51 protein-coding genes and 1 pseudogene (2 of these 52 cut by a window edge) are annotated in these 56596 nt (G+C 69.8%); 27 read left to right on the forward strand and 25 right to left on the reverse strand.

Features of this window, described 5'->3' with window-relative positions; all coding sequences use genetic code 11:
• Nucleotides 1–369, reverse strand: partial view of a hypothetical protein gene (locus AC07OA_RS14705; RefSeq protein ID WP_494664554.1) — the 5' end (the start) only. 540 nt of this gene lie to the left of the window's left edge; the window shows 369 of its 909 coding nt (coding positions 1–369); the start codon lies at nucleotides 367–369; its stop codon lies off the left edge, out of view.
• 246 nt (nucleotides 370–615) lie between these two features.
• Between AC07OA_RS14705 and corA the strand changes: the two genes are divergently transcribed.
• On the forward strand, nucleotides 616–1584 hold the full coding sequence (gene corA, locus AC07OA_RS14710) for a magnesium/cobalt transporter CorA (RefSeq protein ID WP_494664555.1): 969 nt from the start codon (nucleotides 616–618) through the stop codon (nucleotides 1582–1584).
• A gap of 3 nt (nucleotides 1585–1587) precedes the next feature.
• Nucleotides 1588–1722 (forward strand): annotated as a pseudogene (locus AC07OA_RS14715) (hypothetical protein); the annotation flags it as partial.
• A 15-nt stretch (nucleotides 1723–1737) separates the two neighbouring features.
• On the opposite strand, the gene AC07OA_RS14720 reads toward AC07OA_RS14715, so the two are convergent.
• Both AC07OA_RS14720 and AC07OA_RS14725 read right to left on the reverse strand, forming a co-directional pair.
• Nucleotides 1738–1965, reverse strand: a complete 228-nt coding sequence (locus AC07OA_RS14720) for a hypothetical protein (protein ID WP_494664556.1) — start codon at nucleotides 1963–1965, stop codon at nucleotides 1738–1740.
• 564 nt (nucleotides 1966–2529) lie between these two features.
• Entirely contained in the window at nucleotides 2530–3159 is a 630-nt protein-coding gene (locus tag AC07OA_RS14725; protein ID WP_494664557.1) for a TetR/AcrR family transcriptional regulator, read from the reverse strand.
• A 166-nt stretch (nucleotides 3160–3325) separates the two neighbouring features.
• Between AC07OA_RS14725 and AC07OA_RS14730 the strand changes: the two genes are divergently transcribed.
• From AC07OA_RS14730 to AC07OA_RS14755, 6 genes are all read left to right on the forward strand, one after another.
• Nucleotides 3326–3520: a hypothetical protein gene (locus tag AC07OA_RS14730; RefSeq protein ID WP_494664558.1), complete on the forward strand. Its 195-nt coding sequence runs from the start codon at nucleotides 3326–3328 to the stop codon at nucleotides 3518–3520.
• Nucleotides 3521–3585: 65 nt separating this feature from the next.
• Nucleotides 3586–4764, forward strand: coding sequence for an efflux RND transporter periplasmic adaptor subunit (locus AC07OA_RS14735; protein WP_494664559.1), 1179 nt, complete (start codon nucleotides 3586–3588; stop codon nucleotides 4762–4764).
• Between the two features lie 174 nt (nucleotides 4765–4938).
• A complete protein-coding gene (locus AC07OA_RS14740) occupies nucleotides 4939–8121 on the forward strand; it encodes an efflux RND transporter permease subunit (RefSeq protein ID WP_494664560.1) in 3183 nt (1060 codons plus the stop codon).
• Between the two features lie 161 nt (nucleotides 8122–8282).
• Nucleotides 8283–9680: an efflux transporter outer membrane subunit gene (locus AC07OA_RS14745; protein WP_494664561.1), complete on the forward strand. Its 1398-nt coding sequence runs from the start codon at nucleotides 8283–8285 to the stop codon at nucleotides 9678–9680.
• Between the two features lie 231 nt (nucleotides 9681–9911).
• A complete protein-coding gene (locus AC07OA_RS14750; RefSeq protein WP_494664562.1) occupies nucleotides 9912–10274 on the forward strand; it encodes a hypothetical protein in 363 nt (120 codons plus the stop codon).
• Between the two features lie 91 nt (nucleotides 10275–10365).
• Nucleotides 10366–10896 (forward strand): dihydrofolate reductase family protein, encoded by a 531-nt coding sequence (locus tag AC07OA_RS14755; protein ID WP_494664563.1) that lies wholly within the window; start codon nucleotides 10366–10368, stop codon nucleotides 10894–10896.
• A gap of 7 nt (nucleotides 10897–10903) precedes the next feature.
• Here AC07OA_RS14755 and AC07OA_RS14760 read toward each other — a convergent pair whose 3' ends face one another.
• The 10 genes from AC07OA_RS14760 to AC07OA_RS14805 form a co-directional block, all read right to left on the reverse strand.
• The gene (locus AC07OA_RS14760; protein WP_494664564.1) at nucleotides 10904–11746 is read right to left on the reverse strand and encodes a hypothetical protein; all 843 of its coding nucleotides are present in this window, start codon (nucleotides 11744–11746) and stop codon (nucleotides 10904–10906) included.
• 104 nt (nucleotides 11747–11850) lie between these two features.
• Nucleotides 11851–13431 (reverse strand): sensor histidine kinase, encoded by a 1581-nt coding sequence (locus AC07OA_RS14765; RefSeq protein WP_494664565.1) that lies wholly within the window; start codon nucleotides 13429–13431, stop codon nucleotides 11851–11853.
• On the reverse strand, nucleotides 13428–14153 hold the full coding sequence (locus AC07OA_RS14770) for a response regulator transcription factor (protein WP_494664566.1): 726 nt from the start codon (nucleotides 14151–14153) through the stop codon (nucleotides 13428–13430). Before AC07OA_RS14770 ends, AC07OA_RS14765 begins: the two co-directional genes overlap by 4 nt.
• Before the next feature lie 11 nt (nucleotides 14154–14164).
• Complete coding sequence (locus AC07OA_RS14775) at nucleotides 14165–15709, reverse strand: DUF4153 domain-containing protein (protein ID WP_494664567.1); 1545 nt, start codon at nucleotides 15707–15709, stop codon at nucleotides 14165–14167.
• Between the two features lie 137 nt (nucleotides 15710–15846).
• A complete protein-coding gene (locus AC07OA_RS14780; RefSeq protein ID WP_494664568.1) occupies nucleotides 15847–16863 on the reverse strand; it encodes a helix-turn-helix domain-containing protein in 1017 nt (338 codons plus the stop codon).
• Between the two features lie 391 nt (nucleotides 16864–17254).
• On the reverse strand, nucleotides 17255–17887 hold the full coding sequence (locus tag AC07OA_RS14785; RefSeq protein ID WP_494664569.1) for a glutathione S-transferase family protein: 633 nt from the start codon (nucleotides 17885–17887) through the stop codon (nucleotides 17255–17257).
• A 15-nt stretch (nucleotides 17888–17902) separates the two neighbouring features.
• Nucleotides 17903–19273 carry an HlyD family type I secretion periplasmic adaptor subunit gene (locus tag AC07OA_RS14790; protein WP_494664570.1) on the reverse strand — a complete coding sequence of 457 codons (1371 nt, stop codon included), beginning with the start codon at nucleotides 19271–19273 and terminating at the stop codon, nucleotides 17903–17905.
• Nucleotides 19270–21054: a type I secretion system permease/ATPase gene (locus tag AC07OA_RS14795; RefSeq protein ID WP_494664571.1), complete on the reverse strand. Its 1785-nt coding sequence runs from the start codon at nucleotides 21052–21054 to the stop codon at nucleotides 19270–19272. The genes AC07OA_RS14790 and AC07OA_RS14795 overlap by 4 nt, the downstream gene beginning before the upstream one ends.
• A gap of 139 nt (nucleotides 21055–21193) precedes the next feature.
• Nucleotides 21194–22126 (reverse strand): Gfo/Idh/MocA family protein, encoded by a 933-nt coding sequence (locus tag AC07OA_RS14800; protein WP_494664572.1) that lies wholly within the window; start codon nucleotides 22124–22126, stop codon nucleotides 21194–21196.
• Nucleotides 22127–22296: 170 nt separating this feature from the next.
• Nucleotides 22297–24591, reverse strand: a complete 2295-nt coding sequence (locus AC07OA_RS14805) for a glycoside hydrolase family 3 N-terminal domain-containing protein (protein ID WP_494664573.1) — start codon at nucleotides 24589–24591, stop codon at nucleotides 22297–22299.
• A gap of 112 nt (nucleotides 24592–24703) precedes the next feature.
• Between AC07OA_RS14805 and AC07OA_RS14810 the strand changes: the two genes are divergently transcribed.
• Both AC07OA_RS14810 and AC07OA_RS14815 read left to right on the forward strand, forming a co-directional pair.
• Nucleotides 24704–24919, forward strand: a complete 216-nt coding sequence (locus AC07OA_RS14810) for a hypothetical protein (RefSeq protein WP_494664574.1) — start codon at nucleotides 24704–24706, stop codon at nucleotides 24917–24919.
• Between the two features lie 85 nt (nucleotides 24920–25004).
• Complete coding sequence (locus tag AC07OA_RS14815) at nucleotides 25005–26336, forward strand: GntT/GntP/DsdX family permease (protein WP_494664575.1); 1332 nt, start codon at nucleotides 25005–25007, stop codon at nucleotides 26334–26336.
• Between the two features lie 134 nt (nucleotides 26337–26470).
• Here AC07OA_RS14815 and AC07OA_RS14820 read toward each other — a convergent pair whose 3' ends face one another.
• The 4 genes from AC07OA_RS14820 to AC07OA_RS14835 all read right to left on the reverse strand — a co-directional run bounded on the left by AC07OA_RS14820 (nucleotide 26471) and on the right by AC07OA_RS14835 (nucleotide 29935).
• Complete coding sequence (locus AC07OA_RS14820; protein WP_494664576.1) at nucleotides 26471–27364, reverse strand: oxygenase MpaB family protein; 894 nt, start codon at nucleotides 27362–27364, stop codon at nucleotides 26471–26473.
• Nucleotides 27364–28956 (reverse strand): fatty acid--CoA ligase, encoded by a 1593-nt coding sequence (locus AC07OA_RS14825; RefSeq protein WP_494664577.1) that lies wholly within the window; start codon nucleotides 28954–28956, stop codon nucleotides 27364–27366. The genes AC07OA_RS14820 and AC07OA_RS14825 overlap by 1 nt, the downstream gene beginning before the upstream one ends.
• 136 nt (nucleotides 28957–29092) lie before the next feature.
• Nucleotides 29093–29536 carry a hypothetical protein gene (locus AC07OA_RS14830; protein ID WP_494664578.1) on the reverse strand — a complete coding sequence of 148 codons (444 nt, stop codon included), beginning with the start codon at nucleotides 29534–29536 and terminating at the stop codon, nucleotides 29093–29095.
• Between the two features lie 99 nt (nucleotides 29537–29635).
• On the reverse strand, nucleotides 29636–29935 hold the full coding sequence (locus AC07OA_RS14835; protein ID WP_494664579.1) for a hypothetical protein: 300 nt from the start codon (nucleotides 29933–29935) through the stop codon (nucleotides 29636–29638).
• 171 nt (nucleotides 29936–30106) lie between these two features.
• On the opposite strand from AC07OA_RS14835, the gene AC07OA_RS14840 reads away from it, so the two are divergent.
• From AC07OA_RS14840 to rutA, 5 genes are all read left to right on the forward strand, one after another.
• The gene (locus AC07OA_RS14840; protein WP_494664580.1) at nucleotides 30107–31822 is read left to right on the forward strand and encodes a sensor histidine kinase; all 1716 of its coding nucleotides are present in this window, start codon (nucleotides 30107–30109) and stop codon (nucleotides 31820–31822) included.
• A 130-nt stretch (nucleotides 31823–31952) separates the two neighbouring features.
• On the forward strand, nucleotides 31953–32648 hold the full coding sequence (rutB, locus tag AC07OA_RS14845) for a pyrimidine utilization protein B (RefSeq protein ID WP_494664581.1): 696 nt from the start codon (nucleotides 31953–31955) through the stop codon (nucleotides 32646–32648).
• A gap of 127 nt (nucleotides 32649–32775) precedes the next feature.
• Nucleotides 32776–33165, forward strand: coding sequence for a pyrimidine utilization protein C (rutC, locus tag AC07OA_RS14850; RefSeq protein WP_494664582.1), 390 nt, complete (start codon nucleotides 32776–32778; stop codon nucleotides 33163–33165).
• Nucleotides 33165–33983, forward strand: a complete 819-nt coding sequence (gene rutD, locus AC07OA_RS14855) for a pyrimidine utilization protein D (RefSeq protein WP_494664583.1) — start codon at nucleotides 33165–33167, stop codon at nucleotides 33981–33983. Before rutC ends, rutD begins: the two co-directional genes overlap by 1 nt.
• A 3-nt stretch (nucleotides 33984–33986) precedes the next feature.
• Nucleotides 33987–35051 (forward strand): pyrimidine utilization protein A, encoded by a 1065-nt coding sequence (rutA, locus tag AC07OA_RS14860; protein WP_494664584.1) that lies wholly within the window; start codon nucleotides 33987–33989, stop codon nucleotides 35049–35051.
• A 192-nt stretch (nucleotides 35052–35243) separates the two neighbouring features.
• On the opposite strand, the gene bamJ is transcribed toward rutA, so the two are convergent.
• From bamJ to AC07OA_RS14890, 6 genes are all read right to left on the reverse strand, one after another.
• Nucleotides 35244–35750: a BamJ family beta-barrel-assembly machinery protein gene (gene bamJ, locus AC07OA_RS14865; protein ID WP_494664585.1), complete on the reverse strand. Its 507-nt coding sequence runs from the start codon at nucleotides 35748–35750 to the stop codon at nucleotides 35244–35246.
• A gap of 253 nt (nucleotides 35751–36003) precedes the next feature.
• On the reverse strand, nucleotides 36004–38718 hold the full coding sequence (locus tag AC07OA_RS14870; RefSeq protein ID WP_494664586.1) for a hypothetical protein: 2715 nt from the start codon (nucleotides 38716–38718) through the stop codon (nucleotides 36004–36006).
• 7 nt (nucleotides 38719–38725) lie between these two features.
• Nucleotides 38726–39439: a hypothetical protein gene (locus AC07OA_RS14875; protein ID WP_494664587.1), complete on the reverse strand. Its 714-nt coding sequence runs from the start codon at nucleotides 39437–39439 to the stop codon at nucleotides 38726–38728.
• Nucleotides 39440–39685: 246 nt separating this feature from the next.
• Nucleotides 39686–41620 carry a M61 family metallopeptidase gene (locus AC07OA_RS14880; protein WP_494664588.1) on the reverse strand — a complete coding sequence of 645 codons (1935 nt, stop codon included), beginning with the start codon at nucleotides 41618–41620 and terminating at the stop codon, nucleotides 39686–39688.
• A 198-nt stretch (nucleotides 41621–41818) separates the two neighbouring features.
• The gene (locus AC07OA_RS14885) at nucleotides 41819–42259 is read right to left on the reverse strand and encodes a surface-adhesin E family protein (RefSeq protein ID WP_494664589.1); all 441 of its coding nucleotides are present in this window, start codon (nucleotides 42257–42259) and stop codon (nucleotides 41819–41821) included.
• Nucleotides 42260–42364: 105 nt separating this feature from the next.
• Entirely contained in the window at nucleotides 42365–42733 is a 369-nt protein-coding gene (locus tag AC07OA_RS14890) for a response regulator (RefSeq protein ID WP_494664590.1), read from the reverse strand.
• 224 nt (nucleotides 42734–42957) lie between these two features.
• Between AC07OA_RS14890 and AC07OA_RS14895 the strand changes: the two genes are divergently transcribed.
• Genes AC07OA_RS14895 through AC07OA_RS14915 form a run of 5 tightly spaced genes read left to right on the forward strand, consistent with a single transcriptional unit; the run spans nucleotide 42958 to nucleotide 47574 of the window.
• On the forward strand, nucleotides 42958–43587 hold the full coding sequence (locus AC07OA_RS14895; protein WP_494664664.1) for a PepSY-associated TM helix domain-containing protein: 630 nt from the start codon (nucleotides 42958–42960) through the stop codon (nucleotides 43585–43587).
• A gap of 11 nt (nucleotides 43588–43598) precedes the next feature.
• Entirely contained in the window at nucleotides 43599–44108 is a 510-nt protein-coding gene (locus AC07OA_RS14900) for a DUF2271 domain-containing protein (protein WP_494664591.1), read from the forward strand.
• An 11-nt stretch (nucleotides 44109–44119) separates the two neighbouring features.
• The gene (locus AC07OA_RS14905) at nucleotides 44120–45028 is read left to right on the forward strand and encodes a DUF4198 domain-containing protein (RefSeq protein WP_494664592.1); all 909 of its coding nucleotides are present in this window, start codon (nucleotides 44120–44122) and stop codon (nucleotides 45026–45028) included.
• Between the two features lie 9 nt (nucleotides 45029–45037).
• A complete protein-coding gene (locus AC07OA_RS14910; RefSeq protein WP_494664593.1) occupies nucleotides 45038–46030 on the forward strand; it encodes an FAD:protein FMN transferase in 993 nt (330 codons plus the stop codon).
• Complete coding sequence (locus AC07OA_RS14915; protein ID WP_494664594.1) at nucleotides 46027–47574, forward strand: sulfite reductase subunit alpha; 1548 nt, start codon at nucleotides 46027–46029, stop codon at nucleotides 47572–47574. Before AC07OA_RS14910 ends, AC07OA_RS14915 begins: the two co-directional genes overlap by 4 nt.
• 79 nt (nucleotides 47575–47653) lie before the next feature.
• Here the strand turns inward: AC07OA_RS14915 and mobA are convergent, their stop codons facing one another.
• Nucleotides 47654–48178 (reverse strand): molybdenum cofactor guanylyltransferase, encoded by a 525-nt coding sequence (gene mobA, locus AC07OA_RS14920; RefSeq protein ID WP_494664595.1) that lies wholly within the window; start codon nucleotides 48176–48178, stop codon nucleotides 47654–47656.
• A gap of 125 nt (nucleotides 48179–48303) precedes the next feature.
• Here mobA and xylR point away from each other — a divergent pair, with 125 nt between their 5' ends.
• The 7 genes from xylR (at nucleotide 48304) to AC07OA_RS14955 (ending at nucleotide 56259) form a co-directional block, all read left to right on the forward strand.
• A complete protein-coding gene (gene xylR, locus AC07OA_RS14925) occupies nucleotides 48304–49365 on the forward strand; it encodes a transcriptional regulatory XylR (protein ID WP_494664596.1) in 1062 nt (353 codons plus the stop codon).
• Nucleotides 49355–49792, forward strand: coding sequence for a hypothetical protein (locus AC07OA_RS14930; protein ID WP_494664597.1), 438 nt, complete (start codon nucleotides 49355–49357; stop codon nucleotides 49790–49792). The genes xylR and AC07OA_RS14930 overlap by 11 nt, the downstream gene beginning before the upstream one ends.
• A gap of 155 nt (nucleotides 49793–49947) precedes the next feature.
• Entirely contained in the window at nucleotides 49948–51099 is a 1152-nt protein-coding gene (locus tag AC07OA_RS14935; protein ID WP_494664665.1) for a fumarylacetoacetate hydrolase family protein, read from the forward strand.
• 32 nt (nucleotides 51100–51131) lie between these two features.
• Nucleotides 51132–51878, forward strand: coding sequence for a D-xylose 1-dehydrogenase (gene xylB, locus AC07OA_RS14940; RefSeq protein ID WP_494664598.1), 747 nt, complete (start codon nucleotides 51132–51134; stop codon nucleotides 51876–51878).
• Between the two features lie 145 nt (nucleotides 51879–52023).
• Entirely contained in the window at nucleotides 52024–52896 is an 873-nt protein-coding gene (locus AC07OA_RS14945; RefSeq protein WP_494664599.1) for an SMP-30/gluconolactonase/LRE family protein, read from the forward strand.
• Nucleotides 52886–54664, forward strand: a complete 1779-nt coding sequence (gene xylD / locus AC07OA_RS14950; protein ID WP_494664600.1) for a xylonate dehydratase XylD — start codon at nucleotides 52886–52888, stop codon at nucleotides 54662–54664. The genes AC07OA_RS14945 and xylD overlap by 11 nt, the downstream gene beginning before the upstream one ends.
• A 341-nt stretch (nucleotides 54665–55005) precedes the next feature.
• On the forward strand, nucleotides 55006–56259 hold the full coding sequence (locus AC07OA_RS14955; protein WP_494664601.1) for a serine hydrolase domain-containing protein: 1254 nt from the start codon (nucleotides 55006–55008) through the stop codon (nucleotides 56257–56259).
• Between the two features lie 177 nt (nucleotides 56260–56436).
• On the opposite strand, the gene AC07OA_RS14960 is transcribed toward AC07OA_RS14955, so the two are convergent.
• Nucleotides 56437–56596, reverse strand: the final stretch of a protein-coding gene (locus AC07OA_RS14960) for an alpha/beta fold hydrolase (protein WP_494664602.1). It continues 905 nt past the right edge of the window; the window shows 160 of its 1065 coding nt (coding positions 906–1065); its start codon lies beyond the right edge, outside the window — the gene reads right to left on this strand; its stop codon occupies nucleotides 56437–56439.

The following is a 56596-nucleotide window of genomic DNA, read 5'->3' on the forward strand; positions in this document are numbered from 1 at the left end:
CAGCAGGGTGGTGGCCGCGGTCAGGGCCGCGTGGTCGGCCTCGCCGCCGACCAGGCTGTTGGCGACGCCCAGCGTCAGATTGGTGATGTCGAACGCCGACTGGGCCTGGGCCCTGTTGATCGCGAAGCTCTGGATGAACTTGATGTATTGCAGATTGTAGAGCGTCAGGCGGCCGATGACGAATTCGTCGCGCTTGGTGCGCCGGTCGCGCGGGTCGGCCTTGTCGTCATAGTAGTTCGCGACGGACGTCGCGGCCCCGTACTTGGCGCTGTACTGCTTGATGTCGGTATCGATGTCGAAGGCGGGAGCCGGACCGACCACGTTCTTCATGGTGCCGCAGGCCGCCAGCGGAACGAGCACCGCCAACATGAGGACCAGGCGACACAACGACCTGCCCAACCCGACCAAACCCGACATACAGCCCCCTCGGCCATGAACGCCCCGGTCATGAACAACAAGGCGGTCCACGGCATTGTCTGTTGGCGCGGCCCCACCGCCACGCTCAAGCTCCATCAGGGTAACGATGTTCTTTCGAATTCCAACATGCAATTTAAGGAGGTCGCGGACCGTCGCACCACCGGTGCATGAGACATCGTCCGCCGAGAACCGCGCCCGATGAGCGTCGTCGCCGCCTATGTCTACAAGCACGGCGTGCGGACCCGCGAGGTGACGCTGGACGAGGCCGACGCCCTGGTGGTGCGGGCAGGCGAGTTCGTGTGGATCGGCCTTTACGAGCCCAGCGCGGCCGAGATGGACCGGCTCAAGACCCGCTTCAAGCTGCATCCCCTGGCGGTCGAGGACGCCCTGAACGCCCACCAACGGCCCAAGGTCGAGGTCTATGGCCGCGAGCTGTTCGTGGTGGCGCGCACGGCCCAGCTGGTCGACGCCCAGATCTGCTATGGCGAGACGGCGATCTTCGTCGGCCAGGGTCACCTGATCACCGTGCGCCACGGTTCGGCCCGGGCCCACACCGAGCTGCGCGCCCAGCTGGAGGCTTCGCCGGCCCTGCTGGCCAAGGGCTCGGACTATGTGCTGCACGCCGTGCTGGACTTCGTGGTCGACGGCTACCTGCCGATCATCCAGGCCCTGGAGGACGAGGTGCTGGATATCGAAAAGCGCACCCTGGAGACCTTCCTCAGCCACGCCGAGGTCAAGCGCCTGTTCCATCTGCGGCGCGACCTGATCCGCTTCAAGCGGGTGCTCAGCCCCATGGCCGAGGTCTGCGGCCGGTTGGAGCACCTGGACGCGCCGTGCCTGGACGACGACGTGCGGCCCTATTTCCGCGACGTGCTGGACCACACCCAGAAGGTCGAGGGCATGGTCGACGCCCTGCGCGAGGTGATCACCTCGGTCTTCGAGGCCGCCTCGCTGCTGGAACAGCAGCGCCAGAGCGCCATCACCCGCAAGCTGGCCGCCTGGGCCGCGATCCTGGCCGTGCCGACGGCGGTGGCGGGGATCTACGGCATGAACTTCCAGCACATGCCGGAGCTTGGCTGGACGTGGGGCTATCCAGCGGTGATGATCGGCATCGCGGCGGTGTGCGGCGTGCTGTACGCGCGGTTCCACAAGGACGGGTGGCTGTAGGACGCCCCCTCCGTCATGTCGCGTATCCGCGCCATGCCACCTCCCCCGTTTCACGGGTGAGGAGGAAGCGCGCCGGACCTCTCCTCACCCGTGAAACGGGGGAGGTGGCGCGATGCGCAGCATCGTGACGGAGGGGGCGTCCTACGGCAGGAACTAGCTCGCCCAGGCCCGCGCCGGGTGGTGGAAGCGCCCGGCTTCCGCGCCGTCGCGCAGGAACACCCGCACCTCGGCGGCGCGGCCGGAGGCGGCGACGCGGTTGGCGAGATCGCGGGCGGCGGCTTCGGCGCGGCCGCCGCGTTCGAAGGTGAGTTCGGTTTCCAGGGCTTCGGAGCGGACCGACCAGCCTTGCTCGGCCGGGGCGACGGAAATCAACAGAGCCATGACGAGCTCCTTACGCAAATCGGACTTGAGAGCGCGGCTTCAGCCGCGAACGAGCGGGTTTCAGGGGGCGTCGACCGACCCCGAAACGATCGAGGTCAGATCGACATTCGCCCTACGAGGGGATGACATCGACACATCTTATAGGCTCGCAACTTCACAACTTGACGACATGGGTACGGCCCCGGCGCAACTGACGCGAGCCAGAACTCCTGGCCCCGTTTTTAGTTTCTCGAACCGTTCGATGTTCTGGAAAGGCGGTCAGAAAAACTGCCGGGACTCAATTCCTATCGATTTGATAGATTTTCCGAAGCGACGGCCATTCCTCCCCTTTGAGCCCGTCGCCGGCGCGCGCCGCGCGGACCCGTCGGGGGATGGGTGTCCGCGCGGCGCGTCTAGCCTTTTGAGGCCGTTGGACGCCCCCTCCGTCACGTCGCTGCGCGACGCGCCACCTCCCCCGCTATGCGGGTGAGGAGGACTCGCGCTGAACCTCTCCTCACCCGTGAAACGGGGGAGGTGGCATGGCGCGGATACGCGACATGACGGAGGGGGCGTCTAGGGCGTTCGCTAGCTGCCCAGGTGCGAACGGATCAGCATCCGCCCCGCCCGCGCCACGGCCTTCACCGGCCCTTCGGCGCCCAGGGTCACCCGGGCCGTGCAGGCGCCTTCCATCAGCAGCAGCAGGCTGTCGGCCAGGTCGTCGTCCGGCGCGCCGGCGCGTTTGCAGAGGTCCGCCAGGCGGGCGTGGAGTTGCTGCTTGTAGGCCACCGAGACCTTCTGGGCCGGGTGGTCGGCCTCGTGCAGCTCGATGGCGGCGTTCGACAGCGGGCAGCCGTGGACGTCGGCGGTGCGGGCCTTGGTCTCCAGGGCGTCGAAGATCGCCTCCAGCTGGGCGCGCGGGTCGCCGCAGGTGCAGCCCACCACCTCGTCCCACCAGATCCAGTAGTCGCGTTCCTGTTCGCGCAGCACCTCGGCCACCAGCTCGTCCTTGGACGGGAAGTTCCGATAGAGCGTCATCTTGGTGGCTTCGGCCTCGGCGGCGATCGCCTCGACGCCCACCGCGCGGATGCCGTGCTGATAGAACAGCTCGCGCGCGGTTTCGAAGATCCGGTCGCGAGCCGGTCTTTTGGACAAGGGTGCGCACGCGGGCGCCTCCAACTCGTCCACCTTGCCCCCGCCAGAATTTCTCTCAGCCATTTTCACAGCACCTCACCTTGACGTGAGAGTTACCGGTCAGTATCTCTCATCGCGTGGGCGATACCGAACGGTATCGTCACATCACCTACATCGTCACAGACGGCCCCCACGTCAAGCAACACCGTCTGCGACATTTGATCATTAGCCCCGGAAAGGAGCGCGAGCCATGCCCCCGAGCGCAAGCCCACAAGGCCAGCACGCCGCCGCCACGCCCAGCCGAGCCGCTTGGCTCGACTTCGCGGCCGGTCCCGCCCGCTCCCTTCGCAAGCTGATCGGCCAGGGCGAGCCTGCCTCGCCCGGCCAGGACTGGGCCTCCTCCCCCAAGGCCCGCACCAAATCCCGGCGTCCCGTCTGGGAATGAACAAGCACCAAAGTCTCCTCCCCCCGCTTCCCCCGTCCTCGCTTTCAAGTCCGACAGGTACGACCATGTCCCTCCGTCCCGCCCTCACCTCCTTCGCCGGCCTGGCCGCCGTGGCCGTGCTGGCCGCCTGCTCGGCCCAGGCCAAGCCTGAAGCCGCCCCGCCCCCCGCCCAGGTCACCATCACCCCCGTCGCGTTCAAGGAACTGCGCCAGTGGGACGACTTCACCGGTCGCCTCGAGGCCGTCGACACCGTCGACATCCGCCCGCGCGTCAGCGGCTACATCGACGGCGCCCGCTTCGAGGAAGGCGCCCGGGTCCGCAAGGGCCAGGTGTTGTTCCAGATCGACGCCCGCCCCTACCAGGCCGAAGCCAACCGCGCCCAGGCCGAGGTCGAGCGCGCCAAGGCCCAGCTGAACCTGGCCGTCGTCAACCGCGAGCGCGGCCGCCGGCTGATCGAGCAGAACGCCCTGGCCCAGAGCGAATTCGACCGGCTCTCCGCTGAAGAAAAAGCGGCTCAGGCCAATGTCGCCGCCGCCAGCGCCGCCTACCAGACCGCCCGCCTGAACCTGGAATGGACCCGCGTGGTCTCGCCCATCGACGGCCGGGTCTCGAAAGCCGTGATCACCCGCGGCAACCTGGTCACCCCGTCCGACCTGCTGACGACGGTCGTCAGCGACGCCCCGATCTACGCCACGTTCAACGCCGACGAGCAGACCTTCCTGAAGTACGCCGCCGCCGAGCGCGGCAAGGCCAGCCCGGTCTATATGGGGCTGATGACCGAGGACGGTTATCCCCACCAGGGCCAGCTGAAGTTCATCGACAACGCCCTGGACGCCAAGAGCGGCACGATCAACGGCCGGGCCATCTTCGCCAACGCCGACGGCCGCTTCACCCCGGGCCTGTTCGCCCGCATCCGCATGGTCAGCGACACCTCGGCCACCGTGGCCCTGGCCCCGGACCGCGCGGTGGCGACGGATCTGGGCAAGCGCTTCGTGGTGGTAGTGAACGCCAACAACAAGGCCGAGTACCGTCCCGTCGAGATCGGTCCGCTGGCCGGCAACCTGCGCATCATCCGCTCGGGTCTGAAGCCCGGCGACCGGGTGATCGTGGCGGGCCTGCAGAAGGTCAAGCCGGGCGACACGGTCAAGCCGGTGGTGATCAAGACCGACCTGTCGGCCGATCTGGCCCAGTTCGAGACCGGTCCCCAGCGGGTCGCGATGATCAACAGCGTCGGCCAGAACTAAGCCCACCTCTCCCTTCCCCCTTCGATGGGGGAAGGGCCGGGGATGGGGGTGAAAGCGCGTCAGGATAAGGCGCCGCCCGCGAAACCTCCCCCGCCGCAGTCACCCCCACCCCTGCCCCTCCCCCATCCAGGGGGAGGGGGCTCTCCCTTCACGCCTCCTCCCCGGACGCCCCCCATGAATTTCTCCAAGTTCTTCGTCAGCCGGCCGCGCTTCGCCGCCGTGCTGTCGATCGTCATCTTCATCGCGGGGCTCGTGGCCCTGCCGCGCCTGCCGATCTCGGAATATCCCGAGGTGGTGCCGCCGACCGTGGTCGTGCGCGCCGCCTATCCGGGGGCCAACCCCGCCGTCATCGGCCAGACCGTCGCCGCCCCGCTGGAGCAGGCGATCAACGGCGTCGAGGGCATGATCTACCAGTCGTCGCAGTCGGCTTCCGACGGCGCGATGATCCTGACCGTCACCTTCGCCCTCGGGACCGATCTCGATAAGGCCCAGGTGCAGGTCCAGAACCGCGTCGCCCAGGCCCTGCCGAAACTGCCCCAGGAGGTGCAGCGCATCGGCGTGACCACCGACAAGGCCTCGCCCGACCTGACCCTGGTCGTGCACATGATCTCGCCCAACAACCGCTACGACATGCTGTACCTCAGCAACTACGCCCAGCTGAACGTGCGGGATCGGCTGAAGCGCGTCGACGGCGTGGGCGATGTCCAGATCTTCGGGGCCGGCGCCTACTCCATGCGCGTGTGGCTGGATCCTGAAAAGCTGGCCTCGCTGAACATGACCGCCGGCGATGTGGTCAAGGCCCTGCGCGAACAGAACGTCCAGGTCGCCGCCGGCCAGCTGGGCGCTCCGCCCACCAACACCGGCGCCGACTTCCAGCTGTCGATCAACGCTCCCGGCCGCCTGACCGACGAGGAGCAGTTCCGAAACGTCATCATCCGCTCTGGCGAGAACGGCGAGCTGACCCACCTGGGCGACGTGGCCCGCGTGGAAATGGGCGCCAACAACTACGCCCTGCGCTCGCTGCTCGACAACAAGTCGGCCGTGGCCATGCCGATCTTCCAGCGCCCGGGCTCCAACGCCCTGCAGATGGCGGCCGACATCAAGAAGACCATGAAGGAGCTCAAGAAGGAGTTCCCCGAAGGGGTCGACTACGAGATCATCTACGACACCACCGCCTTCGTGCAGGAATCGATCAATTCGGTGATCCACACCCTGATCGAGGCCATCATCCTGGTGGTGCTGGTGGTGGTGCTGTTCCTGCAGGGCTGGCGCGCCTCGATCATCCCGCTGATCGCCGTGCCCGTCTCGCTGATCGGCACCTTCGCGGTGCTGCTGATGCTGGGCTTCGGCCTCAATGCCCTGACGCTGTTCGGCCTGGTGCTGGCCATCGGCATCGTGGTCGACGACGCCATCGTCGTGGTCGAGAACGTCGAGCGCAACATCACCGACGGGCTGGAGCCGGCGGCGGCCACCCGCAAGGCCATGAGCGAGGTCACCGGACCGATCATCTCCACGGCCCTGGTGCTGTGCGCGGTGTTCATCCCCACCGCCTTCATCAGCGGCCTGTCGGGCCAGTTCTACCGCCAGTTTGCCCTGACCATCGCCATCTCGACGGTGATCTCGGCCTTCAACTCCCTGACCCTGTCGCCGGCCCTGGCCGCCGTGCTCCTCAAGAGCCACGACGCGCCCAAGGACCGCTTCCAGAAGATGATCGACGCGGCCCTGGGGTGGCTGTTCAACCCGTTCAACCGCTTCTTCGCCAAGGCCTCCAACGGCTATGTCGGCGGCGTGGCCAAGACCCTGGGCCGCTCGACCGCGGGCCTGATCATCTACGGCGTGCTGCTGGCCCTGACCATCGGCGCCTTCATGAAGACCCCCGGCGGCTTCGTGCCCCAGCAGGACAAGGCCTATGTGGTCGCCGTCTTGCAGTTGCCCGACGCCGCCTCGCTGGACCGTACCGAGGCCGTCATCCGCCAGATGGGCGACATCGCCATGAAGGTGCCTGGCATCAAGCATTCCGTCGCCTTCCCCGGCCTGTCGGCCAACGGCTTCATCAACAGCCCCAACTCCGGCGCGGTGTTCTTCCCGCTGGACGACTTCAAGAACCGCAAGGGTCACGAGCTGTCGGCCAACGCCATCGTCGGCGAGCTGAACGCCAAGTTCGGCGCCATCCCCGACGCCCAGATCGCGGTCTTCCCGCCGCCTTCGGTGCAGGGGCTGGGCACGATCGGCGGCTTCCGCATGCAGATCGTCGACCGCGCCGGTCTCGGCCCGGACGAGCTGAACAAGCAGACCCAGAACCTGATCGACAAGGCCCGCAAGGACCCCGCCCTGACCGGCGTGTTCTCGACCTACCAGGTCAGCGTTCCGAAGATCGAGGCCAACATCGATCGCGAGAAGGCCCGGGCCTCGGGCGTCAGCCTGACCGACCTCTTCGAAACCATGCAGGTCTATCTGGGCTCGCTGTACGTCAACGACTTCAACCGCTTTGGCCGCACCTACGAGGTCAACGTCCAGGCCGACCAGAAATTCCGGCTTCAGCCCGAGCAGATGCTGCGCCTGCAGACCCGCAACGGCTCGGGCCAGATGATCCCGCTGGGCGCCTTCGTCAGCTTCAAGGAGGCCACCGGCCCCGACCGCGAGAGCCACTACAACGGCGTGCTCACGGCCGAGATCAACGGCGGCCCGGCCCCCGGCTATTCGACGGGCCAGGCGCAGAAGGCCCTGGAAGACCTGGCCAAGAAGGAACTGCCCAACGGCATGGGCTACGAGTGGACCGAGCTGACCTACCAGCAGATCCTGGCGGGCAACACGGCGATCTACATCTTCCCGCTCTGCGTGCTGCTGGCCTTCCTGGTGCTGGTGGCCCAGTACGAGAGCTGGAGCCTGCCGCTGGTGGTCATCCTGATTGTGCCGATGACCCTGCTGTCGGCCCTGGCCGGCGTGCTGCTGACCCATGGCGACAACAACATCTTCACCCAGATCGGGCTGATCGTGCTGGTGGGCCTGGCCTGCAAGAACGCCATCCTGATCGTCGAGTTCGCCAAGGAACGCGAGGAGCACGGCGACACCCCGCTTCAGGCGGTGCTGGAAGCCTGCCGCCTGCGCCTGCGGCCAATCCTGATGACCTCGATCGCCTTCATCATGGGCGTGTGGCCGCTGGTCGTCTCCCACGGGGCCGGCGCGGAGATGCGCCGGGCCATGGGCGTGGCGGTGTTCTCCGGCATGCTGGGGGTGACGGTCTTCGGCCTGATCCTGACCCCGATCTTCTACTTCGTGATCCGCCGCAACACCGCCCGTCGGGCGGCCGAGAAAGCCGCGCTGAAGGCGGCTCAGACCCCGGTGGAGGCGCACTGATGCCTGCTTCTTCCCCCCTCCCCCTCGATGGGGGAGGGGCCGGGGGTGGGGGTGACCACGGCGGTGGACGACACCCCGACCTCGCCACATCCGGACACGCCTTCACCCCCATCCCCAACCCTTCCCCCATCCAGGGGGAAGGGAGACCTTCGAGGTCCCCCATGACTGCCTTGAAACACACCCTGACCATCGGCGCTTCGATGCTCCTGCTCTCGGCCTGCGCCGTGGGCCCGGACTACAAGACCCCCGTCCAGGCCCCGGTCGTCCTGCAAAACGCCCCGGCCGGCGCCTTCTCCACCGCCGCCCCCGAGGCCCAGTGGTGGAAGGCGTTCAACGACCCGGTGCTGGACGGCCTGGTCACCCAGGCCCTCTCGGGCAATCTCGATCTCAAGGTCGCGGTCGCCCGGGTGGACGAGGCCCGCGCCCTGTTCAAGGACGCGCGCCTGGACCAGCTGCCCCGCGTCACCGCCGACGGCTCGTACGTCAAAAGCGACCAGCAGCAGCCCGGCTCGGGCGGCCAACGCGTCGAGAGCGAGACCTACCAGGCCGGCTTCGACGCCGGCTGGGAGATCGACCTCTTCGGCCGCGTCCGCCGGGGCGTGGAGTCGGCGCGGGCCGAGGCCGGGGCGGCCCAGGCCGACCTGCGCGACGCCCAGGTGACCATCGCCGCCGAGGTGGCCCGCAACTACCTGGAACTGCGCGGCGCCCAGGCGCGGCTGGCCGTGGCCAACCGCAACCTCGCCACCCAGCGCGAGACCCTGCGCTTGACCCAGGTGCGCTACGACGCCGGGGCCGGCAGCCCCATCGACGTGGCCTCGGCTCAAGCCCGCCTCAACGCCACCGAGGCGGCGATCCCGTCGCTGATCACGACCGAGAAGCGCGCCAACTACCGGCTCTGCGTGCTGGTGGGCCAGCGCCCCGGCCAGCTGGATGCGACCCTGGCGGCCCGCGACGTCGAGCTTTCGCCGCTGATCGCCGCCCTGCCGATCGGCGACGCGGCCGATCTGCTGCGCCGCCGCCCTGACGTCCAGGCCGCCGAGCGCCGCCTGGCCGCCCAGACCGCCAAGGTGGGGGTGGCCACGGCCGACCTCTTCCCGCGCGTGCGGGTGACCGGCTTCGTCGGCTTCCTGTCGGGCACGGCCAGCGGCTTCGGCAACAGCGCCAGCCAGGCCTGGTCGGTGGCCCCGTCGGTCTCCTGGCCGGCCCTGGATCTCGGCGGCGCGCACCAGCGCCTGAAGGCCGCCGAGGCCCGCAACGACGCGGCCCTGGCCCAGTACGACCAGACCGTGCTGGCCGCCCTGGAGGACCTGGAGAACGCCCTGGTCGGCTATCGCCAGCAGCAGGCCCAGCTGGTCAGCCTGACCCGCCAGGCCGCCGCCTCGCGCCGCGCAGCCGAGCTGGCGCGGATCCAATACAAGGAAGGCGGCATCGACTTCCTGGTGCTGCTGGACGCCGAACGCACCCTGCTGGCGGCCGAGGACTCGCTGACGGTCGCGGAGACCGGCGTGAACACCAACGTCGTGGCCATCTACAAGGCGCTGGGAGGCGGCTGGAGCTAGGAAGTTATCCACAGGGGCGCGAGCCGGGGACATGCACTTGTGCGTGTCCCCAATCTCGTCCACGGCGGTTCAACCGTAGCCCTTCGGCGCCAGCGTCTGGGGACACGCACAAGTGCATGTCCCCGGCCTCTATCCCCGCTCCCGCCGAGACAGACACCAACAAATCCAAAACCCTACACGAAAACGCGCGTTTCTTATCCCCACCCTCCGGGACGGCCGCACACTCTCGGCATGACCCAAGCCCTCGCCCTCCCCGCCCTCACCCCTGCCTCCCGCTGGAGCCAGGCCCTGCAAGCCAAGCTCATGGCCGCCATCGACGCGCTCTGGGCGATCCTGGAGCACAGCCTCGACCCCGCCGAGATCAAGCAGGTCCGCGACCGGGCGAAAGCCATCGGCGAACTGGCCGCCATGGCCCGCAAGGTGGCGCAGATCACGCCCCGCCGCGTCCGGCCAAGGCCGGGGACGACGAAGGGGACGCACACGCGCGGCAAGACCTCGCCGAACCTGTCGAAGACCTCGAAGCGGGTGTGTGTCCCCCAATTCGGCCGCAAGCGGCCCAGGCCGAACACGCCCGCCGGGCGCTGGAGAAGCTGAAGGGCGGTCGGCGCGGGCGGCCGTAGCGCCGCTTGCCTCCCACCCCGTTTCCACGCAACCTCCGACCCGAACCCAAGCGGAGACCCTGCGCATGGCGAAGCTCGTCTTTGGAATGAACCAGTCGTTGGACGGCTATGTCGACCACACGGCCTTCGCGCCCGATCCCGTCGTCTTCCGCCACTTCATCGACCAGGCCCGCGAGCAGGCCGGCAGCCTCTACGGCCGCAAGCTCTACGAGATCATGCGGTACTGGGACGAGGAGCAGCCGGGTTGGGGCGACGAGGAGCGCGCCTTCGCGACGGCCTGGCGCGCCCAGCACAAATGGGTCGTCTCGCGCACCCTGACCTCGGTCGGCCCCAACGCCACCCTGCTGGGCAGCGACCTGGAGGCCGAGGTCCGCGCCCTGAAGGCCCGCGTCGACGGCGAGATCGAGGTCGGCGGCCCCGACCTGGCGCGCAGCCTGACGGCGCTCGGCCTGATCGACGCCTATCGCATCTATCTCCACCCCGTCGTGGTGGGTGGCGGCGCGCCCTACTTCAACGACTCCCGGCCCGCACTCCGCTTCGTGGGCAGCCGGCTCATCGGCGAGCAGACGCTCCAGCTGACCTACGTGCCGGCCTGACGGCGGCTCAGCTCACGCCGAGGGCCAGGAGCAGGTCAGACGTGATGCCCGGAGAAGACAGCAGGCCGTGCTTGACCCGATAGTCGAGGATCGCCGCCCGGGTGTTGACGCCGATCACCCCATCCGGAACGACAGCCTTGTAGCCGAGGGCCCTGAGCTTTTCCTGCACCCGCCACTCGCGTGAAAGCTCGACCGCCGGCGCGCCCGTCACGAAGGGCCAGATCTTGGCGAACAAGGCCTTGCGCTCGGGCAGGCCCACCAACCCGCCGTTGATCCCCAGCGTGACCAGCTTGATATCGTTGTTGTCGGCCGCCAGGTTCAGGTTCTTGGACTTCCACTCCTGGAGCGCGGGACTCAGGACATTCTCCTTGGTGTTGATCAGATCGGGCTGGCCCTCGAGATCGACACCCATCGCCTTGCCGAATTTCCGATAGGATTCCCGCCCGGTGGTCTGCAGCACCCCGCGCCCCCGATAGGTCCAGCCGTCCTGCGTCGCGGGCGGCCCGTTTCCCATCCTGTCGCCATAGACCAAGCTGAACAGGGCCACGCCGTTGTCCTTGGCGCATTGCTCGGCCATGGCCACGCAGGCGGCGCGGTTCGGGAAGTACCGGTGCCAGTTGCCGCCGTCCCACATGTCGCCGAGGTTCTTGGCGGTGTATCGCCCGCTCTCGACCAGGATCCGCAGGTTGCCGGTCTCGTGCAGGCACTGGGCCATGAAGTGCGCGAGCCGCAGCGGCGTGGTGATGCCGAACTTCGCCAGAGTGGCGTCGCCCTCCTCGAATGCCTTGCGATAGGTGGCGTTCGCGTTCGGCGCGAATTTCGCGACCACGTCCTTTGCCGTCACGCTCATGGCTTCCCCCGAAGACCGTTTCGCGGAAACGATGCGCGTAAAGGTGAAGCTTAGCAACCTATGCGGCGCCTTGGAGGCACAATTCGCCGTCCGGCGTCGATGGCCTATCCCCTCGGCAACGCCACCTCGAACGCCGCTCCTTCGCCCGCTTCGACCAGGGCGATGCGCCCCTGGCTTGCCGCCAGCAGCGACCGCGCGATCGACAGGCCAAGGCCCGTGCCGCCGGTCTCGCGCCGGCTGGTGAAGAACGGTTCGAACAGGCGCTCGCGGTCGGCCGTCGGCACGCCCGGACCGTCGTCCGACACCCGCAGCACCACCTCCTCGCCCACGGCTTCCGCCCGTATCATCACGGTCCGCGCCCCGGCCTGGCGGCTGTTCTCCACCAGGGTAGTCAGCACGGTCTCGACCGTGGTTTCGGGCGCGGCCAGCAGGGGCAGGTCCTTGGGCAGGTCCAGGACCACGGCGATGTCGCGCCCCTGGGCGTCGGCCACCCGCCGCGCGGCGGGCGCCAGTTCCGACGCCACCCCCGGCTGCGGCATGGCCATGTCGGCGCGGGCCAGGTCCATCAGCCGGCCGACCAGCTGCGAGAGCCGGGCGCTGTCGGCCGAGATGTTGCCGAGGAACCGGCGGCGGTCCTCGTCGCTCATGGTGTCGAAGTGGTCGTCCAGCAGTTCGACCGCCCCGGCGATGCCGGCCAGGGGCGTCTTGAACTCGTGGCTGACGGCGGCGGCGAAGTCGCGCAGGTAGCGCGAGCGCACGGCGATGGCGTCGGCCATCAGCTGGAAGTCGCTGTAGAGGGCGCGGATCTCCAGGGCCGCGGTGGCCGGGGTCTCCGGCACGGCGCCCTGCCCCGTGGCCACGCTGCGAGTGGCGGCGCTCAGCGCCTCGATGGGCCGGGTCACCCCGCGCGACACCAGGCCCGACAGCAGCACCAGCAAGAGGATCGTCGCCCCGCCCCCGACCAGCAGCTTGCCCCGGTCCTGGTAGACGCCCCGGAACAGCGCCCGGGGCGAGCGCGACAAGAGAAGCGCGCCCACCACCTTGCCGTTGACCACCACCGGCCGGGCATGGTGCAGGCGCACGGCCGAGGCGCGGCTCAGCCACTCGAACGAATAGCGCGGGTGATAGGCCCCGTTACGGCGCAGGACGGTGCGCGAATGGCCCTTCAGCGCCGCCTGGATCTCGGGCAGGGCCGCGAGACTTCCGCCCTGCCCCAAGCCCCGCACCACCACCCCATGGCGGTCGACGATCAGGATCGAGGCCAGGGTGCTGCGGCTGGTCTGGTCGAAGATCGGCTCCAGCACCTCGGCGGCGACTTCCGCCTGGGGATCGGCCTTGGCGCCGGGCGTGGAGGCCGGGCGCTCGGGCAGGACGGGCGAGGAGCGCAGGTCGATGCTGGTGGATTCCGGCCGGTAGTAGCCGGGATCGTCGCGGGCGTCGGGATCGGCGGGGGTCAGGTCGCGCACGGCGCCCGGCCACAGGTTGGCCGCGGCCGAGGCCAGGGCGGCGCCTTGGCTGGTCAGCTCGGCCTCGGTCTGGCGTACCAGGGTGTTCTCATAGGTGCGCAGGAACACCGCCCCGATGGCCGGCATGGCGGCGGCGAACAGCAGCACGGTCAGCAGGATGGTGCGCAGCCGCAGGGCCGGCCACCAGGTCCGCACCCAGCCGCGCGTCGCCTCGATCACCCTTCCACGCCCGCGCCAGAAGCTCCTTGGCAAGCGCCCAGGCGGTAGCCGATCCCGGCCCGAGTCTCGATCACGTCGTGCCCGCCCACCCCGGCGAACTTGGCCCGCAGGTTGCGCACATGGCTGTCGATGGTGCGGTCGGTGACGGCGAAGCCGGGGCCGCGCAGGCGGTCGATGATGGCGTCGCGGCTGAACACCTTGGTCGGGGTGGTGGCCAGGGTCTTCAGGATCGTGAACTCGGTCACGGTCAGCGACACGTCGGTCCCGGCCCAGGCCGCGCTCCAGGCCTCGGGATCCAGAGCCAGGCGCCCCCGGACGATCAGGCCGTCGGCGGCGGGGCCGGCCTCCGCGCTCTTGCCCCCGGTGCGCCGCAGGATGGCCTGGACGCGGGCGGTCACCTCGCGCGGGCTGAACGGCTTGACCACATAGTCGTCGGCCCCCAGCTCGATGCCCAGCACCCGGTCGATCTCGTCGTCGCGCGAGCTGAGGAACAGGATCGGCAGGTCGCCCTGGGCCCGCAGGCGGCGGCAGACCTCCAGCCCGTCCAGGCGCGGCATGTTGATGTCCAGCACCACCAGGTCCGGCGTGCGTTCCGCGACGGAGGCGAGGGCCGCCTCGCCGTCGGCGGCCTCGCGCGTCTCCAGCCCCGCCTTGGCCAGGGCGAACACCAGGAGCTGGCGGATGTGGGGATCGTCGTCGACGACCAGGATCGTACGCTGCATGGGCCTCATGTTCAGTGCTCCGAGCCCTGGGTCAACGGGATTGGGGTCAACGGGTATGAGACCGCCGCGATCGGGGCGCCGTCGCAGTCGCGGTGATAGATCGGCGTGGGCTCGCCGAGAGCGTCGATCCGCGCCAGACGCAAAGCGTCGCGCGGGGTCCAGGCCCGCCAGTCTGTCTGTGCGGCGCGCAGGGCGGCCACGCCGCGCTCGCGCACCGGCGCCAGGCGGGCGGCCAGGTCCGGCGGGATCGGACGGCGCTCCAGCTCCGCCACCGACACCAGGGCCGAGGGTCCCAGGCCGTCCAGGTAGCAGACGTCCAGTTCCGGCCCCGCCCCGCCCACCTCGCGGGCGTGGCGCACGTTCCAGGCGGCGGCCACCGCGCCCAGGTCGACCACGCAGCCGGCGGTCAGCACCAGCAGGGCCGCGACGGCGTTGGCGTTGATCAGCCAGGCCCCGCTCCTGCCGCGCAGCATCCGCCAGCAGATCAGCACCAGACCCAGGGCGACCAGGACCATCCAGACCAGGGCGGCGATCCGCAGGCGGGTCAGGGAATAGGCCTGCACGTAGTCGACCGTGCGCAGGATGCTGGAGGCCACCAGGAAGAGGTTCTGCCCCACCCACAGCACGACCAGCCAGCGGATCGCCGGAACCTTGGCCGTGGGGCGGCGCGGGTCCAGGGCCAGCAGCACGAACAGGCCGGCCAGCAGGGCCGTGGCGATCAGCGGATAGGCGCCGCGATGGGCGTACTGCGCCAGGGTCAGGCCGGCCGGCGGTCCGGCGCCGCCCCACAGGATCACCGCGTCCAGGCCGTTCTGCACGGCGAACAGGGCGTTGAAGACCAGCAGCGACAGGGTCACCGAGGCGACCGAGACTCCCGCGATGTCGGCGACCGGCCGGACCTTGCCCGCCGGCAGGGCGCGGCGACGGCGCGGCCGCAGTACGCCCCAGGCCAGGGTCAGCACGATCAGCCAGAAGACCGTCCGGGGGATCAGGTCCGCGCCGAAGGCCGGGAAGCGGACGGCCGAAAGGACCTGGGCGATCACCGGATTGGCGGCGGCGAACAGGGTCAGGAACACCGCCCCGCCCACCACCGGCAAGGCCAGCAGCGGCACGACGCCGCGCCAGTCCAGACTTCGCGTCGAGCGGCCGGCCTTGCGCGCCCGGCCCAGGTCGAGCCAGGGGCCGACCAGTCCGACCACGGCCTGGGCGACCAGGCGCTGGCTCCAGCGCCAGGCGTCGTCGAAGCGATGGGCGCGAGGCAGCAGCACCGCCAGGCCGAGCAGCGACCAGAACAGCCCCCAGGCCAGCAGGTTGGGCGCCCAGGCCAGGACCAGCGACAGGACGGTGGCCGCCACCAGTGCCCAGCCGGCCTTGGCGTCGCGCCGGGCGGCGGGATGCAGGGCGGTGGCCGCCAGGGTCAGCAGCAGGGCGAAGCCGCCCACGGTCGCGCCCAGGTCATGCCCCCAGAACAGCAGGTCGGCGACCACGACCAGGGCCAGGGCGGCGGCGACCTTCAGCGCGAAGGACAGGTCGCGAGGACCTCGGGACGACGACATGGGCGGGCTCCGGCTTTAGGAGCCTTTCAAGTGCCCGGGCGCGGTGGAGACGGGCTTGGCCGCCCCGCGCGTTTGCCGTGCAGTTTCGATGCAGAAGACCTCCTCACCCGCGCAGCGGGGGAGGAGAAACGAGCCCCCTACGCCTCCTCGACCGTGTCGGTCCACCGGCCGAACGGGGTCTCGGGCTCGTCGACCAGGCTGGGCTGCAGCGAGCGCAGGTCGCTGGGGCGGATGTTGAAAGCCTTGCGGAAGCTGCGGCTGAAATGGGCCTCGCTGGAGAAGCCGCATTGGAAGGCGATCTCGCTGATGCGGCGCGCTCGCTTGGGGTCCAGCAGAGCCGCGCGAGCCAGGTGCAGGCGGCGCTCCCAGATATAGGCCGTCACCCCGCCCAGGGGCTCGAACAGGCGGTAGAGGGTCGAGCGCGACACGCCCAGGGCCTCGCTGATCTTGGCGGGGTTGAGGCTGGGCTCCAGGAGGTTCGCCTCGACATAGGCCCGCGCCCGCATCAGCAACGGCGACTCCCGCACGCCGAAGTCGGCGCGGCCCGCCTCCATGGCCAGGCACGCGCCCAGGAGCTCGGTCGTGGCGCGGGTGATGCCCGGCAGGGTTTCGGGCAAGAGCTGTGGGAACCAGCGGGTCACCGCCGTCAGGTGCTCGACCAGCAGGCCCGCGCGGTTGGCGTCCAGCACCATGCCGTGCAGGGCGATGCCGGGGGCCACGGCCTCGACCTCCGAGCGGGGCAAGAAGGTCGACAGCACCTTGACCGCCGTGCTGCGCATCATCATCGGACGCGACAGATCGCAGATGCCGACCTCGCCCGGTCCGGCCGCATAGGGCACGCCGTCGAAATCGCCCGTGTGCGAGCCGGCGATGGTGAGCTGGACAATGTAGTGGTCGTGGCTATCGGCGGCGACCATCTCCGGCGTACGGAACACGGTCTGCCCGCCCGTCTCGGTCACGTAGAAGGCGTGGGCGCCCAGGCGCAGCGAGGTGATGTTGGCGGTGAAGCCCGGCTCGGGGTCGCGGGCGTCCAGGGCCACCAGGACTTCACGCCGATAGTGGTCGTGACGATCCTCGGGCGGCACGTTCCTGGTGCTGAAATTCGTCCGCGCCAGACTCGGCTGCGGCGTACGCGACGATACAGGTTCACTCATGTGGCCTTCCCCCAAAGGCACAATCACGCTTTTCCGGTTCAGGCCAAATGTGATCGTTCGTCGCACCGCGCGAGCCCCGCGACGGGCTTTGAGACGACCGGTCAACGAAATGGAACCGGCATGTAATGGCGTAGGCTGACAAAGCCTTAGGACTGTCGGCCGGCCGACGGACGAACAGGGGTTTGCGATCGTCGAAGCTTTAGAATATCTATTCGCCCCGACGTCACCGGACGCGGAGCCGATCAGGTCGGAGAACGGCGCATCGCGCAGGCCCGAAGGCCGCGCGGCAGCACCGCCCCATACCCCCGGGAGGGGGAACAAAACTGAAGGCGGGCCTTGGGGGAGGCCCGCCTTTCTTGTTTCCAGGGTCCAGCCTCTTTGAGAGACGGCTTCAACTCGTCCACCACCCCCGCGTGGCGGGGCACGCCGCCAGCGCCCGCTGGTAGCCATCGCGCCCGCGCAGCCGCGTCAGGTAGGCTTGCTCGGCCTCGCCCAGCGTGAAGCCGATATTCTTGCGCGCCATCTCCAGCGCATAGCCCACCGAGATGTCCGCGGCGGTGAAGGTCTCGCCGGCCATGTAGGGCGCCTGTTCCAGCCGTCGCGTCACCAGGCCCAGCCGGCTGGTGAACACCCACATCGCCTGGCGCGCGCTCCAATTGTCGCGCTCGGCCTCCGGCGCGATGTTGCGGGCGCCGGAGACGAAATAGACGGAAGCCGCCAGCCCGGCCTCGCCCAGGTGGAGGAACTGCTGGTAGGGGGGAAAGGCGGCGTCGGCCGCGCTCGGCGCCAGGGTCGTGGGCCCGTAGCGCGCCAGCAGATATTCCATGATCGCGATGGACTCGACCATCGTGACCTCGCCGTCGCGCAGCGCGGGGATGAAGCCGGCCGGATTGAGCGCCAGGAACTCGGCGTCGTTCTCGACCCCGGCCAGGAGGTCGACGTCCCGCAGCCGGTACGGCAGGCCCATCTCCTCCAGCAGCCAGACGACCCGAAAGCCCCGCCCCTCGCCGAAGACCGTCAGCATGGCGCGCTCCGGTTCCTAGTGCTCGCGGCCCATCCGCCAGAAGGTCTGGAACATCGGCTCGACCAGATAGGCCAGGGCCGAGCGCTTGCGCAGGGGGATCAGGACCTCGACCGGCAGGCCGGCCTGCAGGCCTGACCGGCCGCCCCGGATCTGGGTGACCTTTTCCAGCTCCTCGGGCGGGGCGGCGACCTCGGCGCGGAAGTATTGGATGCCGGTCTTCTCGTCGGTGAAGCTGTCGGCCGACAGCTCCGTCAGGGTGCCGTTCAGCAGCGGCAGGTCGCGCTCGTGCAGCGAGGTGAAGCGGATCTGGGTCTTCTGGCCGGGCTTGAGATCGTCGGCGTCGTTGGGCGAGACCTTGGCCTGGATCACCAGGCGGCGGTCCTGGGGCACGATCTCCATCAGGGTCTGGCCGGGCGCCACCACCCCGCCGACGGTGAAGACGTTCAGCCCCACCACCTTGCCGCCCGACGGGGCGCGGACCGTGGCGCGGGCCAGCTGTTCGCGGGCCGCCAGCACCTTGGGCTGGAGATCGTCGAGCCGCACCTGCACGTCGCGCAGCTGGCCGGAGACCTCTTCCATCATCTGCCGCTCCAGCGACAGGGTCTGCATGCGGGTCTCGCCGATCTGCTCGCCCGAGCGGGCGATCTGGGCGCGGTAGGCGCCGTCCTCGCCGGTCAGGGCCGCGGCGCTGCGCTGCAGGGCCAGGACGCGGGTCTTAGGCGCGAAGCCCTTGTCCGCCAGCTCCTGCACGCCCTTCAGCTCCTCCTCGATCAGCTTCTGCTGCTCGCGATTGGCCTCCAGCTGGCGCTGGGCGCCGCTGGTCTGCTGGTCCAGCTGCAGGACGCGCTGGTTCAGCACGCCGCGCTGGGTCTGCAGCGAGCTGCGGCGGGCCTGGAACTGCTGGCGCTGCAGGCGCAGGGCGTCCTCGGCCAGCGGCCTGTCCTCGGGCGCCAGGTCGGCGAATTCGGGCGGCGCGCCGAAGCCGGCCTTGTGGTCGCGCTCGGCGATCAGGCGGGCGCGCTGGGCCAGCAGGGTCAGGGTCTCGCCGGTCATGCCGCGCTCGCTGGCCCGTAGTTCCGAGGCCGACAGCTCGACCAGGATCTGGCCCTTGACCACGGTCTGGCCTTCCACGACGCGGATGGCCGTGACCACCCCGCCCTCGCGGTTCTGCACCGCCTGGCGGTTGCCCGACACGGCGATCACCCCGTGGGCGTAGGCGCCCGCGTCCAGCGGGGCCAGGGCGGCCCAGCCCAGGAAGCCGACGAAGAACAGCCCGGCCACGCCCGCGCCGATGCGGATGAACAGGGCCGGGTCGTCCGACAGGCGCGGCGGGACCGCGCCCGGAGCTGAGGGCGAGGCGGGAGCCTGAGGAGACGCGACGTTCATGGCTTGACGACCTGCAGGGAACCACCGGCGGCAGCGGTGTTGGCTTGGGCGGCCTTGGCGGCGGCGGACATCTGGTTGATCACTTCGTTGCGCGGCCCGATCCGCTCGACCTGGCCGTCGCGCAGCACCAGCAGGCGGTCGGCGACGTTGAGGATGCCGGTGCGGTGGGCCACGATCATGATCGCCGCGCCCCGGGCCTTGGCGGCCAGGATGGCGGCGTTCAGCGCCTGCTCGCCGTCGGCGTCGAGGGCCGAGTTGGGCTCGTCCAGCACCAGCAGCGGCGGATTGCCGTAGAGCGCCCGCGCCAAGGCCACGCGCTGGGCCTGGCCGGCCGACAGGCCGCGTCCGCCCGCCCCCAGCGGCGTGTCGTAGCCGTTGGGGAAGCGCAGGATCAGCTCGTGCACGCCGGCCGCCTGGGCGGCGGCGACCACGGCCGCGTCGATGGCGGCGGCGGTCTGCCCGCCCTCGTCCTGGCCCTCGCGCGACGCCCAGCCGGCGAAGCGCGAGATGTTGTCCTTGATGGTGCCGGCCATCAGGGCCGAGTCCTGGGGCACGTAGCCGATGAAGCGGCCCAGCCGGTCGCCGTCCCAGTCGGCCAGGTTCGCGCCGTCCAGGCGCACCGTGCCTGCGTCGGGCGTGATCGCCCCGCAGGCCACCCGCGCCAAGGTGGTCTTGCCCGCCCCGCTGGGACCGATGACGCCCAGGATCTCGCCCGGCGCCATGCGCAGCGACACGCCGCGCAGCAGGATCGGACCGTTCTCGATCGGCGCGCGCACGGCCACCTGCTCCAGGGCCAGGACGCCGGTGGGCGCGGGCAACTGGGTGCCGGCCACGTCCATGGTCTTGGCGGGGAACAGCTTGATCAGGTTGTTGAGCGCGCCGCGCGTCTGGCCCACCACGCCCCAGGCGCCGACCAGTTGCTCGATGGGCTGCAGGGCGCGGCTCATCAGCACCGAGGCGGCGATGATGGCGCCCGCCGAAATCTGCTTGTCCACCGCCAGCCAGGCGCCCAGGCCCAGGGCGGCCGACTGCAGGAACATGCGGGTGAACTTGGTGGCCGCCGAATAGCCGCCGCCGGTGAACTGGGCCTTGACCGACAGGTCCAGGCCGTTGCGGCGGTCGGCCAGCTGGCGCTCGCGCAAGGCGCCGCGCATGCCCAGAGCCCGCACGACCTCGGCGTTGGCGGCCGCGGCCTCCTGCGAGGCGTAGGCCTGGGACTGGGCGATGAAGGCCTCGCGGGCCCGGCCGCGGGTGGCGCGCTCGTTCAGCACCGCCAGCACGATCAGCACGGCCCCGCCGACGACGGTCATCGCGCCCAGGGCCGGGTGGATCATGAAGGCCACCAGCACGTAGATCGGGGTCCAGGGAATATCCAGCACCGCCACGGCCACGGGCCCAGACAGGGCGCCGCGCACGATGTCGAACTCGCGCATGCCCTGGGCCGAGGTGCCGGGGCTCATGGCGCTCATCAGCCGTTGCAGGATGCCGCCGGCCAGCAGCCGGTCCAGGCGCAGGCCGGCCAGGGCCAGCAGGCGCGAGCGCACCGACTCCAGCGCCGTCTGGGTGCCCAGGGCGAAGGCCACCACCAGGGTCAGGTACAGCAGGGTCAGGCGGCCCTCGGTGGGCACCACCCGGTCGTAGACCTGCATCATGTAGATGGTCGGCGCCAGCAACAGGATGTTGATGAGCGCGCTGAACACCGCCGCGGCCATCAGGTGCGGGCGGCAGGCTCGCAAGGCGGCGGCCAGCGGCGGCGGCAACGGGGCGTCCAGGAACTTCACGCGTCTCTCCCCGGGCGCATCGCGCCCGCCGCGACCAGCCCGGCCGATGCACGTAAAACGCCCCTCGGCCGGTACCTAACGTTGCGCCCCGCCTTTATGCAAGAACGACCTTGCTGCGATAGGGTTCGACGCCCGGGCGTTATTCCACGAAGGCGGGAGCGACGACGCGGCGGCCCAGCATGAAGGCGTCGGCCACGTGGCGCAGCGGGGTGACGTCGACGTCGGAGGCCCCGGCCGCGACCAGCTCGGCGAAGCGGGCGTAGAGGCCCGGATACTCGGCCTCGGGCGCCTCGTGGACCAGTTCGCCGTCGATCCACAGCTTGGCCCCGCCGTGCGACAGGCGCAGTGCCCCGCCGTCGGTGTCGATCTCGATGTCCCAGCTCTGCGGACCGGTCTGCAGGAAGTCGAACTCGGCGCGCACCGGCACGCCCGCCGTATCCACGAAGTCCAGCTCGGCCTGGATCGGCGACTGGCGGTTCTCGGGCACGTGCAGGGTGGCTTCCGTCAGGAAGAACGGGCGCGGCAGCACGGCGGTGGCGATCGACAGGGCGTTGATGCCGGGATCGAACACGCCCAGGCCGCCCGGCTCCCAGATCCAGTCCTGGCCGGGGTGCCAGACGCGCACGTCCTCGCGCCAGTTGATGCGGGCGGCGGTGATCGTCTTGCCGGCCAGCCAGTCGCGGGCGGGCTGCACGGCCGGGGCGTAGCGCGAGTGCCAGGTGGCCTGCAGGGTGACGCCGTGGTCCTGGGCGCCCTGGCGCAGGTCCTCGACCTCGCTCAGCGTCGCGCCGGGGGGCTTTTCCAGCATCACGTGCTTGCCGGCCTCCAGCGCCTGGCGGGCCAGGCCGTGGCGCACCTGCGGCGGGGTGCATAGCGAAACGGCGTCAAATTCCACGTCGCTGGCCAGCAGTTCGTCGAAGGTGTGGAAGCTGGGCAGGCCCGGCTGCTCGGCGTGCCGGCTGACGATGGCCACGAGCTCGAAGTCCGGATTCGCCGCCATGGCCGGCAGGTGCTGGTCGCGAGCGATCTTGCCCAGCCCGATCAGGGCCACGCGGATAGGGGTGGCGGACATGGGGACGCTTCGACTCCGGAGGCTCTTATTTGTACGACAAATGCTTGAGCGGGGGCGGGATGTCAACGACCGGGGACATGCCCTCGCGGCGTGTCCCCACCGCCATCCACGACGCCAAGACTTGGGGACACGCCGCAAGGGCATGTCCCCGGCCGCGCATGTCCCGACGCTTAAACCCCCAGCAACTCGAAGCTGCCCGCCAACCCATCGACCGCGCTATTCGCCACCCACAGGTCGAACATGCCCGGCTCGGCGATCCAGCCGTCGTCGCCGACGAACATCAGCGAGCCGCGCTCCAGGCTGAAGCGCACCTCGCGCTTCTCGCCGGGCTTCAGCGACACCCGCAGGAAGCGCTTGAGCTCGCGGATCGGCCGGGTGCGGCTGGCCACGCGGTCGTGGACATAGAGCTGGACCACCTTGTCGCCCACCACCTTGCCGGTGTTGGTCACGGTGACGTTGACATAGAGCTTGTCGTTCCACGGCAGGCGGGTGGTCGACAGGCGCAGGTCGCTGAGCGCGAAGCTGGCGTAAGACAGCCCGTGGCCGAACGGGTACAGCGCCTCGTTGCGGGTGGTGCGCCAGCGGGCCTTGTACTCCTGGCTGTCGTCGGCCTGGGGCGCGGGACGGCCGGTGGTGCGGTGATTGTAGGCGAACGGCTCCTGGCCGCTCTCGTGCGGGAAGCTGACCGGCAGGCAGGCCGACGGATTGACCTTGCCGAACACCACGTCGGCCACGGCGTGGCCGGTCTCGGTGCCCAGGAACCAGGTGGCCAGGATCGCCGGCGCGGCCTTGACCGCCCCCTCCAGCACCAGGGCCCGGCCGTGGCGCAACAGGACGACCGTCGGCTTGCCCGTGGCCCCGACCAGCTCGGCCAGCTGCTGCTGGACCTTGGGCAGGCCGATCTCGGTGCGCGATTGGGCCTCGCCCGACATGTTCTGGCTCTCGCCCACCGCCAGCAGCACCACGTCGGCGGCCCTGGCGGCGGCGACGGCCTGGTCGTAGCCGCCGGGGATCACGTTCTCGACGTCGCAGCCCTTGGCCACGATCAGCCTGGACGGATCGGCCATGGCCTCGCGCAGGCCGGTGGCCAGGTCGACGCCCAGGCTCTTGTCGCCGAAGAAGGCCCAGGGCCCCAGGATGTTGTCGCGGTCCTCGGCGAACGGACCGATCAGGGCGATCTTCTTGCCCGCCGTCGGCAGGGGCAGCAGGGCGCCGTCGTTCTTCAGCAGCACGATCGACCGCGCGCCGGCCTCGCGGGACAGCGCCCGCATGGCCGGGGTGGCGGTGTTGGCGGCCTGGGCCTTGGGGTCGATCGAGCGGAACGGCCGGTCGAACAGGCCCAGCGTCTCCTTCAGGCTCAGCACCCGACGCACGGCGTTGTCGACCGCCGCCATCGGCACCCGCCCCTGGGCCACCAGCTCGGGCAGGTAGCGGCTGTAGAGCCCGCTCTGCATCGAGATGTCGACGCCCGCCAGGATCGCCAGGCGCGCGGCGTCCTTGTCGTCGGCGGCGAAGCCGTGGGCCACCAGTTCCTGGTCGGCGGTGTAGTCGGAAATGACCACACCCTTGAAGTTCCACTCGCCGCGCAGGATGTCGGTCAGCAGGTGCTTGTTGGCCGTGGCCGGCACGCCGTTGATGTCGTTGAAGGCCGACATCACCGACAGGCAGCCGGCGTCGAAGGCGGCCTTGAACGGCGGCAGGTGCACCTCGCGCAGCGTGCCTTCCGACAGCTCGACGGTGTTGTAGTCCAGCCCCGCCATCACCGCCCCGTAGGCGGCGAAGTGCTTGGCGGTGGAGAGCAGGCTGTCGGGGGCGGTCAGGTCGCGGCCCTGGAAGCCGCGCACCCGGGCCTGGGCCATGACCTCGCCCAGGAAGACGTCCTCGCCCGAGCCCTCGGCGCCCCGGCCCCAGCGCTGGTCGCGGGCCACGTCGACCATCGGGGCGAAGGTCCAGTGGTTGCCGTAGGACGAGGCCTCGACGGCGGCGGCGCGGGCGGTGCGCTCGGCCAGGACGGGGTCGAAGCTGGCGCTCTCGCCCAGGGGGATCGGGAACACGGTCTTGAAGCCGTGGATCACGTCGGCGGCGAACAGCAGCGGAATGTGCAGGCGCGAGTGCTCGACGGCGGCGGTCTGGGCCAGGAGAGCGCCCTCGACCCCGACGCCGTTCATCAGCGTGCCGATGCGGCCCGCGCGGATGTCGGCCAAGAGCTGGCTGGTGTTGCGCTGGTTGACCAGCGGATTGATGTCGCCGACCGGCGGGCGGATCATGTCGGAATAGCACGACAGCTGGCCGCACTTTTCGTCCATGGTCATCTGGGCGATCAGGGCCTCGACGCGGGGCGAGGCGGCGCGCGCGGCGGCGGGGCCGCCCAGGGCGAGACCCGCCAGCCCGGCGGCGCCGGCCAGCAGCGCGCGACGGTCCACGCCCGCGCCGGCGGAATCCCGCCGTCCGTCACCACCCGCCATGGATTCTCCCCAACTCGAAGCTCACGGCGCGCAACCTCGCCAGAAACGCCGCGCGGTGCAATGGTGCGCCTCCCGGGAAGCGAACCAGGCCCCGGATGAACGGAGAAGCCGCATGACCACCCTCTGGCATATCGACGTCCGGCTGGGCGACGCGCCCCTGGAAGCGCCGCTGCGCCGCATGAGCGTCGAGGCCGATACCGAGGTGGACGCCCTGCGCATCGTGCTGGCCAAGGCCGAACAGGACCAGGCCGACTTCAACGAGCTGCTGCAGGACGGCCAGGAGGAGGTGTTCTCGCGGACCGAGGTGGTGGAGGGGCGGACGCTTTAGACCGCGCCTCGTCACGGGCCGCGGCAATCGCATTGACAGCGTTGTCTTTCCCCTGCCCTCTGCTTGAAAACAAGGGGAGGAAACGATGAGCGGCCCGCTGTGGACCATCCTGGTCATCGCCGTCAGCGTGGCGGTCGTCGTGCTGGCCACGCTGAAGCTGCGCCTGCCCGCCTTCTTCGCCCTGCTGCTGGTCGCCATCGGCGCGGGGCTGGCGTTCGGGGCCGATCCGCTGGACGCCCTGGCTTCGGTCCGCAAGGGCGCGGGCGAGGCGCTGGGCTTCGTGGCGGTGATCCTGGGTTTGGGCTCGCTGTTCGGCGCCCTGCTGGAGACCGGCGGCGGGGTCGAGGCGGTCTCGCGCGCCCTGCTGGATCGCTTCGGCGCCGCGCGCGCGCCCTGGGCCCTGGCGGCCATCGGGGTGCTGGTGGGCATCCCCCTGTTCTTCGACGTGGCCCTGATCATCCTGGCCCCGCTGATCCTGGGCGTCGCCCAACGCAGCAACCGCGCCGTGGCCTTCATCGCCCTGCCCGTGCTGGTGGGTCTGGCGGTGATGCACGGCCTGCTGCCGCCCCACCCCGGCCCCGTCGCCGCCGCCGAACTGCTGAAGGCCGACTACGGCCAGATCGCCCTGTGGGGCCTGGTCTGCGGACTGCCGGCCGTGGTGATCGCCGGCCCGCTGTTCGCGCTGACCATGTTCTCCAAGGGGGCCTACGTCGCACGCACCGACACGCCGGTCGCCGGAACCGAAACCCCCGCCGCCCTGATCGGCCTGTGGCCGGCGCTGCTGGGCATGCTGATCCCGCTCAGCCTGATCGTCGCCGGCGCCGTGGCCCACGCGGTCCTGCCCAAAGGCCCGGCGCGGACGGTGCTGGAGTTCGCCGGACACCCGTTCGTGGCCCTGGCGGCGGCCTGCCTCTATGCCTGGATCCTGCTGCGGGCGCGGGGCATGGCGGGCCAGGCCCTGCTGAAGGTGACCGGCAAGGCGCTGGAGCCGGCCGGGGCCATCGCCCTGGTCATCGGGGCCGGGGCGGCGTTCAAGCAGGTGCTGATCGACAGCGGCGCGGGCGTCCACCTGGCCGCCGCCGTCTCGGCCGCGCGGCTGTCGCCCCTGGTGTTCGGGTTCCTGGTGGCGGCGATCATGCGGATCGCCCAGGGCTCGGCCACCGTGGCCATGGTCGCGGCGGCGGGCCTGGCCGCGCCCCTGGCGGCGGGTCTGGACCCGGCGCACATCGCGCTGATCGTGGTCGCCATCGGCGCGGGGGCCACCGTGGTCAGCCACGTCAACGACGCGGGGTTCTGGCTGGTGGGGCAGTATCTGGGGCTGAGCGAGCCGGAGACGTTCCGGAGCTGGACGGTGGCGTCGACGTTGGCGGGGCTGGTGGCGTTTGGCGGGGCGGCGATAGTCTACGCTGTGCTCTAGGCGGCTAACACTTGCCCCCTTCGGGCCTTCGGCCCTCCTTCCCCCAAAGGGGGAAGAGGACCCGCGCTTTCCGTCCTCCGCCCCCTACGGGGGCGGACAGACCGCGAAGCGGTCAGGTGGGGGCAAGTCGGCGCCTACCGTCGATAGAGGTAGTCACTGGGAAGCCCCATCCGCTGGCAAGCCTCCACCGCCGGCGTGCCCTTGACCGGGATCCGGTCCGCCGCCACCCCGGCCAGCTTGATCAGCCGCCGCTCGACCGGCCACAGGTCCCATTCGCGGCCCAGGCCCACCACCGCCCGCACCTGCGGCGGCGTGATCGCCACCGCCGCGCGGATCAGGGCGCCCTGCAGGCCGCCCAGCGGCCCGGGCAGGATCTTCGTCTTCTTCATCAGGTCCAGGAACTCGAAGACGATCTCGTGCCGCTCCAGCCCCGGCAGCATGGCCGCCAGCTGAGCCTCCCATTGCGCCACCGAAGCCGGCGCGCCGACCGCCCCATACAAGGCCGCCGCCGGGGCCGCCTCGGCATAGAACCGGTCGCGTTCGGCGTCGCTCAGCGGACGGGCGAAGGCGTGATAGGCCTCCATGAAGCCGAAGCTGGCGGTGGCCTGCACCCAGTCCAGAAGCTCGACGTCGTTGGCCCGGTAGGCCGCGCCGGCAGGAGTGTCGCCGGTGACCTTGTCGTGCATGCGCACCACGCCGGCGATCATCTTCTCGGCCACGGAACGCGCGCCATAGACCGTGACCATGGCCGCCAGGCCCGTGCGCTTGAGGCGCGGCAGCGGATCGCGGCGGAAGCTGGAATGCTCCCACACCCCGGTGCGCACGCGCGGCTCGGCCAGTTCCAGGATCACCGCCGTCACCCCGCCGACGAACAGCGAGACCGGATTCTTGAACACCCGCCACGACACCGAGTCCGGCGCGGCCAGGGCCGGCTCGCCGGGCGGCCGCAGGAAGTCGACGCGCGGGCCGTTCTCGGGCCGGTAGAGACCCTGGACCAGTTCGGTGACGCGCCCGCTTCCGTCCGCCATCAGTTCACCCGTCTTTCCTTGCCCGCCCAATAGGGTTCGCGCAGCTCGCGCCGCAGGATCTTGCCCGAGGCGTTGCGCGGCAGGGCGGCGATGAAATCGATGGTCTTGGGCGCCTTGAAGCCGGCGATGCGGGTGCGGGCGAAGGCGATGATGTCGGCCGGGTCCTCGGGCGCGCCGGGCTTCAGCGCCACCACCGCCTTGACCGCCTCGCCCCAGGTGTCGTCGGGCACGCCGATCACCGCCACCTCGGCCACGTGCGGATGGCCGTAGACCGCGCTCTCGACCTCGGCCGGATAGATGTTTTCGCCGCCGCTGATGATCATGTCCTTCACGCGATCGTGGATGAACAGATAGCCGTCCTCGTCGATGTAACCCGCATCGCCGGTGCGCAACCAGCTATCGGAATCGATAGTGTCGGCGGTGGCCTCGGGCAGCTTCCAGTAGCCGGCCATGTTGGCGGGCGAACGGATCGCCACCTCGCCCACCTGGTTGGGACCCAGGGCCTGGCCGTCCTCGCCCAGCACCTTCAGCTCCACGCCCGGCATCGGCAGGCCGGCCGAGCGCATGCGGGCGTTGCCGGCCGGGTCGTGATCCTGCGGCGGCAGATAGACCACCGTGCCCGTCGTCTCGGTCATGCCGTACTGCTGGACGAAGCCGCAGCCGAACACCTCGATGCACTCGCGCAGCAGGTCCAGCGGGATGGGCGCGGCGCCGTAGAGGATGTGGGTCAGACGGCTGTAGTCGACCTGGCGGGCGCGCGGCAGGCGCACCACGATCTGCAGGGCGGCCGGCACCATGAACATCTTGGAGACCCGGTCCCTCTCGATGAAGTCCAGCACCTTGGTCGGGTCGAACTCGCGGGCGACCACGCCCTTGGCGCCGTTCAGCAGCCCGACCACGCCCCAGCCGGTGCCACCGATATGGGCCACGGGCATGGCCACCAGGCTGACGTCGTCGGGGCCCCAGCGGTTCCAGTCCATGTCGGCGGCGGCCGCCAGACGGCGCGGCCCCAGGATGTTGTTGTGGGTCAGCATCGCGCCCTTGGGCCGGCCCGTGGTGCCCGAGGTGTAGAGCTGGACGGCGATGTCGGCCGGGGTGATGTGGGCGGCAGGCGTCTCGCACGACGCCGCTTCGCGCCAGTCCTCGAACTCCGGATGGCCGTACTCGTTGGTCTCCATGGCCACGACGATGGGGGTGTCCAGCATCAGCACCGCCACGTCGCGCACATGGGCCAGGAGCTCGGGGCCGACGAAGACCATCCGCGCCTCGGCGTCGCCCAGGATGTAGGCGATCTCGCGCGGGGCCAGGCGCCAGCCGATGGGGGCCAGCACCACCCCGGCCTTGGCGGCGCCGAACAACAGCTCGAAATAGTGGTCGCTGTTCTTGCCCACATAGGCGATGCGGTCGCCCTTGACCAAGCCCTCGGCCAGCAGGGCGTTGGCCACCTGGTCGGTGTGGCGGTCGAAGTCGGCGAAACTGGTCGCGCGGCCCTCGAACACCAGGGCGGTGGCCTCGGGCCGGACCTGGTGGTGATAGCGGGCGACGTCGCCCAGAGTCGTCATGCGATCGAAATCGACGGCGGGTCCGGACATGTCGGCGGCGCTCCTCGCTCGGATCCGAGGCGATCTGCGGCCGCCTTCGGTCTCCAGAAACCCCAGGATGAGGGGCTTTCCCTGTTCAAGGCCAGGAAAAAACACGTGTTTCCTCACGGGCGCGGCGACGCTGCCATCAAGCGCGCGATCCCAGGCGGCGGGCGTTGGCGGTCGCGGCGGCGTGGATCGGGGTCAGCATGGCCGACTGCCAGGCCACGCCCAGCGACATCATCCGCCCCCAGAAGGCCATGGCGGTCAGGGAGGCGTTCATGGCGGGCGCCAGGCCGTAGGTCGGCGTGTTCCAGGCTTGCGTCAGGTAGCGCCGGCTCTCGTCGGCCATGGCCAGCCAGGCCGGGGCGGCGGCGGACGCGCCCTTGGCGAAGGCCAGGGGCTTTTCGGCCACCATGCGGGTCAGCTCGGCATAGTCGCCGCGCACGGGGTCCTTCAGGGCCTGGACGATCAGCGGCGTGCGGGCGTCCACCACCCGCAGCGACGCCAGGGCCAGCTCGGCGCCGGCGGTCGCCAGGGCGAAGGCGTCGGCGGGGGTCGCCTTGCGACGGGTCTTGCGGGATTTGGCCATGCCGAAGGAACGCGACCCGGACGCCGTTCGCTCCCGCGCTCACGAAAAAGGCCGGCCCCGCGTGGCGAGGCCGGCCTTCTTGTCCGTGGAGGGCGCTGGCTAGTGCGCAGCGTCCTTGGCGTCGTGGCCGGCGTCCTTGGCCGCGTCGCCGGCCTTCTCGGCCTGGTCGCCCGCGGCGGCGGCGGTGTCGCCGGCGGCCTTGGCCGTGGCGGTGTCGCCGGCCTGGGCGGCCGTGGCGCTGGCGTCGGCGGCCTGGGTGGCGGCGTCGGCGGCCTGCTGGCTGGAAGCGGCGGCGGCGGCGCTGTCGGCGGCGGCCTCGTTGGCCTTCTCGGCCTTGGGCTGACAGGCGGCCGCGCCGATGGCGAGAGCGGCGACGGCCGCGACGGTGACGATACGCATCTGTGAAGTCTCCCAATATCCCCGACATCTTTGCCGTGGGCTGAGGAATGAAATCCAAAAACCGACCGAAGGTTGCCGCAGGCGTCGCCCTAAGCGCTTGACCCGGCGCGGCCGCGCCCCTCTTTTTGAAGACCTGCACCGCAGATGAGTACGTCCGCCTTGGCGAAAGACATGGTCGCACCCGACCCTCAATCGGAAACGCCGTCGCGGATCGTCGGCACCGTGCGGCGACGCCTGCTGCTGATGGCCCTGAGCCTGGTGGTTCCGGCCATGATCTTCATGACCCTGCTGGCCCGGGCCGAATACCTGGACAGCCGGGCGCGCTACGAGCAGCAGCTGATCGCCACCACCCGCGCCCTGGTGGTGGCCACCGACCGCCAGATCGGCCAGGGCCAGAGCATCCTGCAGACCCTGGCGGTCTCGCCCGCCCTGGCCGCCGGCGACATCCCCGCCTTCGAGCGCCAGGCCCGCGCGGTGCAGGGCGACGACGGCTGGGTGCTGCTGATCGACAACCAGCGCCAGCTGGTCAACACCCGCCTGCCGCCTGGCGCTCGCCTGCCCCAGGTGGGCCTGCCGGACTATCGCTGGCGCACCATCCAGGCGGGCCGCACCTCGGTCTCGAACCTGGTCCTGCCCAAGACCCCGGGCCAGTTCCCGCCGTTCGTGTCGATCGACATGCCGGTGATCGTCGACGGCAAGCTGTACGACCTGGCCTACCAGCAGTCGCCCAAGACCTTCGCCTCGATCTTCGCGGCCCAGAACATTCCGCAAAGCTGGACGGCCAGCATCATCGACCGCGACTTCTCGCTGGTCTCGCGGTCCAAGGACCAGGACCGCTTCCTGGGCCACAAGGCCAGCCCGACCATGCGGTCGGCCATGGCGGTGCGCAGCGAGGGGGTGGTGCTGAGCCAGACCCTGGACGGCACCCCCACCCTGTCGTCCTTCAGCCGGTCGCAGGCCAGCGGCTGGACCTTCATCGTCGGGGTGCCGCGCGCCGAGCTGAACCGGGCCAACTGGGAGTCGGTGGGCCTGCTGACCCTGGCCAGCGCCCTGCTGCTGGCCATCGGCGCGGCGGTGGCCCTGCTGTTCTCGCGCGACATCTCCACGGCGGTGCGCGGCCTGGCGGTGGACGCCCGGGCGGTGGCGGCCGGCGAGGAGATCGCCCTGATCCCCGACCGCTTTGTCGAGATCGCCGAGGTCCGCGCGGCCCTGCACGACTCCGCCGTCCAGCTGCGGGCCCGCGAGGCCGACGAGCAGCGCGCCCACCAGCGCCAGCAGTTGATGATCAACGAGCTGAACCACCGGGTGAAGAACACCTTGTTCACGGTGCAGTCCCTGGCCCGCCAGAGCCTGGGCCGCCCCGCCGACACGCCAGGCCTGGCGGCGTTCAACGACCGGATCATGGCCCTGGCCCGCGCCCACGACCTGCTCACCCAGAGCGCCTGGGAGGGGGCCGACCTCAAGGAGATCCTGGAGGAGACGCTGGAGCCCTATCTGGACCGCACGGTGCTGGCTGGACCACCGGCGGCCCTGACGCCCAACGCGGCCCTGGCCCTGTCGATGGTGTTCCACGAACTGGCCACCAACGCGGTCAAGTACGGCGCCCTGTCGACGCCGGAGGGCAATGTCACCGTCGTCTGGCACGTGGACCCCAGCGCGCGCGAGCGCCTGACCCTGCACTGGGAGGAGCGCGGCGGTCCCCGCGTGCAGCCGCCCAGCCGCAGCGGCTTCGGCTCGCGCCTGATCGCCGCCAGCCTGAAGTCGGACCTGCACGGCCAGGCGCGCCTGGACTACCGCCCCACGGGCCTGGTCTGCGTGCTGACACTGTCGCTGCCCGATACGGGTGAGAACGGCGGCCAAAAGGACGGTTCGACGGGCGATATTTAGTAAGTCGTTTCTGAATTAGCCCAAGACTTGGGCGCCCCTCGCGCCTTTTGCGGTTCGCCGATCAGCGATCGATTGCGCGTCGCTCCGCGATGGTCTTACCTGCGTCGCTCACCCCGTTGGGAAAGAGCGAATGACCACCGACACCCTGATGCTGCCGGCCCGGCCCGAGCCGATCGCGCTTCCGGTCGACAAGACGGCCGTGATCGTCATCGACATGCAGAACGCCTACGCCTCGCCCGGCGGCTATCTGGACCTGGCCGGTTTCGACATCAGCGGCGCGGCCGCCGTGATCGACAAGATCAAGGGCGTGCTGGACGTGGCCCGGGCGGCGGGCATGCCGGTGATCTATTTCCAGAACGGCTGGGACGGCGACTATGTCGAGGCCGGCGGCCCGGGCTCGCCCAACTGGCACAAGTCCAACGCCCTGAAGACCATGCGCGCCCGGCCCGAGCTGCAGGGCAAGCTGCTGGCGCGCGGCACCTGGGACTACGAACTGGTCGATGAACTCGCGCCCCAGCCGGGCGACATCCAGCTGCACAAGACCCGCTACAGCGGCTTCTTCAACAGCCAGCTGGACAGCGTGCTGCGCTCGCGCGGGATCCGCCACCTGGTGTTCGTCGGCATCGCCACCAACGTCTGCGTGGAGTCGACCCTGCGCGACGGCTTCTTCCTGGAATATTTCGGCACGGTCCTGGAGGACGCCACCCACCAGGCGGGTCCGGACTTCGTGCAGAAGGCGGCGCTCTACAACATCGAGACCTTCTTCGGCTGGGTGTCGAACACCGCCGACTTCAAGGGGGCGGTGGGGCAGATGGCGCCGCCGTAACCCCCTCCGGCCCTCTGGGCCACCTCCCCCAAAGGGGGAGGATTTATCGCGTTCAAATGCTCCCCCTCAGGGGGAGCTGTCGCGTAGCGACTGAGGGGGTCTCCCCCGCAAGCAAAGAGGAAACAAGATGCCCAAGACCGTCATCCTCCCGCCCGGCACGGGCACGCCCATCGCCCCGTTCTCGCCGGGAACCCTGGCCGACGGCATCGTCTACGTCTCGGGCACCCTGGCCTTCGACAAGGACAACAACGTCGCCTTCCCCGACGACGCCGAGGCCCAGACCCGGCAGGTGCTGGAGACCATCAAGTCGGTGATCGAGACCGCCGGCGGCACGATGGACGACGTGACCATGAACCACATCTTCCTGACCGATTGGGCCAACTACCAGACCATCAACAAGGTCTATGCCGAGTACTTCCCCGGCGACAAACCGGCCCGCTACTGCATCCAGTGCGGCCTGGTGAAGCCCGGCTTCGTCGTCGAGATCGCCACCGTGGCCCACATCGGCAAGAAGTGATGCGCAGCGGAACCGTCGACGGCCTGTACTACGAGGTCCATGGCGAGCCCGCCGCCGGGCGCGAGACGGTGATCCTGTCGGCGGGCCTGGGCGGTTCCGGAACCTTCTGGGCGCCGCAGATGGCGGCGCTGCTGGAGCGCTTCCAGGTGGTGCTCTACGACCATCGCGGCACGGGGCGCAGCGTGCGGACGCTGCCGGCTGGTCCGTACAGCGTCGCCGACATGGGCGACGACATCGTCAAGGTCATGGACGCCCTGGGCCTCCCCCGCGCCCACGTCGTCGGCCATGCGGCCGGCGGCAACGCGGGCCTGGCCATGGCGCTGGATCACCCGGACCGCATGGGCAGGCTGGTGGTGGTCAACGGCTGGTCGCGGCCCGACCCGCACATCAAGCGCTGCTTCGACACGCGCCTGGCCCTGCTGAACAACACGGGCATCGCGGCCTATGTCCACGCCCAGCCCTTGTTCCTCTATCCGGCCGACTGGCTGAGCGCCAACCACGCGCGGCTGGAGGCCGAGGAGGTCCACCACATTCACGGCTTCCCGGACCCGGACGTCATGCGGGCCCGCATCGGCGCTCTGCTGGCCTTCGACGTCGACGAGGCCCTGCCCCGCATCGCCTGCCCGGTGCTGGTCAGCGCCAGCGCCGACGACATGCTGGTGCCGCTGGCCTGCTCGCGGCGCCTCGCCGAGCGCCTGCCGAACGCCGTGCTCGACATCGCGCCCTGGGGCGGCCACGGCTTCACCGTCACCGCGCCCGAGGCCTTCAATTCACGCCTGTCGAGCTTTCTCGGCGGCGACCTTCAAGAGGGGGAATAACCCATGGAAATCGGCGTCTTCATCCCGATCGGCAACAACGGCTGGCTCATCTCGGAGGCCTCGCCGCAGTACATGCCGACCTTCGAACTCAACAAGGAGATCGTCCAGAAGGCCGAGAAGTACAATTTCGACTTCGCCCTCTCGATGATCAAGCTGCGCGGCTTCGGCGGCAAGACCCAGTTCTGGGAGCACAATCTCGAAAGCTTCACCCTGATGGCGGGCCTGGCGGCCGTCACCAGCAAGATCAAGATCTTCGCCACCGCCGCCACCCTGACCATCCCGCCGGCCATCGTGGCGCGCATGGCCTCGACCATCGACTCCATCGCCCCCGGGCGGTTCGGCATCAACCTGGTCACCGGCTGGCAGAAGGCCGAGTACGACCAGATGGGCCTGTGGCCGGGCGAGGGCCACTATACCGACCGCTACAACTACCTGGCCGAATACGCGACCGTGCTGCGCGAGCTGCTCGATACGGGCGTCAGCGACTTCAAGGGCAAGTACTTCCAGATGGAGGATTGCCGGGTCAGCCCGCATCCGGAAGACACCAAGCTGATCTGCGCCGGCTCATCCAACGAGGGCCTGGCCTTCACGGCGCAATACGCCGACTACAGCTTCGCCCTGGGCAAGGGTACGAACACCCCCACCGCCTTCGCCTCGGTCAACGACCGCCTGAAGGCCGCCGCCGACAAGACCGGCCGGGACGTGGCCTCCTACATCCTGTTCATGATCATCGCCGACGAGACCGACGAGGCGGCCATGGCCAAATGGCAGGCCTATCGCGACGGCGCCGACCAGGAGGCCCTGGCCTGGCTGACCAACCAGGCCGCCCCCAACGCGGCGGCGGGCTCGACGACGAACACCGCCCAGCTGGCCGCCCCGGAGTCGGCGGTGAACCTCAACATGGGCACCCTGGTGGGCAGCTACGAGAGCGTGGCGAAGATGCTGGACGAGATCGCCGCCGTGGAGGGCACGGCCGGGGTGCTGCTGGTGTTCGACGACTTCGTGGCCGGGGTGGACAACTTCGGGACGAAGATCCAGCCGCTGATGAAGAGCCGGAAGGGGGTCTGAGAGCCTCCGCCACCTTAAGATCCTTCTCCCCTTGCGGGAGAAGGTGTCAGCGAAGCTGACGGATGAGGGGTCGATAAACATCAAAGCCGCGGCAAGCCGAAAGGCCGGTCGCGGCTTTTGCTTTCTTCAACCCCTCACCCGACCCCACTTCGGAGGCCACCCTCTCCCGCAAGGGGAGAGGGAAAGCGGTCACTAGTCCACCGCCAGCATGTCGATCAGCTTCAGCCTGAACACCAGCACGCTGTTGGCCGGGATCGGGCCGGTGGCGCGTTCGCCGTAGGCCAGCTCGGCGGGGATCCACAGGGTCCATTCGTCGCCCACGTGCATCAGCGGCAGGGCCTCCAGCCAGCCCGGGATCAGGCCGTCGGCCGGCATGATCGCCGCCTGGCCGCGCTCGAACGAACTGTCGAACACCGTGCCGTCCAGCAGCTTGCCCTCGTAGTGCACCTTGACGATGTCGCCCAGCTTGGGAGCCTTGCCGGTCTTCGGACCCGAGGTCGTGATCTTGTACTGCAGGCCCGAGGCCGTGGTGATCACGCCCGGTGCCTTGGCGTTCTTGGCGAGGAACGCCTGGCCGTCGGCCAGGGTCTTGGCGGTGTCGACGGCGGCCGACAGCTGCGGCGGCGGGCTCGCCTCCTGCGCAAAGACGGGGCTCGACAGCAGGGCAAGGCCCAGGACCAGGCCGGCGATACGGTTCATCGAAGACTCGCAGTACAATCTGAGGCGGAAGACATCCGGTCGGACGCTCAAGCTGTCTTCCCCCGAACCCGTGGCGGCATCAAGACCGCCGGTTCGTAAAAACGAGGGAGGAAGCCATGGCCACGAGGCCTACGGTCGTCCCGCGACGCTGGTGGCAACGCCATCCGTGGGCCGGCCTGTGTTGCGGATGGTTGCTGATCGGCGCCCTGGCGCTGGGCGCGTCGCGATTGTGGGGCGCGGAGGGGCCGTAGGATCACGGCGGCGGTCGGCGCGGCGGAAGGGCCGTGACGGGGTCCGAAAAGGCCGGCGGACTGCCGATCGCCGTCCCGTCGCTGGTGAGCGCCTGAACCCGCACGACATAGACGCCGGGGCCTCGCGCCTGCGGCTCGAACTTGACGCCAACGCCAGAGACGATCCGCGACACGGTCTCGTCCTCGCCGATCAGGCTCACCCGATAGGCGTCCGCGCCGGGCGTGGGCTCCCACATGCCCCAGACCGCGCCGTAGAGGAACATCGCGTCCACGACCTCCGTCGGCGGCAGACGGATCAGGGGCGTCGGCGCCGAAGCCACCCCGGCGGCGCGGCCGTCGCGGGGGGTGACCGTCAGGACATAGGCCCCGGACGCGAGGTCGGCGGGCAGGCCCAGCCGTGCCGACTGGCCTTTCACGACGACCTGGGCAAGCGGCGCGCTCGCCCCACTGGCGGCAATGGCCAGCACATAGGTCGTCGCGCCGGTCGCCGCGGTCCAGTCGGCCAGTACGGCGCCCGCCTCGCTGTCGTCGGACGTCACGCAGGTCACGGAAATCCAAGTCGCGGCGTGGACGGGCTCCAACCATACCCCTGGACTGAGGACAGACTCGCTCCAGATGACGGTGGGCTGCGAAGACCCGGCCCTCACGGCCACCCTGCACCAGACATCGTGCGCCGCCGAGATCGGGAGGCTCACGCCTTCGCCGTCCACCACGCCTTCCCAGTTCACGCCTGAATCCGAACCGATCAGCTTCACAAGATAGTTCTCCGCGTGATCGACGCTCGACCACGAGGCCTTCAGGCCGCCGTTCGCCATCTCCAGCCGCAGGTCTTGCGGCGCGGCGAGCCGGGTGACGCCCAGGCTGTTGGAGAACGCGCCGTTGTCGCCGTCGGCATAGGCATAGCCGAGAACGAGATAGTCTCCCGGCTCCAGGACCTCGGGCAGGATCAGCGTTTGGGGGGACGTCGAATTCCACGTCGTGCAGATCGGCTCCTGGGATCCAGCGGGAAGGATGCCGACAACCACGCCGTCGACAGCCGCCCCCTCCGTCCAGGCGACGACGAGCGTGTCCATTCCGAAGCCGCCTTCGCCGGGCGCGTAGGCGACGCCTGCGAGGGTCGGCGGTGACGGCCCCGTGGGCGATCCCGGTCCGGGCGAGCCGCCAGGTATCCAGATCGGCGGTATGGGTGGGGCGCCTCCGCCACTCCCCTTTCCGCCTGGCGGCCCAGGCGGACCGGATGGACCGGGCTCGGGCTCGGGCGGACCGGGCTTGGGATCAGGCGATGGTTCGACCTTGTAACCCCGGCAGCCCAGCTGCTCGGCAAGTTCGGTTGTCACCTTCCCGGCTAGCACAGCCCCCAGGAACGCGCTCATCTGCGTCGTATCTTCCAGCAAGGCCTGGACCAGCGCTTCCCCTAGCTTCTCCATGGCTTTGCCGACAGATGCAGGCAGGTCTGAAAGTCCGCGCGGAATGGTAAGCGGAACCGACAGAGACGGCGCCGTGACCGTCAGCGTTAGAGGCTTCCCGTTGGGAGCCGGTTGAATAAGGATCTTATAGTTGCCGCTGAAGGACATCGTCAGGCCGTCGAGACTGGTCTGCACGTTGAACTGGGTGGTGAACACATTCTGGAAGAAGAGGTCGTTCAAGGGGCCGCACTCGTCCTCCTTCCACGCTTCCAGCCCAGCCAGCAGAGCCTTGCCCAGGTCGATGAACCGGGAGATATCCAGCGGCCAAGCGGCCACCCTGAAGCCCTGCGGATGCGGACCATAGGTGAACGCCATGGCTGGTAGGCCGCCGTCCGGATAGGTCAGCGTACCGGTGTACTGGTAGGCCGTCTTGGAGCCCGTCCCGACCGGGACCACGTCGAGGGCCAGGCCGAGCACCTTCCCGATGAGGACGCCGCCAGACAGCTTGAAGCCCTTGTCCGAACCTTCGAGCGAAGGTCCGCCCGTGCCGTCCGCGCCGGTTATCTGGAAGAGCTCGAAATCGAGCGCGTTCGGAAAGGACCCGGTGACTTTGATGTCGCCGCTCACGAGAGAGACCGAAACATCGGCGGCGAAATCGAGCACCGTTATGCGCGCGCCCGTCAGATGCGTCCCGGCGTTGTAAGTCGGACCGTTCTTTTCCGCGTGGTAAAGCCGCAGGACGTCCGGAAGGGCCGGACCAAACGAGATCGGCAGCAACTCACCCGCCCCGGGGTCAAGTTGCAGCCACCGCAGCAGATCGGCAATGCTGAAGGTCTTCTTGTCCGAGATCTCCATGCTGATGACATCGAGGCTCAGACCATCGAACATGACCTGGCCGGTCAGACCGGTCAGGGCGCCGAGGTCCAGGCGGGTCTTGAAGCCGATCTTGGGGTCGCCCTCGGACGACGCCGTCAACGTCAGGCCCCAGCCGCGGATCGTGACGCCGCGCAGGACGCCGAACGGGTTCTTGCACTCGGTGCTCGATCCCGCCGTGACCGTGATTGGCACGGCCGATCCGGGCGCGAAGTGCATGGTCAGCGTGTCGAAGACGATCGGCGGAAAGTCGCCCGGGCGAACCCAACCGCCTTTCACCAGGGGCGAAACGAGGTCCTGGAGGCGGACCTCCGATCCCTGCGCCAGCGATCCCGACAGAAAGGGACTCGTGCCCACCACCGCGCCGTTCAGTAAGAGACTCGCCTCGCCCAACTGGAAGGTGGCGCTCAGTCGGACGGCCGTTGTCGCCGAAGACACCTCCTGCTCAGCTCGCACCCTGCGTGAAGGAGATCATGGAGCCCGCTGCGATAGGCGCGGTCGTCACAGGGGTCAGCGTGACGGTCACAAAGGCCGGCGCATTCCCCTTGGCTGGCGTCGGCACCGCGCTCACCACCTTTGTGCCAGGCTGGATGCCCGGCTGTCCCTGAACGAGCGTGCCTGGACTCAAGGTAACGGTTGTGGATCCGAAGATCAGATCGCCCCCCGCCGTTGTGTCCGCGGTGGTCACCAGAACGGCCAGGTTCGCGTACCTCGCTTCGATCTTCACGTTGTCGAACTGGAACGACGGCAGACTGTTCGGGAACGGCTGCCAAATCGACGACCACTGCTTGTCCTTGTCCGTCCCGAAAAGGGCGCCGATTTCGACCCGGCCGTTCGTGTCGATGAGAAGATGCGACACACCGATCGAAATCGATGTCAGGCTAGACGGCAGGTCGAGCTGCCCGAGCGTGAGCTCTTTTGTCAGCCAGTCGATGAAGTCGGACACATGCAGGATGCTCGTCGGCGTCGTGCCGGGCATGTCGTATGAAAAGACCACCGCCTGCCCGGCCGGTGGAGGAAGCAGCGTCGTGATATCCAACGCCTTGTCGCCGATTTTGAACTCCCCGGACAGGCGCACCTTGATAGTGTCGGACGCCGTCGCGCCCTGTGCGTCGGCGCCCTGGACTTCGATGATCTGCGTCTTCGTCGTATCAGCCATCCTCGTCTTCCCCCTGTTGCCGGCGGGCCGAGCCTCGCCGAGGGACCAGCCCTGGGCCGGCCCTGGTGATCCATGGACGGCGGCGCGCCGCGTCCCCCCTTCTACAAGCGCATCTTAGCGTTGATCCGAAAACAAGCACAACCATAAGACTTGCGCCTGGCGAGCAGCGCGGCACGGACCTCGCGCACGAAAAAGGCCGCCGATGTCCCCACCGGCGGCCCCTTCATCGTCGCTCTACGACAGCGCCTACTTCTTTGGGCTGTAGATGTCGTCCAGGCGCGCGGGCGTGCCTTCGATCCGCTCCAGGCGCGGGTACTTCAGGCCGCCGTGGTAGTCGATCTTGACGGTGCGGTAGCGCTCGCCGTCCTTGATCAGCAGCTCCACCGGCGGAGCGTCGGTCTTGGCCGTGGCCTTGACCGCGTCCTTCAGGCCATCGTCGCTATAGGCCGTGCCGTTGACCGCCACGATGGTCTCGCCGGCCGTCAGGCCCGCCTTGAAGGCCGGGGTGTCCCAGTTGACGCCCATCAGCACGCCGGCCGCGCCGACCGAGAAGCCCAGCGAGTAACTGAGATTGACGATCTTGCCGCGCGACTCGGCCGACTTGAAGAACTCGGTCGGGGTGTCGGTATAGACCAGCTTGTAGCCGCCACGGGTCAGGCCATCCAGCGGCGCGCGCTCGGACAGGCCCTCGATGCGGGTCTTCAGGAACGCAGCCCAGTCGTAGGGATAGACGCCGTTCAGCGTCTTGACCACTTCGTCGAAGTCGTAGGTCAGCACCACGTACGAGCCGTTGTCCTGGCCGAAGAAGGCCTTGGCGAAGTCGTCCAGCGACTTCTTGCCGCCGGTCTTCTCGCGGATCAGGGTGTCGGCGTCGAGCCAGACCAGCTGGCCTTCCGAATAGTAGTCCTCGCTGCGCTGCCAGCTGGTCCACGAGGCCGGCTTGCGGTTGGCGATGATCGGGTCGTTGGTGGTGTCGAGCACATTGCGCCAGTTGCGGCCGGCGCGGGTGTCGTAGAGCGCGGCGGTCATGGCCAGGCTCTCCAGGCCCTGCTGCTTGGTCTGCAGGCCCGAACGCGAGGCCAGAACATTGCCCCAGTACTGGGTCTGGCCCTCGTAGACCCACATCAGGCTGTCGCGCATCGGCTCGTTCAGCGTGGGCGTGTAGAGATCCGCCCCGCGACGGAACTTGCCGTTCCACGAGTGGGTGTATTCGTGGGCCAGCAGGTCGCGGCCGACATAGGTCTTTTCCCAGTCGGTGAAGTACTTGGGCGTGACGCCGTTCTCGCTGGAGCGGTGATGCTCCAGGCCGATGCCGCCCATCTTGTCGGTCAGGGCCAGCAGGAAGTCGTAATGGTCGTAGTGGTGCGAGCCGTAGAGCTTGTAGGCCTGCTGCACCAGGGCGCGGTGGGCGGCCAGGGCGTCGGGCTTGATTTCCAAGAGGTCGGCCTTGTCGGCCACGATGTTCAGGCGCACCGGCACGGCCGCGCCCGGATCCAGGTCCACCTGCTTGAAGTAGCGGCCGGCGAACATCGGCGAGTCGACCAGGGTCTCGAAGGTGGTGGTCTTGAAGGTCGTGGTCTGGCCGTCGGTCGAGGCCTTCTCCAGGGCGGTGCCGAAGCCCCAGCCTTCCGGCAGCTTCACGCTGGCGTCGACCTTGACCTGGCGGGTGTAGTAGCCGGCCGGGTAGAAGCCCAGCTGCAGGAACTGCACGTTCATCATGTCGTCGGTGACCAGGATGCGGCCGACGTCGCCCTTCACCGGGGTCAGGAACTGGTAGGAGAGCTGCACCTCGGTCGCGCCGGCCGGCACGTCGAAGTGGAAGGCGTGGACGGCGACCGGGTCGCGGGTCCAGGGGATGGTCTTGCCGCCGGCGGTGATCACCAGCCCGGCCAGCTTGTCCAGGTCGTTGCGCGGCGAGTGGCCGCCCGGCACCCACTGCGGGTACAGGATCGTCATCGGGCCGGCCTTGGCCACCGGGATCGTCTCGCGGATCTGGAAGATCTTGCGGTCCAGGTCCGTGGTGTCGATCGACAGCTTCAGCACGCCCGGATAGGGCACGTCCTGGGCGGCGACGATTGGCGGGGTCGGCGGGGCCTGGACGGGCAGGCGCTCCTGGGCCGAGGCGGCGCCGGCGCTGAGCGAGAGGACGAGGGCGGAGGCGGTAAAGAACAGCGTTTTCAAGAAACGACCCCAATGCGGCGCGCGGGCATGCTCCCGCGACGAAAGGCGGCATACTTCTCCTCTAAAGCGGTGCTTGTCGAGGTCGTCCGTCGCGGAGAACGGTCGGTCGGCGGAGTTTTTGGGACGCGCTCAACGGGCGGGCGCCGGCTGTTTTTGACCGACTCCCGTTACGCGGCGGCAAGTCGCGCCCCTGGGCGGCTACTGCTTTTCCGAGGCCGCCTTCGCCCGAAGCCGTTTCGTCAGGTCGAGCGGCGCGACATCGCCCAACCGACCCTCGGGATCAGGGGTCGTGGCGCAGACCAACGCCAGTTGGCTCTCCAGCACCGTACCGGGCTCGACCTTGTTCCAACGGACGCCGTAGCGCCCGTAGTCCCTCACCTTTCCGTCGAGGCGGTAGTCGTAGAAGTTCCGCGGCAGGTAGCGCTTCCCGTCGCAGTCGAACCAGCCTTCGGTGCGCACGTAAGCGCTGCCGCGCTCCTCGGTCGTGTCGTGGATCATGAGGGTCCAGGTGGACCGGACGCCGTTCTGGATCGTCTCGACCTTCTCCAGATCGACAAAGAACCAACCCGTCTTGCCTACCGCCGCGAAGTAGTAGTCGGCCGCGCACGCCGAACCGGACAGAGCGACCCCGGCGGCCATCGCCGCCGCACCCAACCACGACCTCATGCATCCCCCGGATACAAAACCTAGGGTCGTTCTAACCTGGACCGGCCCGCTTGCACCATGGTCCGTGAGTGTCGAACTTCAGGCCGCCTGCGACCAGCGCTCTTCCAGGGCTCGCACCGCCCGCAGCAGACGCCCCGGGGTGATCGGCTTTTCCAGCCGCGCGTCGCCGCGTTCCTCGGCGCTCAGCAGGTGCTCGTCGCGGGCCGAGGCCAGCAGCACGGCCGTGCGCGCGCCCCGGCGGCGACGGGTGGCCTTGATCAGCTCGCCGCCGTTCATGCGCGGCATGGAAAAGTCGGTGATCAGCATGTCCGGGTCGAAGGCGTCCATCGCCGCCAGGGCCTGTTCGCCGTCGCGGCAGACCAGCACGTCGAATCCGGCCTCGCTGAGGGTGATCTCGTGGATGGTGGCCAGGAGGATATCGTCCTCCGCGACTAGGATCTTCTGCAACGCTCGCCCCCGACGTGCTTAACAACTGGTAAATGCGGTTTTAGCGGCCCCCGCGATGTGAGTCGCCGCGCGCTAACGTCGCAGTTCGCAACCGGAAATTCCTTTATTCCGGACATAACCCCCGCGCGTGGCCGAAGCCGCGCCAGAAGGCTTGCTTCTGCAAGTCGTTCTCAAGTATGGGCATGCAGCTTAGCCCTTACGCCCGCACCCTTGGCCTGGATTTCGTGAAGACCGCACCCGCCCAGCAAAGCCGCTCGTTCTGGCTCAAGCAGTTGCACCAGTGGCACTGGATCAGCGCCGCCATCAGCCTGATCGGCATGCTGCTGTTCGCGATCACCGGCATCACCCTGAACCACGCCGGCCAGATCGAGGCCACGCCCAAGGTGGTCGACCGCAAGGCCACCCTGCCCGCCGACCTGCTGGCCGAGCTGGCCAAGGGTCCTGAAGAGGGCAAGCGCCCGCTGCCGATCAAGGTCGAGACCTGGCTGGACAAGGCCGTGGACGCCGACATCGCGCGCCGCGAGGGCGAGTGGTCGGCCGAAGAGGTCTATATCGCCCTGGCCCGTCCGGGCGGCGACGCCTGGATCAGCGTCGACCGCGAGACCGGCGCGGTCGAGCACGAGAAGACCACGCGCGGCGCGATCAGCCTGCTCAACGACCTGCACAAGGGCCGCAACGCCGGCAAGGCCTGGGGCTGGTTCATCGACATCTTCGCCGGCGCCTGCGTGATCTTCACGGTCACCGGCCTGATCCTGCTGCAGTTCCACGCGCGGGCCCGCCCCCTGACCTGGCCCTTGGTGGCCGGGGGGCTGGTGATCCCGCTGTTGCTCGTCATCCTCTTCGTCCACCTGTGAGGCGTCCCGTCATGAAGAAGCGTTCCCTCTCCCTGCTGACCTTCTCGGCCCTCGGCGCCGGCGCGGCCTCGCCGGCCCTGGCCGCCGACCTGAACGTCACGGTCGACGTGCCCAAGCTGTCGGTCGCCGAATACCACGCGCCCTACATCGCGATCTGGATCGAGAACCCGGCCGACGCCACCGCCGCCGGCACCCTGTCGGTCTGGTACAAGCCCAACCACGAGAAGTGGCTGAAGGACATGCGCCTGTGGTGGCGCAAGGCCGGCCGCGCCATGACCTTCCCGGCCGACGGGATCACCGGCGCCACCCACGCCCCGGGTCCGCAAAAGGTGACCTTCAGCGGCGCCAAGGGTCCGCTGAAGGATCTCAAGCCCGGCCAGTACACCCTGGTGGTCGAGGCGGCCCGCGAGGCCGGCGGCCACGAGACCGTCCGCGTGCCCTTTACTTGGGGCAAACCCGGCAAGGCCGCCTCGGCCAAGGGCGAGGCCGAGCTGGGCGTCGTCACCGTCGCCGTGAAGTGAGGGACAGAGCGATGAAGGGTCTCAAGACGCGCCTCCTGGCCGCCATCGCCGGCGCCGCCGTGCTGGTCCCGGCCGCCGGCGCCCAGGCCGCCCGCAACTGGGTGCTGCCGTCCACCACCACCCTGTCGGGCTCCAACGCCTGGGTGACGGTCGACGCCGCCAGTTCGGACGACCTCTACTTCCCCGACCTGCGCCCGCTGCGCATCGAGTCCATCGCCGTGCTGGATTCCGAGGGCCAGCCCGTGCAGCCGCAGAACCCCTCCATGGGCAAGTTCCGCTCGACCTTCGACGTCCAGCTGACCAAGCCGGGCACCTACAAGATCGCCTCGGTCTCGACCACGGTCATGGCCAGCTGGACCGAGAACGGCGAGGTCAAGCGCTTCCGGGGCAGCGGCGAGGACTTCGCCAAGCAGGTTCCGGCCGGCGCCGCCGACCTGAAGACGATCAAGACGCTCGCCCGCAGCGAGACCTTCGTCACCCGCGACCAGCCCAACGACACGGCCCTGAAGCCGACCGGCCAGGGCCTGGAGCTGGCGGCGACGACGCATCCGTCGGACGTGGTCGCCACCGAGCCGGCGACCTTCAAGCTGTTGCTGGACGGCAAGCCGGCGGCCGGCGTCGAGGTGACGGCCATGCGCGGCTACGACCACTGGTCGGGCAAGCCCTCGGCCGGGCTGAAGGTCACCACCGGCGCGGACGGCGCGTTCAAGCTCACCCTGCCCCAGGCCGGCCTGTGGTGGATCAGCGCCAGCTACCGCACCGGCGAGACCGGCCGTGGCGGCATGGGCGGTCCCCCCGGCGGCGGCCCGGGCGCGCCCGGTGGCCCCGGTGGCCCAGGCGGCGAGCAATCCGCCCGTCCGCTGGCCGGCGACGGCTACAGCGCCAGCTACACCGCCGTCATCGAAGCCCAGCTGCCCTAGACCTCAACCGTGCCCCGCGTCCTCGTCCCCCTGCTCACCGAGCCGCCCGCCCGCCCGATCGGCGGCGCGGTGCTGGCGCTCGACGGCGCGACCATGGGCACGACCTGGTCGGTCAAGCTGGTGGCCCCACCGACGGCCAGCCCCGAGCGCCTGACGGCCATGGTCCAGGCCGAGCTGGACGCCGTGGTCCGCGAAATGAGCCCTTGGGAGCCGCTGTCGGACCTGTCGCGCTACAACCGCGCCGCCGCCGGCAGCTGGACGGCCCTGCCCCCGGCCTTCGTCCAGGTGCTGGGCCGCGCCCTGGAGATCGCCGAGCAGACGGACGGCGCCTTCGACCCGACCCTGGGGGCCCTGGTCGACCTGTGGGGCTTCGGCCCTCGCCCCTTCTCCGGCGCCCCGCCACAGGCCGCCGATATCGCCGGCGCCCGCGAGGCGGCCGGCCGCCGACGCCTGGTCCTGGACGGCGACAAGCTGTTCCAGCCCGGCGGCCTGCGCCTGGACCTGAACGGCATCGCCAAGGGCTTCGCGGTCGACCAGGCCGCCGCCGCCCTCGAGCGGGCCGGCGCGCGCTCCTACCTCGTCGAGGTGGGCGGCGAGCTGCGCGGGACCGGGGCCAAGCCCGACGGCTCGCCCTGGTGGGTGGAGCTGGAGCGCCCGCCCACCGCCAATGACGGCCTGCGCACCGTCGTCGCCCTGCACGGCCTGTCGGTGGCCACCTCGGGCGACTACCGCCGGTTCTTCGAGCACGACGGCCGCCGCTACGCCCACACCCTGGACCCGGCCACCGCCGCCCCGGTCGCCAATCCCACGGTCAGCGTCACGGTGCTGCATGCCGACTGCATGCGCGCCGACGCCTACGCCACGGCCCTGACGGTGATGGGTCCCGACGCGGCCCTGGCCTTCGCCACGGCCCACGGCCTGGCGGCGATGATCCTGTCGCACGGGCCCGCCGGGCTGGAGGAGCGGCTGTCGCCGGCGCTTTCGGCGATGCTCGACGCATGACCCTGCCCGCCTTCTTCGAAGCCCTGCCTCCCGAGGCCCGTCGCCTGTGGGCCGCCGGTCTGGTGGTGGGCCTCTATGTCCTGTTCTGCCTGTTCATCGCCGTGCGCCACGCGCTGCGCGGCCGGGCGGTCCGCCGCGCCGCCTCGGCCCTGTCCGGCGGGACCGGCGAGGCGATCCTGGTGGCCCACGCCAGCCAGACCGGCTTCGCCGAGGAACTGGCCATGGCCACCGCCAAACTGCTGGGCGAGGCCGGCGCGCGGGTGACGCTGAAAAGCCTGGCCGAGGTGAGCGTCGAGGACCTGACCACCGCCGGCAAGGCCCTGTTCGTGGTCAGCACCACCGGCGAGGGCGACGCCCCCGACACCGCCCGCCGCTTCATCCGCGACGTGATGGCGAGCGAGCCCGCCTTGCAGGGCCTGAGCTACGGCGTGCTGGCCCTGGGCGACAGCACCTACGCCCACTACTGCGCCTTCGGCCGGACGCTGGACGCCTGGCTGGCCCGCCACGGCGCGACGTCCCTGTTCGACCGGGTCGAGGTCGACGATGGCGATCCGGCCGCCCTGCGCCACTGGCAGGGCCAGGTCGGGGTGCTGGCCGGCGTCACCGACGCCCCGGACTGGACCCGCCCCCGCTACGGCCGCTGGCGGCTTGTCCAACGCCGCCGTCTGAACCCGGGCAGCCCGGGCGATGCGGCCTTCCATATCCGCCTGGAACCCCTGGACGCCGCCGACTGGCAGGCCGGCGACATCCTGGAGGTGGGCCCGCGCAACGACCCGGCCGAGGTCGCCGCCCTGCTGGCCCGTCTGGGCCTGGACGCCGCCGCCCGTGTGACCGCCGACGAGGCCTCCACTCTGGGCGAGGTGCTGTCCTGGCGTCGCCTGCCGCACGACGACACCGCGCCCGCGACGACGCCTCAGGGGCTGGTCGACGCCCTGCCCGCCCTGCCCCACCGCGAGTATTCCATCGCCAGCCTGCCCGCCGACGGCGGCGTCGAGCTGCTGGTCCGGGCCATGAAGCGCGCCGACGGCAAGCCGGGCCTGGGCTCGGGCTGGCTGACCGCCTTCGCCGCCGACGGCCAGGAGATCGCCGCCCGGGTGCGGACCAACCGCGCCTTCCACGGCCCTCAGGACGACCGGCCGCTGATCCTGATCGGCAACGGCACGGGCCTGGCCGGCCTGCGCGCCCATCTGAAGGCCCGCGCCACGGTGGGTCGCAAGCGCAACTGGCTGGTGTTCGGCGAGCGCACGGCGGCCCACGACTATTTCCACCGCGAGGAGATCGAGGCCTGGACCGCCGCCGGCGTGCTGCAGCGCCTGGACCTGGCCTTCTCCCGCGACCAGGACCGCAAGGTCTATGTCCAGCACCGTCTGCTGGACGCCGCCGAACCCCTGCGCGCCTGGGTCGCCGACGGCGCGGCGATCTATGTCTGCGGCTCGCTGGAAGGCATGTCCGGCGAGGTGCACGCGGTGCTGGTTCAGGTGCTGGGGGCGGAGACGATGGAGCGCCTGGCGGACGAGGGGCTGTACCGGCGGGACGTCTATTGAGGCCGGGGACATGCACTTGTGCGTGTCCCCACCAGACGCAGTGCGAGATTTGGGGACACGCCGCAAGGGCATGTCCCCGTCAGCGACCTGACAAAGCCGCCCGCTCTTCCGGCGTATTGGCGCCCTGCAGCCTGACCCGCACGGCCTCTTCGCACGGCAGCGCCGCCAGCCCCGCCGCCTCCACCAGCCGTCGCAGCGGCCAGCCGGCTTCGGCTTCGGCGGGCAAGGCGTCCAGGGCCACGACCATCGGAACCGGCAGGCCCTCGTAGAACGCGCCTGCCCCCGCCAGCAGCGGCGCCAGATCCTCCGCCGTCGCGGTGGGCGCGTCGACCGCCAGCACCAGCATCCGGATCAGCCCCGTCGCCGCCAAGGCCCGCGCCCCGGCCAGCACCCCACCCACTGGGCCCGCGCCGGGCGTGTCGTCGGCCACATGGTCCAGACCGTGGTCGCGCCCCACCGTCAGCACGCGGACAGCCCCGACCGCCCGGGCCAGGTCGGCGACGCGATCGACGGCCCGGCGGCCGTCCCAGTCGAGCAGGGCCTTGTCGGCGCCCATCCGCGAGGAGGCGCCGCCGGTCAGGATGATGGCTCCGAAAGGGGTCATGGCCCCAGACTAGGCCAAGGCCGAGGCCGCGTCAGCCGACCCAAGGTGAGCATGGCGGGAAGCTCGACTTTCAAGACGCCCCCGAACGGGTCTAGTGTCCGCCCCAATCAAGGGACGGAACTTCTATGAACGAACGGAACGAACGTCAGCGGCGCCGCACGACCCAGAGCGCGACCATCCGCGACGTGGCCGCCCTGGCCGGGGTGTCGCCGATGACGGTGTCGCGGGTGATCAACCGCGAAGCGACGGTGAAGTCCGAGACCAAGGCCCTGGTCGACGCGGCGATCCGCGACCTCAACTACGCCCCCAACCCCGCCGCCCGCAGCCTGGCCGGCAGCGCCCCGTTCCGCATCGGCCTGCTCTATGACAACCCCTCGACCGGCTATTTGTCCGAATTCCTGGTCGGGGCCCTGGACGAGAGCAGCCGCACGGGCGCCCAGGTGGTGATCGAGAAGTGCGCCGAGCCGGAGCTGGCCGGCGCCACCCTGACCCGCCTGCTGAAGACCGGCGTCGACGGCCTGATCCTGCCCGCCCCGCTGTGCGAGAGCGCCCAGGTCCTGGCCGAGGTCAAGGCGGCCGGCGCCGCCGCCGTCGCCGTGGCCCCCGGCATGCCCAGCGCCGACATGGCCACCATCCGCATCGACAACGAGGCCGCCGCCTTCGAGCTGGCCCAGCACCTGCTGGCCCTGGGCCACAAGCGCTTCGGGGTCATCAAGGGCCATCCCAACCAGACCGTCAGCCAGCAGCGCCTGGACGGCTTCCTGGCCGCCCTGAAGGCCGCCGGCGTGCCGCTGGAGGCCGTGCGCGTCGAGCAGGGCTACTTCACCTACCGCTCGGGCCTGGAGGCCGCCGAGCGGATCCTGGCCCTGGACGAGCGGCCCACCGCCATTTTCGCCGGCAACGACGACATGGCCGCCGCCACGGCGGGCGTGGCCCATCGCATGGGACTGGACGTGCCGGGCGACGTCTCGATCGTCGGCTTCGACGACACCTCCATCGCCGCCAACATCTGGCCGGCCCTGACCACCGTCCACCAGCCCATCGCCGCCATGGCCCGCGCCGCCGTCGACCTGGTGCTGGAGGAGATCCGCCGCACCCGCAGCGGCGGCGGCGAGCCCAAGCAGCTGGTGCATCCGCACACGGTGATCGTGCGGGATTCGACGGGTCCGGCGCCGGGTGAAAGCTGACCGCCTTTCAGAATCGCGGACCAAGCCCTGGCGGGTCGCCGCGGCGATCGTCCTGGTCCCGCTGGCGATCCTGGCCGCGGCGCAGCTCCTGGCCGGCGGGCTGGGCCACTTCCTGAACCCGGCCGCGCCGCCGCCGGGGACGGAGTTGTTCACGGGCCTGACCGACGACTATGCGGTGGGCGAGACCTTGGTCACCGACCGCCTGGACCGGCGTTTTCCGCTCGGCGTCCCGGCCCGGAACCTTGAGACCTATCTGCTGGCTCAGGGCCTGCGCCCTTCTCCAGCAGCCGTCGCCGGCGAACACAACCTCAGCGCCGTTTGGGGTCGCAGGATCTGCGGCCAACGTCTGGACGTGTCCTGGAAGGCCGATCAGGACGCCCGGTTGGCCAGCCGCCGCGTGGTTTATTGGAATTCGGGCTGCTTCTAGGCCCCGCCACGGTCTCCGGCCCGCCGCCGGACCTCTCATAATTGTAATGTTAAATCGCCGACTTGCGCGATGATACATGTTAGCGCTAACAGATGTGCGAGACGAACGAGCGTGGCCGCGACCCGGTCCCAACGCTCGACGAGGGAGAAGACGTGGTGGGCATTTCGGAGTTCCTTCCTGACGATTGGCGCGAGGCGACCCTGCTGGGCCGCATCGACTTCGGTCAGGGTCCGACGCCCGTCCTGATCCGCGCCGGACGCATCGAAGACGTCAGCAAGATCGCCCCCACCACCTCGGACCTGATGAACGCCTTCGCCCCCGGCGAGGCGATTCCCGCCGGCGTCGACCTGGGCGCGCTGGAAGCGCTGGACGTGCGTCCGGTCTGGGCCGATCCCGAGGGCGCGGCCGCCAAGCTGCTGGCCCCGCTCGACCTGCAGGTGCTGAAGGCCGCCGGCGTGACCTTCGCCGTCTCGACCCTGGAGCGGGTGATCGAGGAGCGCGCCCGGGGCGACGCCGCCGCCGCCCTGAAGATCCGCGAGCAGCTGTCGGCCAGCATGGGCGGCGATCTGAAGAGCGTGAACCCGGGCTCGGACGGCGCGGCCCGCCTGAAGGCGACTCTGATCGCCGACGGCCTGTGGTCGCAGTATCTGGAAGTGGCCATCGGCCCCGACGCCGAGATCTTCACCAAGGGCCCGACCCTGTCCTCGATGGGCTGGGGCGATCATGTGGGCGTGCGGAGCGACAGCCACTGGAACAATCCCGAGCCGGAAGTCGTGCTGCTGTGCGACGGCCAGGGCCGCATCCGCGGCGCCTCGCTGGGCAACGACGTCAACCTGCGCGACTTCGAGGGCCGCTCGGCCCTGCTGCTCAGCAAGGCCAAGGACAACAACGCCTCCTGCGCCATCGGCCCGTTCTTCCGCCTGTTCGACGACGGCTTCGGGCTGGACGACGTCCGCTCGGCCGAGGTCACGCTGAAGATCACCGGCCGCGACAACTTCGTGCTCGACGGCCACAGCAACATGAGCCTGATCAGCCGCGACCCTGCCGTCCTGGCGGGTCAGGCGTTCGGCAAGCAGCACCAGTATCCCGACGGCTTCGCCCTGTTCCTGGGCACCATGTTCGCCCCGATCCAGGACCGCGACGCGGCCGGCCAGGGCTTCACCCACAAGGTCGGCGACCGGGTGCGGGTGGCGACCCCCAAGCTGGGCGTGCTGGAGAACGAAGTGACCACCTGCGATCTCGCCGCCCCGTGGACGTTCGGCGTCTCGGCCCTGATCCGCAACCTGGCCGGCCGAGGCTTGCTGTGACCCGCGAAATGACCCGTCCCGAAGTGAAGCGTATGATGTCAGCCATCTATCCCAGCCTGCAGGGCAAGCGCGTGGTCGTCACCGGCGGCGGCTCGGGCATCGGCGCGGGTCTCGTGGCGGGCTTCGCGCGCCAGGGCTCCGAGGTGATCTTCCTGGACGTGGCCGAGGAAGATTCCAAGGCGCTGGCCGCGCAATTGGCGGGCTCCAGCATCGCCCCGATCTTCATCCGTTGCGACCTGACGGACCTGGACGCGGTGGCCAAGACCTTCGCCGACATCGGTCCCATCGACGTGCTGGTCAACAACGCCGGCAACGACGACCGCCACAGCCTGGCCGACGTGACGCCCGCCTATTGGGACGAGCGCATGAACGTGAACCTGCGCCACATGCTGTTCTGCACCCAGGCCGTGGCCCCGGGCATGAAGGCGCGCGGCGGCGGGGCGGTGATCAATTTCGGCTCGATCAGCTGGCACCTGGGGCTGGAGGACCTGGTCCTCTACGAGACCGCCAAGGCCGGCATCGAAGGCATGACCCGGGCCCTGGCTCGCGAGCTGGGCCCCGACGACATCCGCGTCACCTGCGTGGTGCCCGGCAACGTCAAGACCAAGCGCCAGGAGAAGTGGTACACGCCCGAGGGCGAGGCCGAGATCGTCAAGGCCCAGGCCCTGAAGGGCCGCCTGGTCCCCGACCACATCGCCTCGCTGGTGATGTTCCTGGCCTCGGACGACGCCTCGCTGTGCACGGGGCACGAATACTGGATCGACGCCGGCTGGCGTTAGGTCGGCGGAAGACCCCCTCCGGCCCTTCGGGCCACCTCCCCCAGAGGGGGAGGATCTGGTCCCAGTCAATGCTCCCCCTCTGGGGGAGCTGTCGCGAAGCGACTGAGGGGGTATACCGCGCTGGAACTGTAGAGGAGCGTCGCGCATGCCCACCCCCACCTGCGTCTGGGACCTGAAGGCCACCCTCGGCGAGGGGCCGATCTGGTCGGCCGAAGAGCAGGCGGTGTGGTTCGTCGACATCAAGAGCCACAAGGTCCACCGCTTCCATCCGGCCAGCGGCGAAACCGCCAGCTTCGACGCCCCCGACCAAGTGACGTTCCTGGCGCCGCGCGCCGGCGGCGGCTTCGTGGCGGGGCTGAAGAGCGGCCTGCACCACTTCCATCCCGAAACCGGTTTCGACTTCATCGGCCTGATCGAGGACGCCGACCTCAACAACCGTCCCAACGACGCCACGGTCGATCCGGAAGGCCGGCTGTGGTTCGGCACCATGCACGACGCCGAGACCACCCCGACCGGCGCGCTCTATCGCCTGACCGCCGCCGGCCAGCCGGTGCGCCAGGACGGCGAGATCTGCATCACCAACGGCCCCTGCGCCTCGCCCGACGGCAAGACCTTCTACCACACCGACACCCTCGAGAAGACGATCTGGGCCTACGACCTGGGCGCGGACGGCCAGCTCTCGAACAAGCGCCAGTTCTTCAAGGTCGAGATCGAGGACGCCTGGCCGGACGGCTCGGTGGTCGACGCCGAAGGCTTCGTCTGGGCGGCCCTGTGGGGCGGCCACGGCGCGATCCGCATCTCGCCGGCGGGCGAACTGGTGGACCGCGTGACGCTGGACGCCATCAACGTCACCAAGCCCTGCTTCGGCGGGCCCGACCTGAAGACCCTCTATTTCACCACCGCCCGCAAGGGCCTGAGCGACGAGCAGCTGGCGCAGTATCCCCTGTGCGGCGGCCTGTTCGCCCTGCCCGTGGCCGTGGCGGGCCAGCCGCAATACGAGGTGCAGCTTGACCTCTGATCGTACCCCTCGCCGGTTCCGCTCGCGCGACTGGTTCGACAATCCCGACCATATCGACATGACCGCCCTCTATCTGGAGCGGTTCATGAACTACGGGATCACGCCCGAAGAGCTGCGCAGCGGCAAGCCGATCATCGGCATCGCCCAGACCGGCAGCGACATCTCGCCGTGCAACCGCATCCACCTGGACCTGGTCAGCCGGGTGCGGGACGGCATCCGCGACGCCGGCGGCATCCCGATGGAGTTCCCGGTCCATCCGATCTTCGAGAACTGCCGTCGCCCGACGGCGGCCCTGGACCGGAACCTGTCCTATTTGGGCCTGGTCGAGACCCTGCACGGCTATCCGATCGACGCCGTGGTCCTGACCACCGGCTGCGACAAGACCACCCCGGCCGGCATCATGGCCGCCACCACGGTCAACATCCCGGCCATCGTCCTTTCCGGCGGTCCCATGCTGGACGGCTGGCACGAGGGCGAGTTGGTCGGGTCGGGCACGGTGATCTGGCGCTCGCGGCGCAAGCTGGCGGCGGGCGAGATCAACGAGGACGAGTTCATCCAGCGCGCGGCCGACAGCGCCCCCTCGGCCGGCCACTGCAACACCATGGGCACGGCCTCGACCATGAACGCCGTCGCCGAGGCCCTGGGCCTGTCGCTGACCGGCTGCGCGGCCATCCCCGCCCCCTACCGCGAGCGCGGACAGATGGCCTATCGCACCGGCCAGCGGATCGTCGACCTGGCCTATGACGACATCAAGCCCAAGGACATCCTGACCCGGCAGGCGTTCGAGAACGCCATCGCCCTGGTCGCGGCGGCCGGCGGCTCGACCAACGCCCAGCCGCACATCGCCGCCATGGCGCGGCATGCGGGACTTGAGATCACCGCCGACGACTGGCGTGCGGCCTACGACATCCCGCTGATCGTCAACATGCAGCCGGCCGGAAAATACCTGGGCGAGCGCTTCCACCGGGCCGGCGGCGCCCCCGCCGTGCTGTGGGAGCTGCTGCAGCAGGGCCGCCTGCACGGCGACGTGCTGACGGTCACCGGCAAGACCATGGCGCAGAACCTCGAGGGTCGCGAGACCAAGGACCGCGAGGTGATCTTCCCCTACGCCCAGCCCCTGGCCGAGAAGGCCGGCTTCCTGGTGCTGAAGGGCAACCTGTTCGACTTCGCCATCATGAAGTCCAGCGTCATCGGCGCCGACTTCCGCGAACGTTACCTGTCGACGCCCGGCCAGGAAGGCGTGTTCGAGGCCCGGGCCATCGTGTTCGACGGCTCCGACGACTACCACGCCCGCATCAACGACCCGGCCCTGGAGATCGACGAGCGCTGCATCCTGGTGATCCGGGGCGCGGGCCCCATCGGTTGGCCCGGCTCGGCCGAGGTGGTCAACATGCAGCCGCCGGACCACTTGCTGAAGAAGGGGATCATGAGCCTGCCCACCCTGGGCGACGGCCGCCAGTCAGGCACCGCCGACAGCCCCTCGATCCTCAACGCCTCGCCCGAGAGCGCGGTGGGTGGGGGCCTGTCGTGGCTGCGCACCGGCGACACCATCCGCATCGACCTCAACACCGGCCGCTGCGACGCCCTGGTGGACGAGACCGTGATCGCCGCGCGCAAGGCCGAGGGCATTCCAGCCGTGCCCGAGACCATAACCCCCTGGCAGGAGATCTACCGCGCCCACACGGGCCAGCTGGAGACCGGCGGGGTGCTGGAGTTCGCGGTGAAATACCAGGACCTGGCGAGCAAGCTGCCGAGGCATAATCACTGAAGGATGCCGGGGGGCGAACACTTGCCCCCACCTGGCGGCTTCGCCGCCTGTCCGCCCCCATAGGGGGCGGAGCCTCGCGCTTTCGAGCTCTTCCCCCTATGGGGGAAGACGACCGCGAAGCGGTCCGTAGGGGGCAAGTATCCCGTGGCGCCGCCCTAGACCCTTGCCCCCTCGCCCCAAACCGCTAGGACATCCCCCTCCCCGTCGCGCGACGCGGATTCGACACCATTCGGCGTCAGCCTCGCGGCGGCGACGATTCGGCGAGCAGACGACTGACCAAGTTCTACAAGACGAGGCAAAACACCTACGCGTTCCGCCGCCGGCCCGGCTGGCGGACGGCGGTGTCGGTGGTGGCCCTGGGGGTCGTGCTCGGCCTGGGCGGCGTGACGATCTCGCGCTGCTCGCACGCGCCCCAGGACAAGCAGGTGGCCGCCACGGCGACGCCCGACGGCCCCGTCGCCTTCCCGGCCGTCGCCCTGCCGACCGCGCCGCACGACTGGCGCGGCCAGATCGACTATCGCGCCCTGGACGCCCGCATCCGCACCATGATGGCCGACCGGTCCATGGAGGGCCTGGCCATCGCCGTGGTCGAGAACGGCCGGCTGTCGTTCGTCCAGGGCTACGGCCGCACCTCGCCCGACAACGGCCAGAAGGTCGAGGCCGACACGGTGTTCCGCTGGGCCTCGCTGTCAAAGACCGCGGCCGGCACGCTGAGCGCGCGCCTGGCCCAGGACGGCGCCTTCTCGCTGAACGACCCGCTGGGCAAGTTCGGCGTCAGCCTGCGCCTGCCGGGCAACGCCCAGGAGACCCTGACGGTCGAGCAGCTGCTGTCCCAGCGCACGGGCCTGCCGCGCAACGCCTATGACGGCTGGCTGGAGGGCGGGCGCGATCCGAAGATGATCCGCGAGAGCCTGGGAACCGTGCCGCCCCAGTGCCCGCCGGGCACGTGCCACAGCTACCAGAACATCGCCTACGACACGATCCGCGAGGTCGTCGAGACCGCCACCCGCCACGCCTATGCCGACGAGGTGCGCCAGCGCCTGTTCGCGCCCTTAGGGATGACCAGCGCCAGCGTCGGCCTGCAGGGGCTGGAGACGGCCAAGTCCTGGGCGCGGCCCTCGCGCGGCGGCCGGGCCATGAAGTTGTCGGAAGCCTATTACCGGGTGCCGGCGGCGGCGGGGGTCAATTCCGACATCGTCGACCTGTCGCGCTGGATGCAGGCCCAGATGGGCATGGCCCCCGGCGTCCTGCCCGCCCCGGTGCTGGAGCAGATCCAGCGCCCGCGCGTCAACACCGGCCGGCCCTATGGCAACTCGCCCCTGGGCCGTTCGCTGGAGCATCCCGGCTACGGCCTGGGCATGCGCAGCTTCACCTACAAGGGCCACCGGCTGATCGGCCACAGCGGCGCGGTGGACGGCTATCGCTCGACCATGATGTTCGACCCCGCCAGCAAGACCGGCGTGGTGATGCTGTGGAACAGCGAGGCCAGCCTGCCCTTCAAGCTCCAGGCCGAGGTCTTCGACCTGGCGTATCGGCAGCCGTTCACGGACTGGCTGCAGCTGAAGAGCGGAGAGCAGGCGCCGGTCGCGCCTTAGCCACCGCCCCACGCTCTCAATTCAACCGTCATTCCCGCCCTTGTGGCGGGAACCCCTGGTTCAGCTGAACCGTGAAGCGCCTTGGCGCGCTGGCGCGCCACACCCATGCCCTTGCGGCGGACAGAGGGGTTCCCGCCACAAGGGCGGGAATGACGGCCGTAAAGGTGAATGGTCGCCCTAGTTCGCGCCCTTCCCGATCTGCGGCAGCACCTTGGTGTCCAGGATCCGGCGTTGCGCGGCCGCCATCGGCGGGTTGGGGTCGTGCCCCGTCCTAGGCAGTAGCACGAAGGCCTTGTCCGGGGCCTGGATCGTGTCGAACCAGGCGCGGGCGACCTCG

It is taken from the genome of Caulobacter sp. GW821-FHT09B08 (genome assembly GCF_059418225.1).

Excerpts from the sequence above, each read along its gene's own strand:
- AC07OA_RS14835 (WP_494664579.1), bottom strand. The coding sequence starts at position 29,935 with ATGCGTATCGTCACCGTCGCGGCCGTCGCCGCTCTCGCCATCGGCGCG.
- AC07OA_RS14750 (WP_494664562.1), top strand. The coding sequence starts at position 9,912 with ATGACCCAAGCCCTCGCCCTCCCCGCCCTCACCCCTGCCTCCCGCTGG.
- xylR (WP_494664596.1), top strand. The coding sequence starts at position 48,304 with ATGAACGAACGGAACGAACGTCAGCGGCGCCGCACGACCCAGAGCGCG.
- bamJ (WP_494664585.1), bottom strand. The coding sequence starts at position 35,750 with ATGAACCGTATCGCCGGCCTGGTCCTGGGCCTTGCCCTGCTGTCGAGC.
- rutA (WP_494664584.1), top strand. The coding sequence starts at position 33,987 with ATGGAAATCGGCGTCTTCATCCCGATCGGCAACAACGGCTGGCTCATC.
- AC07OA_RS14900 (WP_494664591.1), top strand. The coding sequence starts at position 43,599 with ATGAAGAAGCGTTCCCTCTCCCTGCTGACCTTCTCGGCCCTCGGCGCC.
- AC07OA_RS14820 (WP_494664576.1), bottom strand. The coding sequence starts at position 27,364 with ATGGCGGACGGAAGCGGGCGCGTCACCGAACTGGTCCAGGGTCTCTAC.
- xylB (WP_494664598.1), top strand. The coding sequence starts at position 51,132 with ATGATGTCAGCCATCTATCCCAGCCTGCAGGGCAAGCGCGTGGTCGTC.
- AC07OA_RS14730 (WP_494664558.1), top strand. The coding sequence starts at position 3,326 with ATGCCCCCGAGCGCAAGCCCACAAGGCCAGCACGCCGCCGCCACGCCC.
- AC07OA_RS14785 (WP_494664569.1), bottom strand. The coding sequence starts at position 17,887 with ATGCTGACGGTCTTCGGCGAGGGGCGGGGCTTTCGGGTCGTCTGGCTG.
- AC07OA_RS14790 (WP_494664570.1), bottom strand. The coding sequence starts at position 19,273 with ATGAACGTCGCGTCTCCTCAGGCTCCCGCCTCGCCCTCAGCTCCGGGC.
- AC07OA_RS14885 (WP_494664589.1), bottom strand. The coding sequence starts at position 42,259 with ATGGCCGCCGGGGTCGCTCTGTCCGGTTCGGCGTGCGCGGCCGACTAC.
- AC07OA_RS14720 (WP_494664556.1), bottom strand. The coding sequence starts at position 1,965 with ATGGCTCTGTTGATTTCCGTCGCCCCGGCCGAGCAAGGCTGGTCGGTC.
- AC07OA_RS14905 (WP_494664592.1), top strand. The coding sequence starts at position 44,120 with ATGAAGGGTCTCAAGACGCGCCTCCTGGCCGCCATCGCCGGCGCCGCC.
- mobA (WP_494664595.1), bottom strand. The coding sequence starts at position 48,178 with ATGACCCCTTTCGGAGCCATCATCCTGACCGGCGGCGCCTCCTCGCGG.
- AC07OA_RS14780 (WP_494664568.1), bottom strand. The coding sequence starts at position 16,863 with ATGAGTGAACCTGTATCGTCGCGTACGCCGCAGCCGAGTCTGGCGCGG.
- AC07OA_RS14830 (WP_494664578.1), bottom strand. The coding sequence starts at position 29,536 with ATGGCCAAATCCCGCAAGACCCGTCGCAAGGCGACCCCCGCCGACGCC.
- AC07OA_RS14755 (WP_494664563.1), top strand. The coding sequence starts at position 10,366 with ATGGCGAAGCTCGTCTTTGGAATGAACCAGTCGTTGGACGGCTATGTC.
- rutB (WP_494664581.1), top strand. The coding sequence starts at position 31,953 with ATGACCACCGACACCCTGATGCTGCCGGCCCGGCCCGAGCCGATCGCG.
- AC07OA_RS14815 (WP_494664575.1), top strand. The coding sequence starts at position 25,005 with ATGAGCGGCCCGCTGTGGACCATCCTGGTCATCGCCGTCAGCGTGGCG.
- rutC (WP_494664582.1), top strand. The coding sequence starts at position 32,776 with ATGCCCAAGACCGTCATCCTCCCGCCCGGCACGGGCACGCCCATCGCC.
- AC07OA_RS14745 (WP_494664561.1), top strand. The coding sequence starts at position 8,283 with ATGACTGCCTTGAAACACACCCTGACCATCGGCGCTTCGATGCTCCTG.
- AC07OA_RS14915 (WP_494664594.1), top strand. The coding sequence starts at position 46,027 with ATGACCCTGCCCGCCTTCTTCGAAGCCCTGCCTCCCGAGGCCCGTCGC.
- AC07OA_RS14800 (WP_494664572.1), bottom strand. The coding sequence starts at position 22,126 with ATGTCCGCCACCCCTATCCGCGTGGCCCTGATCGGGCTGGGCAAGATC.
- AC07OA_RS14725 (WP_494664557.1), bottom strand. The coding sequence starts at position 3,159 with ATGGCTGAGAGAAATTCTGGCGGGGGCAAGGTGGACGAGTTGGAGGCG.
- AC07OA_RS14760 (WP_494664564.1), bottom strand. The coding sequence starts at position 11,746 with ATGAGCGTGACGGCAAAGGACGTGGTCGCGAAATTCGCGCCGAACGCG.
- corA (WP_494664555.1), top strand. The coding sequence starts at position 616 with ATGAGCGTCGTCGCCGCCTATGTCTACAAGCACGGCGTGCGGACCCGC.
- AC07OA_RS14740 (WP_494664560.1), top strand. The coding sequence starts at position 4,939 with ATGAATTTCTCCAAGTTCTTCGTCAGCCGGCCGCGCTTCGCCGCCGTG.
- AC07OA_RS14735 (WP_494664559.1), top strand. The coding sequence starts at position 3,586 with ATGTCCCTCCGTCCCGCCCTCACCTCCTTCGCCGGCCTGGCCGCCGTG.
- AC07OA_RS14810 (WP_494664574.1), top strand. The coding sequence starts at position 24,704 with ATGACCACCCTCTGGCATATCGACGTCCGGCTGGGCGACGCGCCCCTG.
- AC07OA_RS14840 (WP_494664580.1), top strand. The coding sequence starts at position 30,107 with ATGGTCGCACCCGACCCTCAATCGGAAACGCCGTCGCGGATCGTCGGC.
- AC07OA_RS14775 (WP_494664567.1), bottom strand. The coding sequence starts at position 15,709 with ATGTCGTCGTCCCGAGGTCCTCGCGACCTGTCCTTCGCGCTGAAGGTC.
- rutD (WP_494664583.1), top strand. The coding sequence starts at position 33,165 with ATGCGCAGCGGAACCGTCGACGGCCTGTACTACGAGGTCCATGGCGAG.
- AC07OA_RS14770 (WP_494664566.1), bottom strand. The coding sequence starts at position 14,153 with ATGCAGCGTACGATCCTGGTCGTCGACGACGATCCCCACATCCGCCAG.
- AC07OA_RS14805 (WP_494664573.1), bottom strand. The coding sequence starts at position 24,591 with ATGGCGGGTGGTGACGGACGGCGGGATTCCGCCGGCGCGGGCGTGGAC.
- AC07OA_RS14875 (WP_494664587.1), bottom strand. The coding sequence starts at position 39,439 with ATGGCTGATACGACGAAGACGCAGATCATCGAAGTCCAGGGCGCCGAC.
- AC07OA_RS14825 (WP_494664577.1), bottom strand. The coding sequence starts at position 28,956 with ATGTCCGGACCCGCCGTCGATTTCGATCGCATGACGACTCTGGGCGAC.
- AC07OA_RS14945 (WP_494664599.1), top strand. The coding sequence starts at position 52,024 with ATGCCCACCCCCACCTGCGTCTGGGACCTGAAGGCCACCCTCGGCGAG.